48 protein-coding genes and 1 riboswitch (2 of these 49 cut by a window edge) are annotated in these 57,671 nt (G+C 54.5%); of the genes, 47 read left to right on the top strand and 1 reads right to left on the bottom strand.

The genetic code is table 11. From position 1 onward, the window contains the following. The 36 genes from G604_RS0104335 to G604_RS0104165 form a co-directional block, all read left to right on the top strand. Positions 1-149, top strand: the final stretch of a protein-coding gene (locus G604_RS0104335; protein WP_155941853.1) for a hypothetical protein. Its footprint begins 472 nt before the window's first position; 149 of the gene's 621 nt are visible here — the last part of the coding sequence; the start codon falls outside the window, past its left edge; the stop codon is at positions 147-149. A gap of 2 nt (positions 150-151) precedes the next feature. Further along, positions 152-370: a hypothetical protein gene (locus G604_RS15490; RefSeq protein WP_231376040.1), complete on the top strand. Its 219-nt coding sequence runs from the start codon at positions 152-154 to the stop codon at positions 368-370. An 86-nt stretch (positions 371-456) separates the two neighbouring features. Beyond that, positions 457-798: a hypothetical protein gene (locus tag G604_RS15485; RefSeq protein WP_051220221.1), complete on the top strand. Its 342-nt coding sequence runs from the start codon at positions 457-459 to the stop codon at positions 796-798. A 112-nt stretch (positions 799-910) separates the two neighbouring features. Further along, a riboswitch (cobalamin riboswitch) is annotated at positions 911-1,105 on the top strand. A gap of 45 nt (positions 1,106-1,150) precedes the next feature. Beyond that, entirely contained in the window at positions 1,151-3,085 is a 1,935-nt protein-coding gene (locus G604_RS0104325) for a TonB-dependent receptor plug domain-containing protein (RefSeq protein ID WP_081657650.1), read from the top strand. A 50-nt stretch (positions 3,086-3,135) separates the two neighbouring features. After that, entirely contained in the window at positions 3,136-4,365 is a 1,230-nt protein-coding gene (locus G604_RS14690) for a YncE family protein (RefSeq protein WP_051220220.1), read from the top strand. 29 nt (positions 4,366-4,394) lie between these two features. Next, positions 4,395-5,492 (top strand): hypothetical protein, encoded by a 1,098-nt coding sequence (locus G604_RS13515; RefSeq protein ID WP_155941852.1) that lies wholly within the window; start codon positions 4,395-4,397, stop codon positions 5,490-5,492. Positions 5,493-5,738: 246 nt separating this feature from the next. Continuing rightward, positions 5,739-7,211: a DUF4465 domain-containing protein gene (locus G604_RS14685; protein WP_051220218.1), complete on the top strand. Its 1,473-nt coding sequence runs from the start codon at positions 5,739-5,741 to the stop codon at positions 7,209-7,211. A 208-nt stretch (positions 7,212-7,419) separates the two neighbouring features. Further along, positions 7,420-8,292 (top strand): DUF4465 domain-containing protein, encoded by an 873-nt coding sequence (locus G604_RS14680; protein ID WP_081657649.1) that lies wholly within the window; start codon positions 7,420-7,422, stop codon positions 8,290-8,292. Between the two features lie 226 nt (positions 8,293-8,518). Then, a complete protein-coding gene (locus G604_RS13500; RefSeq protein ID WP_081657648.1) occupies positions 8,519-9,808 on the top strand; it encodes a metallophosphoesterase family protein in 1,290 nt (429 codons plus the stop codon). A gap of 75 nt (positions 9,809-9,883) precedes the next feature. Beyond that, a complete protein-coding gene (locus G604_RS14675; RefSeq protein ID WP_081657647.1) occupies positions 9,884-12,481 on the top strand; it encodes a TonB-dependent receptor in 2,598 nt (865 codons plus the stop codon). A gap of 253 nt (positions 12,482-12,734) precedes the next feature. Further along, on the top strand, positions 12,735-13,994 hold the full coding sequence (locus G604_RS0104290) for an NCS2 family permease (protein WP_051220228.1): 1,260 nt from the start codon (positions 12,735-12,737) through the stop codon (positions 13,992-13,994). Between the two features lie 23 nt (positions 13,995-14,017). After that, a complete protein-coding gene (locus G604_RS0104285; RefSeq protein WP_028909480.1) occupies positions 14,018-14,362 on the top strand; it encodes a 6-carboxytetrahydropterin synthase in 345 nt (114 codons plus the stop codon). Then, positions 14,362-14,940: a 7-carboxy-7-deazaguanine synthase QueE gene (locus G604_RS0104280; protein ID WP_028909479.1), complete on the top strand. Its 579-nt coding sequence runs from the start codon at positions 14,362-14,364 to the stop codon at positions 14,938-14,940. The genes G604_RS0104285 and G604_RS0104280 overlap by 1 nt, the downstream gene beginning before the upstream one ends. A gap of 175 nt (positions 14,941-15,115) precedes the next feature. Further along, positions 15,116-18,277 carry a SusC/RagA family TonB-linked outer membrane protein gene (locus G604_RS0104275; protein WP_028909478.1) on the top strand — a complete coding sequence of 1,054 codons (3,162 nt, stop codon included), beginning with the start codon at positions 15,116-15,118 and terminating at the stop codon, positions 18,275-18,277. A gap of 13 nt (positions 18,278-18,290) precedes the next feature. Further along, entirely contained in the window at positions 18,291-19,988 is a 1,698-nt protein-coding gene (locus tag G604_RS0104270) for a RagB/SusD family nutrient uptake outer membrane protein (RefSeq protein ID WP_028909477.1), read from the top strand. 31 nt (positions 19,989-20,019) lie between these two features. Then, the gene (locus tag G604_RS0104265) at positions 20,020-21,885 is read left to right on the top strand and encodes a hypothetical protein (RefSeq protein ID WP_028909476.1); all 1,866 of its coding nucleotides are present in this window, start codon (positions 20,020-20,022) and stop codon (positions 21,883-21,885) included. Between the two features lie 12 nt (positions 21,886-21,897). Then, a complete protein-coding gene (locus G604_RS14670) occupies positions 21,898-23,997 on the top strand; it encodes a hypothetical protein (RefSeq protein ID WP_051220214.1) in 2,100 nt (699 codons plus the stop codon). Positions 23,998-24,009: 12 nt separating this feature from the next. Next, on the top strand, positions 24,010-24,477 hold the full coding sequence (locus tag G604_RS0104255) for a hypothetical protein (RefSeq protein ID WP_028909474.1): 468 nt from the start codon (positions 24,010-24,012) through the stop codon (positions 24,475-24,477). A 14-nt stretch (positions 24,478-24,491) separates the two neighbouring features. Further along, complete coding sequence (locus tag G604_RS13485; RefSeq protein ID WP_051220213.1) at positions 24,492-25,934, top strand: cellulase family glycosylhydrolase; 1,443 nt, start codon at positions 24,492-24,494, stop codon at positions 25,932-25,934. A gap of 58 nt (positions 25,935-25,992) precedes the next feature. Then, positions 25,993-28,935 (top strand): TIM-barrel domain-containing protein, encoded by a 2,943-nt coding sequence (locus G604_RS0104245; protein WP_028909473.1) that lies wholly within the window; start codon positions 25,993-25,995, stop codon positions 28,933-28,935. Positions 28,936-29,073: 138 nt separating this feature from the next. Continuing rightward, positions 29,074-31,551 carry a glycoside hydrolase family 2 TIM barrel-domain containing protein gene (locus G604_RS0104240; protein ID WP_028909472.1) on the top strand — a complete coding sequence of 826 codons (2,478 nt, stop codon included), beginning with the start codon at positions 29,074-29,076 and terminating at the stop codon, positions 31,549-31,551. Positions 31,552-31,866: 315 nt separating this feature from the next. Continuing rightward, a complete protein-coding gene (locus G604_RS0104235; RefSeq protein ID WP_028909471.1) occupies positions 31,867-33,087 on the top strand; it encodes a beta-ketoacyl-[acyl-carrier-protein] synthase family protein in 1,221 nt (406 codons plus the stop codon). An 11-nt stretch (positions 33,088-33,098) separates the two neighbouring features. Further along, entirely contained in the window at positions 33,099-34,205 is a 1,107-nt protein-coding gene (locus G604_RS0104230; protein WP_028909470.1) for a methyltransferase, read from the top strand. A gap of 8 nt (positions 34,206-34,213) precedes the next feature. Then, complete coding sequence (locus G604_RS0104225) at positions 34,214-34,456, top strand: acyl carrier protein (protein ID WP_028909469.1); 243 nt, start codon at positions 34,214-34,216, stop codon at positions 34,454-34,456. 1 nt (position 34,457) lies between these two features. Then, positions 34,458-35,360, top strand: a complete 903-nt coding sequence (locus tag G604_RS0104220; protein ID WP_316928662.1) for a lysophospholipid acyltransferase family protein — start codon at positions 34,458-34,460, stop codon at positions 35,358-35,360. A gap of 5 nt (positions 35,361-35,365) precedes the next feature. Then, a complete protein-coding gene (locus G604_RS0104215; RefSeq protein WP_051220212.1) occupies positions 35,366-35,827 on the top strand; it encodes a pseudouridylate synthase in 462 nt (153 codons plus the stop codon). Between the two features lie 3 nt (positions 35,828-35,830). Then, positions 35,831-36,277 (top strand): acyl-CoA thioesterase, encoded by a 447-nt coding sequence (locus tag G604_RS0104210; RefSeq protein WP_028909466.1) that lies wholly within the window; start codon positions 35,831-35,833, stop codon positions 36,275-36,277. Continuing rightward, positions 36,274-38,064, top strand: a complete 1,791-nt coding sequence (locus tag G604_RS0104205) for a beta-ketoacyl synthase N-terminal-like domain-containing protein (protein WP_028909465.1) — start codon at positions 36,274-36,276, stop codon at positions 38,062-38,064. The genes G604_RS0104210 and G604_RS0104205 overlap by 4 nt, the downstream gene beginning before the upstream one ends. A 1-nt stretch (position 38,065) precedes the next feature. Beyond that, complete coding sequence (locus tag G604_RS0104200; protein ID WP_028909464.1) at positions 38,066-38,326, top strand: phosphopantetheine-binding protein; 261 nt, start codon at positions 38,066-38,068, stop codon at positions 38,324-38,326. A gap of 12 nt (positions 38,327-38,338) precedes the next feature. Next, positions 38,339-40,144: a beta-ketoacyl synthase N-terminal-like domain-containing protein gene (locus G604_RS0104195; RefSeq protein WP_028909463.1), complete on the top strand. Its 1,806-nt coding sequence runs from the start codon at positions 38,339-38,341 to the stop codon at positions 40,142-40,144. 3 nt (positions 40,145-40,147) lie between these two features. Next, complete coding sequence (locus G604_RS0104190; RefSeq protein WP_028909462.1) at positions 40,148-40,501, top strand: EamA family transporter; 354 nt, start codon at positions 40,148-40,150, stop codon at positions 40,499-40,501. A 3-nt stretch (positions 40,502-40,504) separates the two neighbouring features. Further along, the gene (locus G604_RS0104185) at positions 40,505-41,119 is read left to right on the top strand and encodes a LolA family protein (RefSeq protein ID WP_028909461.1); all 615 of its coding nucleotides are present in this window, start codon (positions 40,505-40,507) and stop codon (positions 41,117-41,119) included. Continuing rightward, entirely contained in the window at positions 41,094-41,651 is a 558-nt protein-coding gene (locus tag G604_RS15480) for a hypothetical protein (RefSeq protein WP_231376038.1), read from the top strand. The genes G604_RS0104185 and G604_RS15480 overlap by 26 nt, the downstream gene beginning before the upstream one ends. Further along, complete coding sequence (locus G604_RS15380) at positions 41,626-42,003, top strand: hypothetical protein (protein WP_051220210.1); 378 nt, start codon at positions 41,626-41,628, stop codon at positions 42,001-42,003. Before G604_RS15480 ends, G604_RS15380 begins: the two co-directional genes overlap by 26 nt. 7 nt (positions 42,004-42,010) lie before the next feature. Then, entirely contained in the window at positions 42,011-43,513 is a 1,503-nt protein-coding gene (locus G604_RS0104170) for a glycosyltransferase (protein ID WP_036904575.1), read from the top strand. A gap of 84 nt (positions 43,514-43,597) precedes the next feature. After that, positions 43,598-45,088, top strand: coding sequence for a phytoene desaturase family protein (locus G604_RS0104165; RefSeq protein WP_028909459.1), 1,491 nt, complete (start codon positions 43,598-43,600; stop codon positions 45,086-45,088). 59 nt (positions 45,089-45,147) lie between these two features. On the opposite strand, the gene G604_RS13470 is transcribed toward G604_RS0104165, so the two are convergent. Continuing rightward, on the bottom strand, positions 45,148-45,588 hold the full coding sequence (locus tag G604_RS13470; protein ID WP_155941851.1) for a hypothetical protein: 441 nt from the start codon (positions 45,586-45,588) through the stop codon (positions 45,148-45,150). 337 nt (positions 45,589-45,925) lie between these two features. Between G604_RS13470 and G604_RS0104150 the strand changes: the two genes are divergently transcribed. From G604_RS0104150 to G604_RS13460, 11 genes are all read left to right on the top strand, one after another. Then, positions 45,926-46,267: a helix-turn-helix domain-containing protein gene (locus tag G604_RS0104150; RefSeq protein ID WP_028909458.1), complete on the top strand. Its 342-nt coding sequence runs from the start codon at positions 45,926-45,928 to the stop codon at positions 46,265-46,267. 5 nt (positions 46,268-46,272) lie between these two features. Continuing rightward, positions 46,273-47,790, top strand: a complete 1,518-nt coding sequence (locus tag G604_RS0104145; protein ID WP_036904573.1) for a phytoene desaturase family protein — start codon at positions 46,273-46,275, stop codon at positions 47,788-47,790. Positions 47,791-47,915: 125 nt separating this feature from the next. After that, positions 47,916-48,677 (top strand): alpha/beta hydrolase, encoded by a 762-nt coding sequence (locus G604_RS0104140; protein ID WP_231376044.1) that lies wholly within the window; start codon positions 47,916-47,918, stop codon positions 48,675-48,677. A gap of 5 nt (positions 48,678-48,682) precedes the next feature. Further along, on the top strand, positions 48,683-49,831 hold the full coding sequence (locus tag G604_RS0104135; protein WP_028909455.1) for an acyltransferase: 1,149 nt from the start codon (positions 48,683-48,685) through the stop codon (positions 49,829-49,831). A gap of 28 nt (positions 49,832-49,859) precedes the next feature. Further along, on the top strand, positions 49,860-52,460 hold the full coding sequence (locus G604_RS13465) for an MMPL family transporter (protein WP_051220208.1): 2,601 nt from the start codon (positions 49,860-49,862) through the stop codon (positions 52,458-52,460). 109 nt (positions 52,461-52,569) lie between these two features. Beyond that, positions 52,570-53,868, top strand: coding sequence for an esterase (locus G604_RS0104125; protein WP_028909454.1), 1,299 nt, complete (start codon positions 52,570-52,572; stop codon positions 53,866-53,868). Between the two features lie 111 nt (positions 53,869-53,979). Next, on the top strand, positions 53,980-54,204 hold the full coding sequence (locus G604_RS0104120) for an acyl carrier protein (RefSeq protein ID WP_028909453.1): 225 nt from the start codon (positions 53,980-53,982) through the stop codon (positions 54,202-54,204). A 199-nt stretch (positions 54,205-54,403) separates the two neighbouring features. Continuing rightward, entirely contained in the window at positions 54,404-54,622 is a 219-nt protein-coding gene (locus G604_RS0104115; protein ID WP_028909452.1) for a DUF3791 domain-containing protein, read from the top strand. After that, positions 54,619-55,095: a DUF3990 domain-containing protein gene (locus G604_RS0104110; protein ID WP_028909451.1), complete on the top strand. Its 477-nt coding sequence runs from the start codon at positions 54,619-54,621 to the stop codon at positions 55,093-55,095. Before G604_RS0104115 ends, G604_RS0104110 begins: the two co-directional genes overlap by 4 nt. A gap of 229 nt (positions 55,096-55,324) precedes the next feature. Then, complete coding sequence (locus G604_RS0104100) at positions 55,325-56,632, top strand: class I adenylate-forming enzyme family protein (protein WP_028909449.1); 1,308 nt, start codon at positions 55,325-55,327, stop codon at positions 56,630-56,632. A 132-nt stretch (positions 56,633-56,764) separates the two neighbouring features. After that, positions 56,765-57,671, top strand: the 5' portion of a protein-coding gene (locus G604_RS13460) for an endonuclease I family protein (RefSeq protein ID WP_155941850.1). Its footprint extends 119 nt past the window's final position; the window shows 907 of its 1,026 coding nt (coding positions 1-907); the start codon lies at positions 56,765-56,767; the stop codon falls past the right edge of the window.

The raw sequence follows: 57,671 nt of genomic DNA, 5'->3' as shown, positions 1-57,671 counted from the left end.
TTCCCGAGGGTACGGATTCCGTGAGCCGTTGTGTGGTGAATACCTCCAAGGTCACTACGCTCTGGTTCCCCAAGTCCGTTATTTGGGTCAAAAATGACTATCACTCTTGGTATGATGGTTGGCAAAAAGCAAACTCAAACAAACAATGAATATGAAAAAGATTATTGTGTTGATGGCATGTCTGATGCCATTGACATTGTGGGCACAGAATCAGACAGCGTCGTCTGATAGAGATCAGAGTGTCTATCTGGAGTTGGGCGGCGCATCAACAGTGGTAGGAATCAATTATGATGCTCGTTTCAGTGAATTTTCTCGCTGGGATGGCGTGCCGGCCTCTCTTGGGGATATAGTGAAAGCTCTGACTTCTTAGATGGTGATGAAAGTACCCGTGCTTATGCCGTACCCCTTGAGATCAATTATTTGTTGGGTGACCAGCAAAATCATCTGGAATTGGGTATGGGAGTCAGCTTAGGTCTTTACAATGGTCATTATCAGGAGACAGAATGGCGGCAGATAGATGATCAGACCTATGACAAGATCAAAGATTTGCCCGATGTTGATGTCATGGGCTTCGATAATGTAAGCACGGGTGTGATGGAGTATTATCAAGGAACGACAAATACCCATTCCAGAAATGTTTTCGGTTATTACGTATTTGGTAATATCGGCTATCGGCATACTGTCAAGAATGGTTTCCAGTTTCGTGTGGGTGTAAGTCCTTCCTTTAATTTCGGCGACAGTCATGGCGTTCAGAAGCCTGTACTGTATCCTTATATTTCATTCGGAAAAGCATTCTAATCTCTTGCGTGGTCGCCTTTTTGCGGCCACACACCCGCATTGGACGGATCATGATAAATCATGTCCCTACGATTTTTTACCTTTTTACTTTTTTACTTCTCTACTTTTTTGTATCTTTGCACCCGCATACGGTTCATGCCGCTGAGGCGTGACGAAGAGGGAACCGGGTGAGAATCCCGGACAGTCCCGCTGCTGTGTGCAGTCCTTCAAGCGGAGAGAACACCCGTGGCCACTGACAGTTTTTTCGGGAAGGCCGTTCTCCTCCGGACTGCGAGCCAGAAGACCTGCCGTCGTGCGTTTACCCCGTTGTCACTCCGCGAGGGTTCGGAGTCAGCGTGACAGAGAGAAGATTATGAAGAAGGTTATAAGAATAAGGATGACTGTACCCGTACGGTATTGTGTGCTGTTGGTGTTGGTCCTTTCCGCCGTCTCCGCCTGGGGACAGAAAGGCAGGGAGAACCGGCAGCGCCGTCTCATGTCCGATTCCGTCTTCCAGATCCATGAGGTCGTGGCCCGTGGCTCACAGAACGTGTCGCCCCATCAGACGATCTCCCGCCGTCAGATCTCCGCCCTGGCCTCCAATAATGTTGCCGACGCGTTGAAATACCTCGCCGGCGTGCAGATCAAGGACTATGGCGGCCTCGGCGGACAGAAGACCGTTAACGTGCGGTCCCTCGGCTCCCAGCATGTAGGCGTCTACCTCGACGGCGTGCGCATTACCAACGCGCAGAACGGTACCGTCGATCTTGGCAAATATTCCCTGACGACACTCGAGTCCGTCTCCCTCTTCAATGCCAATAAGACGGAGCCGCTGATGACGGCCAGCGAGTATGCCTCCGCCTCCACCGTCTATCTCCGTACCCACCGCCCCGACAGCACGTCGCTCCTGGCGTCCTATTCCTATGGCTCCTTCAACACCCATAAGGTGAACGTCACCTATTCTTATCAGCGCCTCGGCTTCATCGACGCCCAGTATACCCATACCGACGGCGACTATCCTTTCCGCTATCATACCGAGTATGAGGACACTACGGGCACGCGGCAGAATGATAACCTCGACCAGATGCGTGTCGAGGGCTGTCTCTTCCACGGTCCCTGGCAGTGGCACACCTATTATTATCTGTCTTATCGTGGCCTCCCCGGCGGTATCGTGCGCCGTCTCTCGGGCAAGTATACCGATGTAGGCAAGGAGTGGGACCAGAACTTCTTCTCCCAACTGTCCTATCAGCATCATTTCGGTCTCCTCGGTCTCCGTGGCATCGTGAAATATGCTAATGACCGTCTCCATTACCGTTCCGACTTCGACGAGAATGTCAGTGTCCATAGCAATGTCACTTATCACCAGCAGGATATCTACAGTGCCGTGGCCCTGAGCTATACTTATCACCATTTCGGTATCTCCCTTTCACCCGATCTGCGGTGGAGTGACCTCACGACAGACCTGAAGCATTTCCATTATGTCTACCGCATCGACTCGAAGACATCTATCACGGCCTTCTATAACTTCGGCGGACTGTCCATCAACGCCACGGCCCTCTACACCTATTGTAAGGACCATACCTACAAGGAGGCAGCGCCGCTGCACCGCTGGACGTGGGACGCCCTCGCCTCCTACCGTCTCGGCGACTGGACGCTGCGGGCGTTCTATAAGACCGTCTTCCGTATCCCTACGCTCAACGACCTCTACTATACCCTCGTGGGCAACCGTTTCCTCAAGCCTGAGTATACGCAGCAGTGGGATGCCGGCATCACTTACAGTCACCGCTGGCTGCATGTCCAGTGGGACGCCTATTTCAACCATATCAAGGACCGCATCGTCTGTCTGCCGTTGAAGGGATCGTTCCAGTGGACGATGCTCAACTACGGTTATACGCGCTGCATCGGTACCGACCTCAGCGTCAACGCCACGTTCAAGCATCATATCCTTATGCTCACGGGCACGTGGATGGACGACCGCAACCGCACAAATCCCGGCGGAAAGGACTATAACGACTTCGTGGCCTATTCCCCCCGCTGGTCCTTCTCCGCCATCTACACGTTCCTGTGGAAAGGGTGGGAGGCTTCCGTCTCCGACATGTTCGTCGACAAGCGTTACTGGACGGCACAAAACAGTATCGATGATCCCCTCGACCGTTACAACTGTACGGACGTGAAGGTGGGCTATCATTATCGCATGATGACCGTTGAGGCTGAGTGCCAGAATCTCTTCGACAAGCCCTATGAGATGATCCAGCGCTGGCCCATGCCCGGCAGAAGATATGCCGTGACGGTGAAAGTGCAGTTGTAGGGACCATGATTCATTATGTTCCGCCAAAAACGGAAATATATAATTGAAATATGAATAAAATATACTTCTTCTTATTTCTTTTCTTTCTCGCTGTCCCGCTTCATGCGCAGACGAAGGAGAACCTCATCATCTGCAATGAGGGCAACTGGCAACAGGACAACGGACAACTGTCGTATTATGACGCTTCTGCCGGGACGATGACGAACGGGTGGTTCCGGAAGGTCAACGGCACGAAGCTCGGTGACACGCCGAACGACATTATCCAGGTCAACGACACCCTCATCGCCATCGCCGTCAACTGGTCGAACATCATCCAGTATATCCACCCCGACGGTACGGCCTGCGGGGCTACGGAGAACGTGCCGAACAACCGCCGCATGTGCTCCGACGGCCGCTACCTCTATATCACGTCCTATGCCCACAAGTGCACCATCGGCGGCAAGGAGGTGACCTTCACGAAAGGCTATGTCGCCAAGATCGATGTCAATAGTCATGAGGTCGTCGATACCTGTCAGGTAGGGTGGGAGCCCGAGGGCATCCGCCTCTACAATGGTAAGCTCTATGTTGCCAACTCCGGCGGTTATGCCTTCGCCGAGAGTCATGACTATGAGAAGACGATCTCCGTCATTGATGCCGCCACGATGACCCTCGAGAAGAATATCGACACAGGTTGTATCAACCTTTATAGTGAGATGTCGCAGGCCGGGCCTTACATTCTCGTCAACTCTTGCGGCGATTATTATGAAACCGCCCCGAAGACCGTCATCCTTAACTGTGACAATGACCAGGTGACGACCTTCGACTTCCCCTGTACCTATAACAGTACCGATGGCAGTAAGTTCTATACCATCGGCAGTGCCTTCTCCTATGATACGGGCGATTATACCTGGTATATCAACACCATTGACCCGACGACGATGACCGTCACCGCGGGAATCTTCAATGATGCCATTACGTCGAAGATTAAGACGCTCCAGTCGCCCTATGAGCTCTACATCTCCCCGTATACGGGCAATGTCTATTTCACCGATGCCGTAGGCTACACGGATGCCGGTGAACTCTATGGCTACACGCAGAGCGGTGAGCAACTCTTCAAGCCTCTCCAGGTCTATATGTGTCCCGCCCATATCCTCGCCCTGCCTCCTGCGGAGTCTACGGGCATCAATAAGGTTACGACAACTTCCAACGCCAATGATGCGATGTATAATCTCACCGGTCAGCGTGTCGGCAACGATTACCATGGTGTCGTGATCCGTGGAGGAAAGAAATACGTGAAATAATTCTACGGTGGATCAAATAAAAATAATATATGCGTAAATTTTTACTCTTTATTTTTACACTCTGCCTGGCCTTTCAGGCCCAAGCGCAGAAAGCGTACATCGATTCGGTGTATGACTTCTGTCCCGCTCCGGGACAGTTCGTTAACAGTGCCCCCGCCTATTATGCCGGTGAGACGAAGGCCAATATCATCTACAGAGTCGACTCTACCCTCTGTCGGAAGGACAACAACAAGCCGATCTCCCTCGGTGCCTATGGCGGCTATGTCGTCTTCGGCTTCGACCATATGATCGAGAACATCAAGGACCACATGGACTTCCAGATCCTCGGCAATGCCTTCTGGGGCGCGTCGGCAAAGAAAGCCCGTGGCGGCAGTTGTGAGCCCGGCATCATCCTTGTCAGTAAGGATGTCAACGGCAACGGTCTCCCCGATGATCCATGGTATGAGATCGCCGGCAGCGAGTATAACAGTCCCGCTACGATCCACCACTACCGCATCGTCTACGAGAAGCCCGATGAGGACAAGGTCAAGACGCCGGACACGAAGCACTCCCTCTCCGACACTACCTATGTGCATTGGACCGATAATCAGGGCGGCAAGGGCTATGTCTACAAGAACACGTTCCATCATCAGAGCTACTGGCCGCAGTGGCTCCCCGACAGCACCACACTGACCTTCGAGGGTACGAAACTCGCCGACAACTATATTGATGAGAGTGGCAAGGGTACCTATTATGTTCAATACAGCTATACCTATGGTTATGCTGACAATGCTCCCAATGCCGACTCCCTCTCCTATATTAATATCGACTGGGCCGTGGATGCCGACGGCAATCCCGCGAATCTTGACGGTATCAATTTCGTGAAAGTCTATACCGGTGTCAATCAGTACTGTGGCTGGCTCGGTGAAACAAGTACGGAAGTCTATGGTGCCCTCGACCTCCACATGACGGGCCGTGACATCGAGGATCCAATCACTACACGAATCTACGTCCCCACGGCAACATCCGTCACCGACGGCCGCACAGCCATCTACACCCTCACAGGCACGCGTGTCGACACTCCCGTCGCCGGGCAGATCTATATCGTCGGCAGCAACGGAAAGACGAGGAAAGTGGTGTGGAAGTAGGGACATGATTTATCATGTTCCGCAAAAGGGGGAAGAAGTTCCATGTCCATTAAATATTCATCAAATATTCATTCATAGCAAACGCTGATCCCTAATCCCTTTGCAGGGGCCGCCCCTTGTGGCGGCCCGATGCCGGTACGGCATTCTTATCCCCTCTCTTGTGGATCATTCGGCGTACCGCCGACGGGCCGCCACAAGGGACGGCCCCTGCAAAGGGATATGGGGTGAGGCCTAATTTCATTCATTATGAAGAAATTCTTTACTCTGATTCTGTTCTGTCTCGCTGTCGTCACAGCCTCCGCACAGAACTATTCCCTCCGCACCCTCACGTTTGAGGACGGAGACTACAAATCCACAAATGCCAACTATCTTAACAAGTTCAACTGGTCGTCACTCATCGACACGGTACAGTATGGTGGTGAATTGCTCTATGGCGAGAACCACGGAGATACGTCTAAATCCTCCACGGCTGTCAATTATAGTTGGTATGATGAGAATAACACCAATCTTTACTCTGAACTTCCCGAGAACTGGGGCACGAAGATGCACTGGGGGGGCGGTCAGGCTATTTCCAACTATTGGAACGGCAACCTCAGCGATGGCAATTATCTCCATCAGCTCTCCGTGTATGTAGCTGATAACACGGGCAACGGCCAGAAAGGCCACGGCCATAACGGCTCTGATAACTTCTGCGTAGACTATGGCTATAAGGATAACTCGGGCTATTCTGCTTCTAATCTTCCTTTCTTCGAGTTTAAGGATGGAGTGGCTCGTACCATCGACCATATGTGGATCAATAATACAACCTATTTTGTAAATGTTGCCAAGAATGGTAACAGCTTGTCTTCAGCGTTGGCGGATACTGACTATGTCAAGGTTGAGGCTATTGGGTATCATGCTGATGGTACTACTAAGACTACATCTACTTATTTGGCTCTTGGTAAAAAGTTTTTGTTAACTGATTGGACCAATTGGTCTTTGGCAAATTTAGGAAAGGTAACAAAGGTAGAGTTTAATATTGTGGGTAATACAGACAATGGTTATGGCTTCTCCTTGCCCGCTTATTTCTGTTATGACGATGTCGCTGTAAGATTCCCGTCAGATGAAACCTTTTCTGCAAAAGTCTTAAAGGCAGATGAAAGTAGTACAGAGAAGTCTTTCAAGGTTACTCTCGATAATGGTGAATGTTATCAAAATGGTGATGTTCCGGAAGGGGCAACTTTTACCTATGATGGTCCAAATACGGATACATGGCGCTTATTGGAAGAGGGCCAGTCTTGTACCTTTACTATTGGTAGTCTTCCTAATATTAACATAACGAAGTTGGAAGTAGATGGATATTGCGAAGGTGCTTGGGGCAAGGCAGATTGTGAGGCAAAGGTCGGTGATACCGTCATCGCTACGAAGAAATGGAGTGGTCTTTTTGTTGATGAATACGGAGAGTCTATCGGTCAGACTGAGACAACGATGACGATGGATATGCCGGTTTCCCCCATTGAAAATGTAACGAAATTGGATTTTGTCAATACTTGTGTTGCAAAGGATATGAATGTAGTTAGCTATACTATCTACTATACCACCAACTCTTCCACCGCCATCACAACGGTTAATGCCGCCAGTGCAGGCAATTCCGCATATTATGATCTCCAGGGCCGCCGCGTCAACAACCCGACCAAGGGCCTCTATATCCATAATGGCAAGAAAGTGATCGTAAAATAAAAGCCTCACCCCCTTGCGTTAAACATTTATCAAACATTCATACATAACAAACGCTGATCCCTAATCCCTTTGCAGGGGCCGTCCCTTGTGGCGGCCCGATGCCGGTACGGCATTCTTACCTCCTCTCTTGTGGATCATTCGGCGTACCGCCGACGGGCCGCCACAAGGGACGGCCCCTGCAAAGGGATATGGGGTAGGCCTATTCATCATGAAGAAATCTCTACTTTTCATGGCTGCCTTCGCAGCCTTCGCCCTCGGCGCTCATGCCGCCGATGACAACACCGCAACTTTCGAGGATGTCACGCTCGGTACGGACACGCTCCTCGACGTCACGTCCGGAAGTTCCTTCACCTCTGGTAACTTCGTGTTCGACTATTCCTACGACAGCAGCTGGGGCACCAAGTCCGGCTTCATTGTGTCGGGAAAGAAAGCGACTAATTTCGTCGATTACACCACCGCCTATAACAGTTGTGTAGACCACGGCTATGACGGCTCCAATAACTTTGCCGTCTACTATCCCTCCTATGGTACCGCCTCCAGCATCACCGCCAAGGACGGCAGCGCACAGACGATCTCCGGTTTCTACGGCGCCGTCAATACCTATGTACAGAATAGCATTCTCAAGGGTGATAACTACGCAAAGGCCTTCACTACAGGCTCTTGGCTGCGCCTTGACGTCATCGGTACGAAAGCTGACGACTCTGTCGATACGCTCTCGTTCTATCTCGCTGACTACCGTTCTACTGATGAGGCTGCCCATTACTATCTGAAGGACTGGACCTGGTTTGATCTCAGCGCTCTGGGAGAGGTCAAGAGCATCACGTTTGCTTTCGACGGCTCCGACAAAGGCGACTATGGCTTGAACACGCCGACTTATGTGCTTGTCGACAATTATGATGGTAGTTATGACGGTACGAGTGCCAAGGCTCAGAATGCCGACCGTACTACCGCCACGTCCATCGCTACGGTCTTCCGCCGTGAGGACAATGTCAACGCTCCCGTCTATAACCTCGCCGGTCAGCGCGTCGGCCGTGATTATAAGGGTGTCGTGATCAAGAACGGACGGAAGTACATCCAGTAGGGACATGATTCATCATGTTCCGCACCGATGGGGTGTTTAATATAAGGACAGAGTAACAGATAACACATATCCGTTGCCCTGTCTTTTTCTTAGACAAAAACCTCATCTTATTTTTTCAACAAAAGCATTAGTTTTTGTTTACACCCTATTTTCATATTCCCTTAACCCTGTTGTAACACTTTCTCACGACCTTTGCGACCAACTTAAAAAAAGAATCGAAAAGGTAATGAGAAAACGAATCATTCGCATTTTATGTTGTCTGGCCTGCTTGTTGACGGGAGCCCAGACGATTTTTGCCGCCAAGCCATGGAAACTGGCAGTATTGTCCGATGTCCATTTGATGTCCCCGCAACTTCTTGTGGAGGACGGCGCGGCCTTTCAGACTTATCTCGACGGAGATAGAAAACTGTTGAAGGAGAGTCCCGAGATCCTCGACAGTATCACGGCGCGTGTGCTCCGGGAACATCCTCAGGTGGTTTTTATCTGTGGTGACCTCACGAAGGATGGCGAGCAGGTGTCCCATGAGCTGTTGCGCAAGCATTATCTCAGCAAGTTTCTCAAGGCCGGCATCAAGGTCTTCGTCGTTCCCGGCAACCATGATGTCAACAATCCCCATGCCGTGATTTTCCGTGGCGATAAGACAGAGCGTACGAAGACCGTCACACCTGCACAGTTCGCCTCGATCTATCAGGACTGCGGCTATGGTCAGGCGCTGAGCCGTGATCCCTGGTCGTTGAGCTATGTCGCCCAACTGCAGCCTGGTCTCCGTCTCCTGGCCCTCGATGCCTGTCGCTATGAGGACAACGATTACGAGAAGGACCTCTGTGTCACCAGTGGCCGTCTGAAGCCGGAAACGGTGACATGGCTGAAGCAGCAGGTAGCGGCTGCCAAGAAGGCCGGCTGTCAGGTCATCGCAATGATGCACCACGGTGTTGTGCCTCATTTCTCCCTCGAGGGCAAGGTCCTCTCGGAATATCTCGTCAACGACTACGAGCGGGTGGGGGAGATGCTCGACAGTCTTGGCGTTCATATTATCTTCACGGGACATCTCCATTCCCAGGATATTGCGCAACGTGGCGGACTCGTCGATGTCGAGACTGGTTCCACGGTGAGCTATCCTCATCCCTATCGTATCATTACTGTCGGCAATGACTCCCTCGATATCCATACCCATCACCTCACACAGATCGCCTCTCTGGCTCGCCAGGGGATCAGTATGACGGAGAAGAGCAAGCATTTCGCCATTCTCTCCGTAGAGAAGATGGTCAACAACTACCTCCCCGCCGCTACGCCGGAGCCAGCCCGAAAGGCCATCGGTGAGATGCTCGGCGAGGCTTATATCATCGACCTCTATGGTGACGAGCATCCCGACAGCACGTTCCTGCAGAAGAAGCAGCGTGTCATCGATGCCGTCAGCCTCCTGGCTCCCGATAAGGCAAAGCTCGTCGATGCTATCGCCACATCACTGACGACAGACTTCCCGCCGAAAGACAACGATGTAAAAGTAAAAAAGTAAAGAAGTAAAAAATTAAACGTAGGGACATGATTCATCATGCTCCGAAGTTAAGAATTAAAAAAACGCAGATACTTTATGAAGACAACACAAAATATGCTGATGGGGGTATGCCTCGCGTCAGCGTTGAGCCTTCCTTCCGGTGCGTATGCCGAGGAAGGACATTCGAAAGTGGAGACGAAGAGTGACAGTGCTGCTGTCGCCCGTCCTGGTGAAGAACACGACATGCAGAAAGACACGCATGTCCTTGGGGAAGTCGTCGTGACGACGCAGAAACGGCAGCAGAGTGCCGTCGACGTGCCGATCTCTGTGAGTGCCGTGACGGGTAGTATCCTCGGTAAACTCGGTATGACACAGATGGACGAGATGGCGACGATGACGCCGGGCGTGCAGATCCAGTTGCAGAGCCCGAACAACCCCGGATATGTCATCCGTGGTGTCACCTCCGATGATGGCGAGTCGACGAGTCAGCCCCGTGTCTCCGTGTTCACCGACGGCGTGTCGACATCACGCTCCCGCGCCAGTGTCAGTGAGCTCTTCGACATGGAGCGTGTGGAGGTCGTGAAAGGTCCCCAGGGCACCCTCTTTGGCCGTGGTGCTGAGATTGGTGGTATTTCGCTCATCCGTAATAAGGCCAAGGACAACCTCAGTGGTGAGCTCTCCGCCCGTTATGGCGCTTACAACACACGACAGGTGACAGGCTTCATTAATACGCCGATCGTCAAGGGCAAACTCGCCAACCGTTTCGCCTTCGACTATGACGGTCATGACGGCTTCATCAAGAATATCGCCGGTGGCCGACTGAATGGTAAGGAAGCGTTCGCCTTCCGTAACTCTACCGCCTGGTGGAGTGAAAACACCTCCGTCAACTTCATCCTCGACTATCAGCATGACAACTACCCCGGCACGTCGTTCCGTACGGAGTTTCCTGATTTCGGTGTGACGCAGGATCCTAATGACCCCGCAAACCTTGATATGGGCAAAGGCCTCTATATCCACCGGAATGTCGGGGGCGGTACGTTGCTCATCGATCATAACTTCAACGACTACTGGAAACTGAGTTCGATCACGGGCTTCCGTGCCTTCAACTCCGATGAGAAGTTTGATGCCGACGGTACCTATCTGCCGCTCCTCAATGCCCAAGAAAAGGCCAAAGGAACACAGTTCTCCCAGGAGTTCCGTCTGAACTATGACAACCGCCGTAACTTCAGTGGTTTTGCCGGACTGAGCTATTTCTTCGAGGACAACTCCCAGGATGTACGGCTCCACAGTGATTTGAAATATCTCTATCCCGTGATGATGAAGTCGAAGCTCAAGAGTACGTTCTCCGGCCTCTTCTCCACGGTGAAGTCCACGATTATGGGTAAGGTGCCGGCTGCCATGCAGAGCACTGTCGTCGCACAGTTTGACGCCGCCGAGCAGCAGCTCATGGACAAGTGGTTCCCGAAGGACGGCACCCAGGATGCCACCCCTGATTTCTACGGTGATCTGAACACGATGTTCCAGCAGTTTGGTGCCCTCCTGGGTATGAAGGGCGTCACCCTCGACCAGTATCTCGCTTCCATGGGAGATCAGGGCAAGACCTACGGCGCTATGATCAAGGGCCTCTCCGCACAGCCCCTCGGCGACTATTCAGAGGAAGGAAAGAACTACAACACCACGAATGCCGCCGAGATCTATGCTGATGGTACGTGGAAGATCTACAAGGGTCTGAACTTCACCCTCGGCCTGCGCGGTACCTATGAGCACCAGAAGAGCAGTTACTCCTCTGTAGATGACGACAACAGCTTCCTCGCCGTGGCCCTCGCTTCCAATGGTGGTCATGTGATCTATACGCCGTCGGAGAAGTTCAGTGCGTCGAAGAGTTACTGGAGCTGGGTCGGCCGTGCCGTCCTTAACTATCTCTTCGGCCGGAACAATGCCTACCTGAGTTTCTCCCGTGGCCGTCGTCCCGGTGTGCTGTATTTCAACAACAGTCCTGAGAAACTGTCGACGCTGAAGCCGGAGATCATCTACAGTTATGAGGCAGGTCTGAAAGGACTTTTATTCAACAACCATCTGCGTTATGACCTCAGCGTATACTATTATGACTGGTATCACTTCCAGACGAACCGCTTCGACCAGACCCAGAGTCTGTATATCGCCTCCGATGCCGGCCGCGCCCACAGTTTCGGTGTTGAGGCCTCGCTGACGTGGTCACCGATCAATGAACTCGTGCTTTTCGGCAACTACAGTTATATTGACGGGAAGTTCAACGACAAGGACGAGAACGGCAACAAGCAGGAGTATGCCGGTAACCGTTTCCGTCTGACACCGAAGAATAGTTTTACCCTCGGTGCCGACGTGGAGATTCCCGTGGCCAAGACGGGTACGATCTTCTTCCGTCCGACCTATACTTATAAGTCAAAGGTATATTTCGAGGATGACAATAAGCCTGCTGTGACAGCTTATGGAACGTACGACCTGACACAGAAGGGCTACGGCATCTGCAACGTCAACCTCGGCTGGCGCTCTCAGCCGAAGAAGGTATACTATGAGATCGGCATGTTCGGTAAGAATATCTTCGACGAGAAGTATATCGTCGATGCCGGCAACTCCGGCCGCAATATCGGTTTCCCGACATTCATCGGCGGTACCCGCTCCGTCATCGGCGTGGAGGCGAAGATAGGATTCTAATAAAAGTAAAGAAGTAAAAAAGTAAAGAAGTAAATGTAGGGACATGATTCATCATGTTCCGCTCCCATTGTGGTTGCGTGGCCGCAACATGGCGGCCACCTACCATTTCTTTGATTAAATCCACCACGGTTTTATTTGTTTTTTCGGGAAAATATCCATAACTTTGCAGCGGAAAAATAGAAATGAAGAAAATCATTTAGGAGAAATAACATTGAATACTTTACAGAGACTCTTCGGCTTTGATGCCCATACGATGTCAGTCCGCACGGAAGTCGTGGCCGGACTGACTACTTTTTTTACGATGTGCTATGTCCTTGCCGTCAACCCCGCCGTGCTCAGTGCCACGGGGATGGACAAGGGTGCCCTGTTCACCTCTACGGCAGTAGCCACAGCCATCGCGACACTGTTGCTGGCCTTGATGGCGAAGCTGCCGTTTGCCCAGGCACCGAGCATGGGTCTGAACGCCTTCTTCGCCTTCACGCTCTGTCAGGCCATGGGCTATCACTGGCAGCAGGCGCTGGCCATCATGCTCATCGAGGGTGTCGTCTTCCTCCTTATCACGTTTCTGAATATCCGTGAGATGATCCTCAACGCCATCCCGACGAACCTGCGCTATTCCATCTCCGTCGGCATCGGTATGTTCATTGCCTTCATCGGACTGAAGAACGCGCAGATCATCGTGGCCAATCCCACCACTTTCGTCGGTCTGGGGACCTTCACGGCGACCTCTATCCTCGGTATCATCGGCATCATCCTCAGTGGTGTCCTCATGGCCCGTGGCGTCAAGGGAGCACTGTTCATCGGTATCCTTCTGACGACGATCATTGGTATCCCCATGGGTGTCACCGTCTTTCCCGACCACTGGATTCCCGTGTCACTGCCCCAGGATATCAGCCCCGTGTTCTGTAAGTTCGACTTCACGGGACTGTTATCGATGAAGACGGTGATGGTCGTCATCTCGTTGTTGCTCGTGAATATCTTCGATACCGTAGGTACCCTCATCGGACTGTCGTATAAGACGAATATCGTACGCCCCGACGGTACGATCCCCCATATCCGTGAGGCCATGCTCAGTGATGCTATCGGCACGACGTGCGGTGCCTTCCTCGGGTCTAGTACGATCACAACGTATATCGAGAGTGCCTCTGGCATCGCCGAGGGAGGCCGCAGTGGACTGACCTCGTTCACCGTGGCGATGATGTTCGTCATCTCCCTCTTCCTCAGTCCCCTCTTCCTCCTCATCCCCGGTGCGGCGACGAGTGGTGCCCTCGTCCTCGTGGGCGTGCTGATGCTCGACAATGTGAAACGCCTCGATCTGAGCAATGTCAGTGAGGCCTTCCCGGCATTCATCACGATGATTACGATGGTACTCTGCTATTCCATCGCCGATGGTATCTGTCTCGGCATCCTCAGTTATGTCATCCTGAAAGCCTGTACGGGACAGATCCGCCAGCTCAACGCCACCCTTTGGGTCTTGTCGGCATTGTTTGTGTTGAACTTTATATTTGGATAATGGTATATTCTGTATCAAAAACGATGGAGATCTCTGCTGCCCATCAGTTGAAGCTCTCCTATGCCAGCAAATGCAGCCGGCTGCATGGGCATAACTGGCATGTACGTGTCTTTCTGATGAGCCGTGAGTTGAATGCCGACGGGATGGTGTACGACTTCTCGGAGATCAAGCATAAGATCCATGGTTATCTCGACCATGGCAACCTCAACGACCTCCTTCCGTTCAACCCCACAGCGGAGAATATCGCCCGATGGATCGTCAGCCAGTTCCCTCAGTGTTACAAGGCCGTCGTCCAGGAGAGTGACGGTAATGTTGCCCAGTGTGTCGATGAGGAGAAAATCAAAGGGGTGGAAAATTTAGTGATGTAATGCGAGTAAACGAACTTTTTTATTCCCTTCAGGGCGAAGGACGGTGGACGGGGAGAGCGGCGATCTTCGTCAGATTTTCCGGCTGTAACCTCCGTTGTCCGTTTTGTGATACCGATTTCTCCCGTTACCGGGAGATGACGGAGGAGGAGATCATCGATGCCGTCGGTCAGTGGCCGCAGTGTAAGTTCATTGTCTTTACGGGAGGAGAACCGACGCTGCAACTTACGGACTCCCTCGTGGCAAAGCTGAAGGCCCGTGGCTACTATATGACGGTGGAGACGAACGGCACACATCCCGTCCCCGCGGGTATCGACTGGATCACCTGTAGTCCGAAGACCGCCTTCGTGGCTAACGGGGCGTTGAAGATTACCCGTTGTGATGAGGTCAAGGTCGTGTATGATGGTATCCATGCGATCAGTGACTATGGCCTCGACTGTCGTTACCGTTACGTACAGCCCTGTGATACCGGTGATGCCGCCACAACAGAATCGAACCTCCGTGGTGCCATCGCGTATGTACAGCAACATCCCCAATGGCAACTGTCATTACAAGTCCACAAAATCCTTAAGATCCAATAGTAGGGTGCGGCCCTTGTGGCCGTACCCTGCAAATCCCATTTTGAAACATTTGTACCACTAACTGTAAACATCTATACCACCTTTTTTCACCCATAATGCCTAACTTTGCAACGTCGATGATCAGATATCGACGGAAACTAACAACTACATTATCATACAAACTAAAAACCACATTATGGGTAAATCAATTCTTAGCAAAGTGGCCCTGACAGGATTCCTGTTATTCCCGGCCATAGGAGCGTTGCCGGAAGCGACGCTCTCCGCAAAGATCGTGAAGGGAACGGTGATTTCCGCCACGGATGGTGAACCACTCATCGGTGCCAGCGTGAAGGTCGTCGGCTCTCAGGCTGCCGCCATCACGGACCTCGACGGTAACTTCACCATTGATGTCAACAACGGTCAGACGCTCACCATCTCCTACGTCGGTTTCGTGGACCAGAAGGTGCGTGTCAACGGTGATGTCGTGAAAGTCTCGATGAAAGAGGAGGCCAACAGCCTCAATGATGTCGTCGTCATCGGTTACGGTGTACAGAAGAAGAAACTCGTCACCGGTGCTACGACACAGTTGAAAGGTGAGGATGTCGCCAAACTCAACACCAACAATGCCCTCCAGGCCATGCAGGGTCAGACGCCGGGTGTGAACATCATCTCTGAGTCCGGTCAGCCGGGCAGTGGCATGAAGGTCATCATCCGTGGTCAGGGCTCGAATATCAGCAACTCCCCGCTCTATGTCGTCGATGGTATCGCCGGTGTGGATATCTCGAATATCAACCCGAGTGATATCGAGAGTATCGACGTGCTGAAGGATGCCGCCTCCGCCGCTATCTACGGCGCCCAGGCTGCCAACGGTGTCGTCCTTGTGACGACGCGGTCGGGTAGTGCCGGCAAGGCCCAGGTTACTTTCGACGGTTATATGGGCTGGCAGAGTGCCGCACATAAGATTAATATGTGTAACGCCCAGGAGTATATGACCCTCATGGACGAGCAGAGTCAGAACTCTGGCGCCGGTGCCATCGACTGGAGCAAGTATAGCAGTATCTATACCTATCAATATGATGCTGACGGTAATATTACGGGCAAGACGCTCAACGACACCAACTGGATGGATGAGATGTTCAAGGATAACGCCAAGCAGCAGAGCTATACCATCGGCGTCAACGGCGGCTCGAAAGATGCCACTTATGCCATCTCCCTGGGCTACTACAGCCAGGAGGGTATCGTCGGCGGCAAGGATGCCTCCAACTACGAGCGTTATAACTTCCGCGCCAATCTTCAGCAAAAACTCTACAAGAATCTATTGACTATCGGTGAGAATGTCAGTCTCGCCTATGTCGACCAGAAGGGTATCGGAACGGGTAATATGTACAACAACACCCTCCGCGGTGCCTATGGCGCCACGCCGCTCCTCCCCGTCTACCTGCAGAACGACGGCCGTGCTGACCTCAACAACGGCTATTCCTATTCCATCGCCTCCGACTGGTATCAGTATGACTACAACCCTGTGGCTGCCCTCTACCGGAACCATAACAAGAGTGACAACCAGAACTGGGTCGCCAATGTCTTCGCCGAACTGCAGCCCATCAAGAACCTGAAGATCCGCACGCAGCTCGGTTTCAACCACAATAGCAGCAGCTACCGCAGCTATACGCCGGCCTATACCGCTACGACGAACTCCTCGCAGCTCAGCCCCTCCGTGAGCCAGAGTATGTATAAGGGCTGGACGCTGACGTGGACGAATACCGCTTCCTACAACTGGAAGATCAAGGACCATGAGTTCAACACCATGCTCGGTATGGAGGCAGAGCGCTTCCAGGGTGACAACCTCAGTGGTAACAACACACTGATGGATATCTACAACGACTGGGCCCATGCCTATCTGAGCAATGCCGTCGATCTCAATGCCGGTGGCCTCTATGGCTATCCGAGCAATGACTACCGCCGCGTGTCCTACTTCGGACGTATCGGATGGAACTGGAAAGACACTTATATGCTCAATGCCACGCTGCGTGCCGACGGCTCCTCCCGCTTCGCTGAGAACCACCGCTGGGGCTGGTTCCCCTCCGTCAGTGCCGGCTGGGTCATCACCAATGAGAAATGGATGCAGGGCATCAATAAGTATATGGACTTCCTGAAGATCCGTGCCAGCTGGGGACAGGTCGGTAACAACGCCATCGGCGACTACCTCTATGCTGCCCCCGTCACCCTCAGTGGTGCCGGTTACAACTTCGGTACGGGCAAGGGAACGGACAAGAACACCAATGGTGCCTATGCCTACCGCCTCGGTAATGACAATCTGAAATGGGAGACTTCTGAGCAGACCGACCTCGGTTTCGATGCCCGCTTCCTCCAGAGCCGCCTCGGCGTAAACTTCGACTGGTACTATAAGAAGACGAAGGACTGGATTGTCCAGGCTCCCGTCATCGCTACTGCCGGTGCCGACGCACCGTATATCAATGGTGGTGATGTAGAGAATAAGGGTATTGAGGTCAACTTCACCTGGAATGACCATATCGGCAAGGCCTTCAAATATAATCTCGGTGCTAACTTCGCCTATAATAAGAATAAGGTGGGCAATGTCGCCACCGTCGACGGTATCATCCACGGTTCCACCAATGTGATGTTCAACAACCAGCATGAGTTCTACCGTATCTCCAACGGACATGCCATGGGTTATTTCTGGGGCTATCAGACGGCCGGCGTCTTCCAGAACCAGCAGCAGATCAATGACTGGATCGCTGCTGGCAATGGTATCAAGAGTGGCACGCAGCCCGGCGATGCCATCTTTGTCGACCAGAACCACGATGGTGTCATCGATGATAATGATAAGGTGGATCTCGGTAATGGTATCCCGAAGTGGAACTTCGGCTTCAATGTCGGCTGTTCCTATAAGCATTTCGACTTCTCCATGGTATGGACGGGTATGGCAGGCTTCAAGGTCGCCAATGGCGGTTACCGCAACTGGGGTAATGCCGATCTGAGCAACTATACCACGAAGTTCCTCAGCCGCTGGACCGGTGAGGGAACCTCCAACAGCATCCCGCGTCTCGTCAACGGCGATATTAGCTGGACCGACTTCTCCGACCTCTATCTCGAGGACGGCGACTTCCTCCGCATTGCCAATATCACCCTCGGCTATGACTTCGCCTCCCTGTTGAACCTCAAGGCCATCAGTCAGGCCCGACTCTATTTCCAGGTACAGAACCTCTATACCTTCACCAACTACAGTGGTATGGATCCTGAGGTCGGTTACGGCCAGGATGCATGGGTCAGCGGTATCGATACCGGTACTTATCCCCATTCCCGTACTTTCCTCGTCGGTGTCAATCTGAAATTCTAAAATGAACAGTATTATGAAAACCAAGACAATATTATATGCTGCCCTCGGCCTGATGACCACCGTCGGTCTCACCGCCTGCTCCGAGAGCTTCCTGGACACGAGTTCCAAGACGGAGATGAACTCCACCTCTTTCTATAAGACGCAGACCCAGGCAGAATATGCCCTCACGGGCTGCTACGACGGTTACCAGCGTACCGTCAGCAACGGCTCCTGGCCTACACTCTTCCAGGCTGTGGAGACGATGAGTGATGACTGTCTCGGCGGTGGCGGTCCCGACGACCGTACCGACCGTCTCATGGACCGTTTCGACATGAGCTATAACTCCTCCGACGTGAGTTTCATGAATGGTATCTGGGAGGATTACTATAAAGGTATCTATCGTTGCAATCAGCTTATCTCCTCGCTCCCCGGCATCACTTTCAACAGTCAGACCACGAAGGACGAGGTGGAAGGCCAGGCCAAGGCGCTCCGTGCCCTCGAGTATTTCGACCTCGTCAGACTTTTTGAGAATGTGCCGCTGCTCACCACGGCAACGAATGACATCGTGCCGCAGGCCAAGCCAGACTCTGTCTATGCCCAGATCGTCAGTGACCTGCAGGATGCCGTGAAACTCATCCCCGCAAGTTCTTTCGCCGACAAGAGTACGAATCTCGGACGCATCACGAAATATGCCGCCGAGGGAATGCTCGCCCGCGTGTACCTCTTCTATGATGGCGTATACAACAACAATGAGGGCAAGGAGATGCCCGGCAAGCTGACGAAGGCACAGGCGCTGAGCTACTGCGAGGATATCATCTCCTCCGGCAACTACTCCCTCGAGTCTGACTTCAAGAACCTCTGGCCGGCCGCCTGCACGGAAGCGACGACAACCGCTGAGGGCCGCAAGACTACCTATGATGAGGCCAGCAATGAGATCCTCTGGGTCGTGAAGTTCAACAACGACCAGAACTGGACGAACTCCCTCATCGATGGTAACAAGTTCATCATCAACTTCGGCCTGCGCAATGTCACGGCCTATGCTCCTTACGGCAACGGATGGGGCGCCTGTCCGATCACGCCGTATGCCAAAGGCCTCTACCTCAGTGATGACAGCCGCTATAGTGCTTCTATCATCGACTGCCGTCAGATCGGAGCTTACAAGACGCAGATCTCTACCGACTGTATGGACTATACGGGTTACGTGAATAAGAAATACTGTCCGCTGATCTTCAAGGACGGTACCTCTATGCCGGCCTCCGAGACGACCGTCGACGGTGGTAACATGCAGACGAACCAGGATCAGAACTGGATCCTCATGCGCTACTCCGATGTTCTCCTCATGGCCGCCGAGCTTGGCAGTCCGAACGCCATGAAGTATTTCAACATGGTCCGCGAGCGTGCCTACGGCAATACGTCGCACGACCTCACGGCAGCGCCCACGAAGGCACAGATCTGGCAGGAGCGCCGCCTGGAGTTCATGGGTGAGGGTATCCGCTACTTCGATCTCCGCCGCCAGGGCCTCGACGCCTTCGTGAAGGCAGAGCTCGGACAGGCCACGACGAACGGTACTGCCGGTGGTACGGCTATCACCGTCTACAACAACCGTACGCAGACGACCATCGCCTCTACCTATAAGGATGAGAACATCCGCCAGAAGCGCGGCTTCCTCCAGATCCCCAACGATCAGATCACACGCTCGGGTAATGTCTACAAGCAGAACCAGGGCTGGTAAACATCCAACAATGATTAAATTTTGATTCGTCATGAAAATTTCTCATTATATATTCTCCCTCTTCGCCGCCCTCATGGTGCTCCTCGTAGCAGGCTGTACCCCCGACGACGGTTCCATGGGCAGCAGCTCCCTGACGTCTGCTGACCTTCAGGAGGGCACGGCATTCACCATTGAGGCTGATGCCAGTAACCCGAATCTCATCCACCTCACCAATAAGCTCAGTGGCTATGATGCTTTCTGGAGCCATCCCGGTGTGGGCACGGGCCATTCCACGGGAAATAACGTGGATCTGAAGATTGCTTTCCAGGGCAAATATCCCGTCGTCTTCGGTGTCCGTACGCCGCAGGGCATGATCTACAGTGACACGACGTGGGTGGACATCAACACCTTCTGTGCCGACTTCGTCAGCGGTGACGACTGGACCTATCTCGCCGGCGGCGCCGGCAACAGTAAGACCTGGGTGCCCGACAACGGCAAGTACGGCATGAAGCAGGGCTTCTATTCCTGCTTCGATCCTACGGCCGTCTACTCTGACATGAAGGCCGATGAGGGTAAGAACAACTGGTATGCCAGTGGTAAGACGTGGTGGGAAGCATCGAATGCCGACGTAGGCATCACCGATGCCGACCTTGCGCAGACGATGACCTTCTCCCTCCAGGGGGCCGCAAAGTTGACGGTGAAGGACCAGAACGGCAACACAACGACCGGTACCTTCGCCTTCGATCCCGACAGCCACAGTCTCAGTGCCAATGGCGTGGAGTTCGCTCACGGTGCCTGGGCCAATGGTAAGTCGAAGAGTTTCTCGTCCAACTTCTATGTCTTCCACCTCAGTGAGAACCAGCTCATGATCGCCTGCAAGCGTGACCCTGCCCTCTCCGGTGAGGGTGAGTGCTGGTATGTCTGGAACTTCGTCAGTAAGGACTATGCCGACAACTACCACGAGACGGTGCCGACAGAGCCGACGCTGCCTACGGGCTGGGAGGATGCCCTGACGAAACAGACGAACACGAACATCACCTGGGTGCTCAATGCCGACACGCCGTATGACTGGTTCACCCTCGGCGGCGTCCGTAAGAACAGCTACGCGAAAGTCTCCGACTATCCCGCCTTCGTCCGTCCACTGACGACGCTCGGTGATGCCTCCTCGCAGATCACTCTCGACATGAACAGTAAGGACAACAGTTATAAGGTGAAGGTCGGTGGCCTGACGAAGGTCAGCGGTACCTATACCCTCTCCGACAAGGGCGTCTACACCTTCAGCAACGGCCTCGGCAGTTATGCCCTCGGCGGCTCCGGCAACTGGATCAAGTTCTCCGCCGACGGTGACAACCAGCTGCGTGTCCTGAGCTATGATGTCAACGCCACCTCGGGCAAGGCCAACAACCTCTGGCTCGGCGCCAAGGAGAAGGATGACAACGGCGATACCTATCAGTATCTCGGCTATCACTTCACGGCTATCACCTACGGTGATGTCACGCCGCTGAAGGCTAAGCTCGCCCTCTTCGACACGGGCTGGGCGTTCCAGTACTCCGATGAGGTGGATCTCGCCGATGACGATGAGCTGAAGGCCAATGGTGAGAAGCAGTATACGGCTACCATCAACGGCTCCTGCGACAGTCCTTACGGTATCTACTTCGATATCGAGAACCTCCTGGCCGTCTATCCGAAGGCCACGCTGACGCTCAACGATGTCCTCGTCGACGGTGTCTCCACGGGTGTAGACTACAACCAGGATATCTTCGACCGCAACAGTGACGGCTCGCAGATGACCGGTGATGCCTCTACGACGGCTCGTATCTATGTCCTCAACCCCTGGAATGATACGAAGACGTATACCGATAAGTATAAGTTCACCAAGACCCTCTCCGTCGTCTATACGGTGAAGTTGAACAAATAAACGATTATAACTATGAACCGATATAAGATTTTCAGTATGGCCACGCTCCTGCTCGCCGGTGGACTGACCTTCACGGCCTGCAGTGATGATGATGAGCCTACGATATACAACCAGCCAATTGTCTCTTCGGCATCCGTCATCACGGGCGATGCCGTCCAGACGGCCGTCTCGGCCACGATCACCGGTAAGATCACGGACCTGTCCTCACTGTCTACCTCTGCTTACAAGGCCGGTATCAAACTCGTCACCGACACGATGACGACAAAGATCCAGAATGGTGAGGAGATCGACGCCACCCTCGGTGACGACGGTACCTTCACCGTGGAGAAGACGGGACTGAAGAAAAACCAGAAGTATTACTATGCCGCCTTCGTCACCCTCCAGGGCAAGGTGTCCTACTATGGTGAGGTGAAGACGTTCACCACTACTGATGCCACGGTGAGCGCCACCAAGGCCACGGATATCACGATGAACCAGGCCACTCTCTCGGGCACGCTGGCCAACGTCACCACGCTGCCTTCCGACGCCACCCTCTCCGCCGGTATGCTCCTCTCCAGAGGCAAGGACGATACGTCGTTCAGTGCCGGCAAGGATATCACCGTCAGTGATGTCGCCACGGCGCAGAAAGGTACGCCGTTCACCCTGAAGGTTAAGGGCCTGCTGCCGAATACGAAGTATTACTACAAGGCTTACATGAAGCTCAACGATGGCTATATCTACAGTAGCATCGACTCTCTGACGACGGCCGATTTCACCACGGAATTCGTCGACCTTGGACTGAGCGTTCAGTGGGCCAAGACGAATATCGGTGCCTCCTCGGAGGAAGAGGAGGGTGGCCTCTACAGCTATGGTGATCCCACGGGGCTCCAGGAGAGTGCCACGGGCAGCTATGCCAACGTTGACATCACGGGCAGTAACCTCGATATCTGTGCCGCCTCTGCCTCCGGTGGTCGTCTGCCCTCCGTCTCCGAAGTCCAGGAACTGTTGCAGAAATGCCAGATCGAGGATGCCACGGAGAATGGTGTCGCCGGATACAAGGTGACGGGCCCCAATGGCAACAGTATCTTCATCCCGAAGGCCGGTGTCCGCAATGGCTCCGTCGTCGACGGTGAGGGCTCTCGTGCCGAACTGTGGACGGGAAGTATCGATGGCAACGACGCCACACGAGCCTATACCTTCGATGTCAGCAGTAAGACCTTCGGAGCCGCCACGACCTCCCTCGGTCTCTCCGCCCGTGCCGTCCGCCAGACGGTAGTGCCGTTCACCAACAGTAAGCTCGTCCTCGGCAACAATAATGATGATGCCCGCATCGAGATCTACAACGCCTATGGCAGCACGAAGGATAATCCGGGTCTCGACGCCACGAGCTTCATGTTCACGAAGAAGATGTATGTCACCTTCACCATCGTCGGCCTGCCCGACGGTACCGCGCCGTTCAACGCCACCATCGGCTTCGCCGACGGCTCCTGGAGCGTACAGGACTGGAGCTCTTCCGTCACCGTGAAGGGTAACGGCACCTATACCATCCCCGTCACGGCCACGCAGACGGCCAAGGGTGTCAACGTCTTCGTCATTGACCTCAAGGGCAAGGCCGGCCTCTTCGATGACGGCAGCGTGAAGGCCTTCATCAACTCCATCGTCGTCGATGATGACAGTTACCTCTCTGCCGGTTATACCACCGACGGACAGACCATCGACCAGAGCAAGCTCGTCTATGGTAACCTCGAGAGTAACAAGGATGACTACCGCATCGAGATCTACAATGCCTATGGTGAGACGAACACGAAGGGCGCCTGCGCCAACTTCAGCAACCTCGATGTCGGCAATGCTCTCCATGTCGTCTTCTCCCTTGAGGGAATGGGAACGCTCACCACACCGTGCCGCGCCAGCATCATGTTCGCCTCCGGCGACTTGAGCTGCCAGAACTGGGACTTCAACTGCAAGGGCAGTACGGAGGTGACGAAGGACGGTGTCTATACCGCCTCTATCTATCCGACAACCGGTGCCGGTGGCACGCCCGCCGTCTTCACCGTGGACATCAAGGACCTGAAGAAGCAGATTGCTGACCTCTCCACCGTTAAGGCGAAGGTCCTCGGTATTTTCTGGGAATAATCACTCATATATATGAGAAAGTACTTCATCATTTTGATCGCTGCTCTTCTCGCGGTCGGTTGCTCTGAGACCCAGAAGCCTCAGGGTGGCCGGCTGCCCGAGAAGGACAGTATCGCTGTCAACACCAATTACGACAGTATCGTCGCCGCCAAGGCACGTGCGGAACTCGACTCCAACTATCGGAAGAGTGAGACCTACCGTTATGCTGAGGAGAGCTATCACCGCAAGATCGCCGAGGAGACACGTGGCATGAGCCATATCGACCAGCTCCTCTATGAGTATGAGATTGCCGTGACGAGTCTCAACCGCATGGGACGGCAGCAGACCGCCCATCCGGAGGCGATGGCCAACGGTACGGCGCAGAAGCTCATGAGTGTCTATGGTCGTCAGGCTGTGGAACTCCATGATGAGCTTGCCACGATGAAACTCTCTGCCGACCAGCAGCGACGCTTTGAACAACTGAACAATAAACGTGACTAAATCCATAACGACTTATGAAACGAATCTCTCTCTCCCTTCTCTTCGCCTGTGTGCTGGCCACCGCCAATGCCCAGGACAACCCGCGCATCACCTCCATGGACCTCAGTGCCACGGAGATCGCCCATTATATGGCACCGGGATGGAACCTCGGCAACACCCTCGAGGCCGGCAACAACGCGAATAATTTCACCAATAACGGCGGTCTCTCCGCTGAGACGTCCTGGCAGAGCGCCACGACGACGCAGGCCCTCATCGACCTCCTCAAGGAAAAAGGCTTCAAGAGCGTCCGCATACCCTGTGCCTGGGTGATGGGACATATCACCGACAAGACGACCATGGCCATTGACAACGACTGGATGCAGCGCGTGAAGGATATCATCGACTACTGCATCAAGGATAATATGTATGTCGTCATCAACGACCATTGGGACGGTGGCTGGATCGAATACGACGGTTTCACCACCGGTGCTGATGTCTCCGCGAAGAAGGAACAGCTGCGGCTCCTCTGGACGAATATTGCCAATGCCTTGAAAGACTATGATGAGCGCGTCATCTTCGCCGGTCTCAACGAGCCCGGTGTCGGCGGCAAGAGTCCCGAGGCCTCCGGCAGCAAGCTCTCCGACCTGACGACGTTCACCTCGCGGCTCATCGACTATGAACAGGTGTTCATCGATGCCGTCCGTGCCACAGGAGGCAACAATGCCAAGCGTATCCTCGTCGTACAGGGACCGAATGTGAACAGTGCCGATACCTACAACTATTTCGATGCCACAAAGCTCACCGACAGTGCCGACGGCCGTCTGATGGTGGAGTTCCATTTCTATGATCCTTATCAGTTCTGCCAGATGGAGAGTGACGCTTCCTGGGGCAAGGCGTATTACTACTGGGGCACGAACACGCCGGGTAATGATGCTGACCATACCGTCAAGGCCAACTCCATGGAGAAGAACCTGAAGACCGCCATGCAGAACCTCAAGACGAAATTCGTCGATGCCGGTTTCCCCGTCGTCATGGGTGAGTATGGTGCCATCCACCGCTCCATGTCCTCCGTCACCAATGGCAGTCAGGCCAAGCATGATGCCTCCCGCCAGTATTGGTATCAATTCGCCACGAGTCAGGCCATGATCCACGGTTTCATTCCTTTCGTTTGGGATAACAACAGTTCTTCCAACAACACCATGAAGGTCTTCGACCGTGCTACCTGTACCGTCTACGACCAGTATGACCTCGACGGCATCACTACCGGTTATGCTGCCGGCAAAACGTCCTACGACAATATCTATCCCGAGCCGTCCACGACATCGGGGATCCATGACGTCAGCACCCAAGCCGCCGACGCCTCCGCGGATGTCTATGACCTCCAGGGCCGTGTGGTCAGAAAAAAGGTAAGCAATCTCAACAATATTTCCCTGCCCAAAGGGTTATACATATATAAAGGTGAAAAAGTCACCATGTAGGGACATAATTTATTATGTTCCGCAGCCTAACCCATTTGCACCACTCATTTCAATAAATATGTACATCAACAAAAAACTAATAACCGCCCTGCTGCTCCTGAGCAGCCTGGGCCTCTCCGCCGACTCCTTCACACAGAACGGCAACTTCATCACCATCGAGGTGCAGAACCCCGGGGCCACGGCGCCACGGTGGGTACGCCTGCAGGTCGTGGGTAAGAAGATCATCCGTGTTGAGGCCACCCGTGAGGCTTCCTTCCCCGTGAAGGAGAGCCTGATCATCGTGCCCCAGCAACAACCCTACTTTAAATATTCTGTCCAAGAGGACAACAGCGATGTCAGTGTCAACACCACCGCCGTCATCGCCCGTGTCAACAAGCAGACGGGCCGTGTCCGTTTCTATGACGAGAACGGCAAGTCAATCGTCGCCGAGGATGAGAATGGCAAGCAGCTGTGGCCCTACACCGTCCCCGAGCGCGAGATCGGTGTCGACAGCCATCTCTCGGAAGCACAGAAGCATGGCTGGACGTGGCGTCTGCTCTTCGACAACGGCAGTGATGAGGCGTTCTACGGACTCGGTCAGCACCAGGCCAATGAGCTGAACATGAAGGGCAAGAACGAGGAACTCTACCAGTATAACACGAAGGTCAGCGTGCCCTTCGTCCTCAGCAACCGCGGCTACGGCATTCTCTGGGATAGCTACAGCTACTGCCGCTTCGGCAACCCCAATGCCAACCAACCGCTGAACCGCGTCTTCAAGCTCTATGATAAGGACGGCAAACCTGGCAGTCTCACAGGCACCTATACCGACAAGGACGGCAAGCAGATCGTGCGCCCCGAGGACAGTATCAACTACGAGGTCAGTCTCCCCGCCATCCCGCTGCGTAAGAACAGTGACGGCGATGTCTGTCATCTGCCCCAGGGCTTCAAGCTCAAAGGCGCCCATGTCACCTATGAGGGCTATATCGAGGCCTCGGCCGACAACGACTATCATTTCAACCTCTATTACGCCGGTTATACGAAGGTGTTCATTGACGGCAAGGAGGTCGTCCCCGAACACTGGCGCCAGGCCTGGAATCCCAATGCCTGCAAGTTTGAGGTCAACCTGAAAGCCGGACAGAAGGCCAAGCTCCTCATCGACTGGCTGCCCGACGGCGACGTGTCCTACTGCGGACTGCGCGTGGCTACGCCCGAGAGCGACAGCGAGCAGCAGAAGATGAGCATCTGGAGTGAGATGGCGAAGGATCTCGACTATTATTTCATCGCCGGTAAGGATGCCGACGAGATCATTCATGGCTACCGCACACTGACGGGTAAGGCTCAGGTGTTCCCCAAATGGGCTCTCGGCTTTTGGCAGAGCCGTGAGCGTTACAGGACGAGCAAGGATGTAGAGGAGACGCTCAGTGAGTTCCGCAAGCGTCAGATCCCTATCGACAATATCGTACAAGACTGGAACTACTGGGCCGATGACCAGTGGGGCTCCCATCAGTTTGAGCAGAGCCGCTATCCGAACCCGCAGGCCATGCTCGACAGTGTCCATGCCATGCACGGCCGTTTCATGATCTCCGTATGGCCGAAGTTCTATCCGAACACGAAGAACTACCAGGAGCTCGACGCCCACGGCTGGATGTATCACCAGAGCATCGCCGACTCCATCCGCGACTGGGTGGGCCCCGGCTATATGAATTCCTTCTACGACGCTTACAGCGCCGGAGCCCGTAAGCTCTTCTGGCATCAGATGGATGAGAATCTGTACAGCAAGTATAAGTTCGGCATCGACGCCTGGTGGATGGATGCCTCCGAGCCGAACGTGCGCGACTGTACGCCGATGTGGTACCGTAAGGCGCTCAGCGGTCCTACCGCCCTGGGCTCTTCGACGGAATATTTCAATGCTTACTCCATCGTCAATGCCGACGCTATCTACAACGGCCAGCGCTCTGTCAACCCCAACCAACGCGTGTTCCTCCTCACCCGTAGCGGTTTTGCCGGTGAGCAGCGCTATTCCACGGCGACATGGAGCGGCGACATCGGTACCCGTTGGGAGGATATGCGGGCGCAGATGACGGCCGGCATGAACTACTGCATCGCCGGACTGCCCTTCTGGGGCATGGACCAGGGCGGCTTCTCCGTGGAAGACCGCTATGTGAAGGCCCAGCAGGAATACGACCGGACGGGCGTGGAGAACGCCGACCTCAAGGAGTGGCGCGAGCTGCAGGCCCGCTGGAATGAGTTTGGCTGCTTCATCCCCCTCTACCGCGCCCACGGTCAGTGGCCGCTGCGTGAGGTGTGGAACATCGCGCCGGAGAATCATCCCGCCTACAAGGCGATCGTGTGGTACGACAACCTCCGTTACCATCTCATGCCGTATCTCTACTCCCTCGACGGTGCCGTCCATTTCAAGGACTATACGATGATGCGTGCCCTCGTGATGGACTTCAACGGCGACGACAAGGTCTATGACATCAAGGACCAGTGGATGTTCGGACCGGCACTGATGGCATGCCCCGTCGGCGAGTACCAGGCCCGTAGCCGTCAGGTCTATCTGCCGAAACAGAAAGGGTGGTATGACTTCTATACGGGTCAGCATTATGCCGGAGGACAGACAATTACGGCCGACGCGCCGCTGGAGAAGATCCCCGTCTTCGTTCCCGAGGGCTCTATCCTGCCGTTAGGTCCGCAGCTGCAGTGGAGCGACGAGAAACCCGCCGAGCTCATCAACCTCTATGTCTATGCCGGCCGGGATGGCCAGTTCACCCTCTATGAGGATGAGGGCACCAACTACAACTACGAGAAGGGCAAGTATGCCACCATCGATTTCCAGTGGAACGACCGCACGCGTCAGCTGACGATCAGTGACTGCAAGGGCTCCTTCGACGGTATGCTGCAGAAGCGCCGCTTCAACATCGTCGTGGTCAGTGCTGATGCGCCGAAGGCCCTCGACCTCAACACTCCCAAGGGCAAGCTGGTGAAGTACAGCGGTAAGAAGGTCACGGTGAAACTATAAAGCCTCACCCCCTGCCCCCGCCCCGAATAGGGCGGGGGCAAGGTTGCCTCGAGAGGCCTGCCGTTGGGTGCCTCGGTTGGCCTGCCGTTGGGTGCTTGCGCTTTGCAAGCGCAAGGAAGCGCATAATCCTATAAAAATATGAAGAAACTCCTTATATTCCTCCTTGCAGCCACTGCGCTGCTCCCTGCCACTGCCCGTGAACGTCAGAACTTCGACGGGGGGTGGCTGTTCTGTCTCAACGATAAGGACACGACCCTGTGGCAGGACAATACCGCCGACGGCTCCTGGCGACGCCTCTCGCTGCCGCATGACTGGGCCATCGAGGGCGACTTCGCCGCCTCCAACCCGTCGGGAGCCGGCGGTGGTGCGCTGCCCGGTGGTATCGGCTGGTATCGTAAGCATTTCCGCCTCTCCCCGAAGAGCGACGAGAAGGTGTTCATCGATTTCGACGGCGCCTATATGAACGCTACGGTATGGATCAACGGCCACCGCCTCGGCACACGCCCCTATGGCTACAGCCCCTTCCGCTATGAGCTCACGCCGTGGCTCCATGCCGACGGCGACAATATCCTCACGGTGAAGGTCGACGACAGTGACCAGCCGAACAGCCGCTGGTACAGTGGCTGCGGCATCTACCGCCATGTGTGGCTCACGACGACCAATGCGCTGCATATAGAACATTGGGGAGTAGACATAAGGCCTACCTCAACCCCTCCCAAAGGGAGGGGCTTTATAACGGCCTCTGTCTCTTATGTCGGTGCCCATGGCACCCATCCCGCCGTGCGCTATACCGTCTACGATCCGCAGGGGCGGCAGGTGGCGCAGCATGAGAGCGGGACGCCCGAGCAGACCTTCTCCGTACCCCATCCGCAGCTGTGGTCGCCCGCCACGCCGAATGTCTACACGGTGAAGACGGAACTCATCGTCGACGGGAAGACCGTCGATGCCGTCACCACGACTACGGGCTTCCGCTCCTACCGCTTCGACGCCAAGACAGGCTTCTGGCTCAATGGGAAGAACATGAAGATCAACGGCGTATGCATGCACCACGACCTCGGATGCCTCGGTGCCGCCCTCAACGAGGATGCCCTTCACCGGCAACTCGTGAAGCTGAAGGAGATGGGTGTCAACGCCATCCGTTGCAGTCATAACCCGCCCGCGCCCGAACTTCTCAATATGTGTGACACGATGGGCTTCATCGTCATGGATGAGAGCTTCGACATGTGGCGGAAGAAAAAGACGGAAAACGACTATGCCCGCTATTTCGACCGGTGGTATGAGCGCGACCTCTCCGACCTCGTGCTCCGCGACCGTAACCATCCGAGCATCCTGATCTGGTCCATCGGCAACGAGGTCCTCGAACAGTGGTCCTCTGCCAATGCCGACAACCTCTCCCTCGAGGAGGCCAACCTCATCCTCAATGCCGGTCACAAGATTGACGCGAAGGCGCTCAAGGGGCAGAGCTGGGAGGAGGCCCTGGCGCGTCAGCTCACCGCCGTCATTCTCCGTTACGATACCTCACGCCCCATCACCGCCGGTTGCAACGAGCCTGATCCGAACAACCACCTCTTCCGTAGCGGTGCCCTCGACCTCATCGGCTTCAACTACCACAACAGTTACGTGAAAGACGTGCCGAAGAACTTCCCCGGCAAGCCGTTCATCATCACCGAGAGCGTCTCCGCCCTGCAGACGCGCGGCTACTACCGCCAGCCCTCCGACTCCCTCTTCGTGCAGCCCGACCGCTGGGACAAGCCCTTCACCGATCCTACGATGATGTGCTCGGCCTACGACAACAGCTGCGTGCCCTGGGGCAACACCCATGAGGAGACGTGGGATCTCGTGAAGCATACGCCTTATGTCAGCGGACAGTTTATCTGGACAGGATTCGACTATATCGGTGAGCCGACACCCTTTGGCTTCCCCGCCCGCAGCAGTTATTTCGGCATCATCGACCTCGCCGGTTTTCCGAAAGACAGCTATTACATGTATCAGAGTGAGTGGACCGACAAGCCCGTGCTCCACCTCTTCCCCCACTGGAACTGGATCCCCGGACAGACCGTCGACCTCTGGTGCTACTACAATCATGCTGATGAGGTGGAGCTCTACGTCAACGGCAAGAGCCAGGGCATCCGTCGTAGGGACATGATTCATCATGATCCGCAAACCGGGGAACCACAATCGCCCGTGAAAGGATTGCATGAAGACTATCATGTGGCCTGGCGTGTGACGTATGAGCCCGGAGAGGTGAAGGTCGTGGCGCGCAAGAAGGGTAGGGTCGTGAATACGGAGACGATCCGCACGGCAGGAGCACCCTATACCGTCCGTCTCTCGGAGGACTACCGTGGCAAGAACACCGTCTTCGTTGAGGCCGATGTCGTCGACAAGGACGGCAACCTCTGTCCCTGGGCCGATGACGATATCACGTTTGAAGTCAGTGGTGGCACGATCCTCGGTGTCGACAATGGTTGTCCGTTCTCCATGGAGCGCTTCCGGGCCAACCACCGCAAGGCCTTCATGGGCCGTGCCCTCGTCGTCATCCGTCCCGATGACAACACTCGTTCCGTCACCCTCAAGGCCGTCAGTCCGACCCTCCAGGCAACGGATCTCTCGTTCTGAATATTGGCAACAGAAAACACGGATTTTCACGGACAATATTTTTTTGCAACGGAAAACACGGAATTTCACGGATCATCGCCCGTGTAAATCCGTGTCATCCGTTGCAAAAAAACAACGCCGTGCGATGCCACTGGAATGTGCAGTCGGTTTTTATGTTGTTTTTTTTCTTCGTAAAAAACAAACCACCACGATTCACCATTTTCCATTCACCGTTTTCCGTTTGCACCAGCATTATCCATAAAATTCTTTCTGTTTTTTTGCTTATCCCGAAAAAAGTGTTTAACTTTGCAGTCTAAGAACTATAATCTGTCAAAAATGGGAAGAAGAGTCGTTATAACGGGAATGGGGATCTGGTCGTGCCTCGGCACGACACTGTCCGAGGTCACGGAGTCCCTGGAACAGGGACGGTCGGGAATCGGTCTCGACCAGGATCGGTTGAAATACGGTTATCGCTCCGGCCTCTGTGGCATCGTCCCCGAGCCTCAGCTCACGAAGAAGGACCTCGACCGTCATACCCGTGCCGGACTGTCGCAGGAAGCCCGCTATGCCTTTATGGCCAGTAGGGACGCTTTCCGTCAGGCCGGTGTTGATGCCGATTATCTTCAGCACCATGAGGTCGGCTGTATCTTCGGTAATGACTCGTCGGCAGAGCCCGTCATCGAGTCGGCGAAGATCATGGACGAGAAACATGACTCGGCGATGCTCGGCTACGGCCATGTGTTCCAGTCGATGAACTCCACGGTGAACATGAACCTCTGTACGATCTTCCATCTCCGTGGCATCAACTTCACCGTCAGTGCCGCCTGTGCCAGTGGCAGTCACAGCATCGGCCTGGGCATGATGATGATCCGTCAGGGTCTGCAGGACATGGTCCTCGTGGGTGGTGCCCAGGAGTCGAATATCTACGCCATGGCGTCCTTCGATGCCCTTGGTGCCTTTTCCGTCCGCATGGATGAGCCGACGAAGGCCAGCCGTCCCTTCGACAAGGACCGTGACGGCCTCGTGCCCAGTGGCGGCGCTGCCGCCCTCGTTCTCGAGGACTACGACCATGCCGTGGCCCGTGGCGCCACGATCCTCGCGGAGGTCTGTGGCTATGGCTTCTCGAGTAATGGCGGCGGAATCTCCACGCCGAGTGACGGCGGCTGTCGTATCGCCATGGAGCGTGCGATGGCAGATGCCGGAGTCACGGCAGACGATATCGACTATATCAATGCCCATGCCACCTCTACGCCGCAGGGCGACATGTATGAGGCTCGTGCTCTCGGTGAGCTCTTCCGCGGCCGTCGTGCCCTCATCAGCAGTACGAAGTCGATGACGGGTCATGAGTGCTGGATGGCCGGTGCCAGTGAGGCCGTCTACTGTACGTTGATGATGCAGCATGGCTTTGTGGCACCGAATGTCAATTTCGAGCATCCCGACGAAGATTCCGAGGGGTTGAATATCACGCCCGTCACCGTCCATACACCGCTCCATACAGTCCTGAGCAACTCCTTTGGGTTTGGCGGGACGAATGCGGCATTGGTTCTAAGAAAATAAAATGAAATGCTATGCATTTATCGGAAAGTCTGAAGAAAACCTATACGGAGGAACACCTCAAAGCCCCGGAGGCCCAGCGCCTGGCGGAATATATCGCGTGGGGACCCGTCATTTTCGAGGCCTCACGCCTCATGGTGAAATGGGGAATCCTCGAGTTGCTCCGTGACAGCGACAACGGGCTGACGCGCCAGGAGGTCGTGGAGAAGACCCATCTCTCCGACTATGCCGTGAAATGTCTGTTTGAGGCCTCACTGAGCATCGGCACTGTCCTCGTTGATCCCGACACCGATCGGTATACGATCTCGAAGACCGGCTGGTTCCTCCTCAACGACCCCGCCACCCGTGTGAACATCGATTTCAACCATGATGTCAACTACGAGGGCTGGTTCCATCTCGAGGAGGCGCTGAAGGATGGCAAGCCCGAGGGCCTGAAGCATTTCGGACCGTGGCCGACGATCTATGAGGGACTGTCATCGCTGCCGCCGCAGGTGCAGAAGAGCTGGTTCGGATTCGACCATTTCTATAGTGACTCGTCATTCCCCGAGGCCCTGAAGATTGTCTTCGACGAGCATCAGGTGTGCACGCTCTATGATGTCGGCGGCAATACGGGTAAGTGGGCACTGCGTTGTGTCGACTATAGTCCCGAGGCCCGTGTCACCGTCCTCGATCTGCCGCAGCAGATTGAGATGATGCAGGCGAATATCCGCGGGAAGAAGGGTGCCGACCGCATCAGCGGCTATGGCATCAACCTCCTCGACGAGCAGCAGGCCTTCCCGAAGCAGGCGGAGGGTCCCGATGCTATCTGGATGAGCCAGTTCCTCGACTGTTTCAGTATGCCGCAGATCATCAGTATCCTCCGTCGTGCCCGTGCGGCGATGACGGCGAATACACGTATCTATATTATGGAGACTCTCTGGGACCGTCAGAAATATGAGCCGGCAACGCTCTGTCTTACCCTTACGAGTCTTTATTTCACCGCCCTTGCCAATGGCAACTCAAAAATGTACAACACGGAGGATATGGAGCATTGCATCCATGCTGCCGGCTTGGAGATCGAGACCATTCATGACCATCTGGGACAGGGACATTCGATCATAGTTTGTAGAATTAAGCAATAAAAGAAAATATGTCACGACAAGAAATTGAAGAAAAAGTACGCGAGTTTCTCATTGAGGACCTCGAGATTGACGAGGACAAGATCAAGGATGATGCCAAGTTGAAGGACGATATGGGCATTGACAGCCTTGACTTCGTAGATATCGTTGTCATCGTAGAGAAGAAGTTCGGATTTAAGATCAAGCCCGAGGAGATGCAGAATGTCATCACGCTGAAGGACTTCTGTGATTATATCGAGAAGAAGTTAGGATAGGATGACGACAGACCGCGAGACAGGCAATCAGAAGGCGTGGGCCGGCAACACGTTCGGCAACACGTTCATGCTCCGATGGCTCATCCGTGTGCTCCGCCATTCGGATGTGCGCTTCTGGTATGTCTTCGTAGCCCTCTTCATCATCCCCTTCGTGGCCCACTTCTCCCGCAGCGGCCGGATTATCTACCACTATTTCCGGCAGCGCCAGGGCTTCGGCCCCTTGCGCTCGCTGTGGATGACCTACAAGGACCATGTCCTCTTCTCGCAGGTCGTCATGGATAAGTTCGCCATGTATGCCGGCCGCCACTACGACGTGAAAGTCATCGGACAGGAGATCTTCGAGCGCCACCGTGACAGCAAGGAGCCCTTCGTGATCTTCAGCAGTCATATCGGCTGTTATGAGCTTGCGGGCTATACCTTCGACTCCGGTAACAAACCCTTCAACGCCCTCGTCTATCTCGGTGAGAAGGCGACGGTGATGGAGAACCGTGACCGCATGTTCACGGGAAACCATATCCGTATGATCCCCGTGCGCAAGGACATGAGTCATCTCTTCCGCATCGAGGAAGCCCTCGCGGCCGGTGAGATCGTCAGCCTCCCCGCCGACCGTCTCTTCGGATCGCCGCGCCATGTCACCCTCGACTTCCTCGGCGCCCCGGCCAACTTCCCCGCTGGGCCTTTCAGTGTCGCCGCCATGCGTGGGGTCGACTGTATCACCATCAATGTCATGAAGACCTCGTGCACGGGCTATACGGCGTTCGTCCATGAACTCCATTATGACAAGGAGGCGCCGCGGAAGCAGCAGGTGTGCCAGCTCGCCGAGGACTATGTCGCGGAACTCGAGCGTACGGTGAAGCGCTTCCCCGACCAGTGGTATAACTATTATGAATTTTGGAAACAATAAATCCCATGAAAGAAGAAATAGATTTCAGGAAACCTTCCTCTTCCTTTCTCCGTTCCATTGACATCCATACGCTGCTGCCGCAACAGGAGCCGTTTGTGATGATCGGCTCCCTCGTGGCCTTCGATGAGACGACGACGGCTACGGAGACCACGATCCGTCCCGATAACCTCTTTGTCGACAATGGCCGTTTCGCGACGGCAGGAATGACGGAGAATATCGCGCAGACCTGCGCCGCCCGTATCGGCTATGTCAACAAGTATATTCTGAAGAAAGGGGTACAGATCGGCGTCATCGGTGCCGTGCGGAAGCTGCATGTCAGTGGGCATCCGAAAGCCGGCGATACCATCCGCACCACCGTCACTGTCGTCCAGGAACTCCTGGGCATGACCCTCGCCAACGCTGTCATCACCCGGGGGGATGAGACCCTCGTGACGGCACAGATCAAGTTGGCGGTGAAAGAAGAATAATATATGCAACTGAAGACATCGAAAACATTTGATATCCGCTTCAGCGAGGTCGACTCGATGAATGTGGTATGGCATGGCTCCTATGCCCTCTATCTCGAGGACGCACGGGAGGCTTTCGGGGCGGAGTATGGCCTCGACTATATGAACTATTTCAACCACCACTGCTATGCCCCCATCGCCGAGGAGACGATCCGCTACCGGAAGCCACTGCGCTACGGTATGAAGCCGCGTATCGATATCATCTACCGGCCGACGATCTCCGCCAAGGTGATCTTCGACTATGAGATCCATGATACCGCCGATGACAGCCTCGTCGCTACCGGCCGTTCTATCCAGGCATTTATGGATATGGACTATCAGCTCATCCTCTATAGTCCTGCCTGGTATAAGGAATGGCAGGAGAAATGGCATGTCTTCGACGGAGAAAATCAAGATTTACTGCACCCATGATCGTTGTTGAAGGACATAACATCATCTCACCTCTCGGCATGACGACGCGTGAGAATCTCACGGCCGTACGCCGCGGACAGTCGTCGCTGCAGACCTATCCGCATCACTGGGGCCTCCCCGAGGATATCACGGCCTCGCTGTTCTCCGATGAGCAGTGGAAGGCGATTGACGAGGACGGTGACGCTCCTGAGGCAGCGATGACTGCGGCTAATGGGGATACGTCGACTGCTGCGAAGGCTACGCCCTTTGAACAGGTGGTTGTCGCCTCCGCACGGCGTGCCCTGAAGGGTTGCTCCTTTGCCGTGGGTGGAAATGATGTTGTCCTCATCATCAGTACGACGAAAGCCAATGTCGGACTGTTGAGAACGGCAACGACCGTGGACGACCGGCTCATGCCCGGTGTGGCAGCACGGCGTGTCGCCGTGGCCCTCGGCGTGACGACGACCCCGATCGTTGTCGACAATGCCTGTATCTCTGGCCTCGCGGCACTGATCCTCGTAGAGCGGTTGTTGAAGCAAGGCAGTTACCGTCATGCCATCGTCTGTGGCGCCGACGTGCAGAACAGGTTCATCGTCTCCGGCTTCCAGTCCTTCAAGGCCCTGTCGCCACAGCCCTGCCGCCCGTTCGATCTCGAGCGCCTCGGTCTGAACCTCGGCGAGGCTGCGGCCACGATGGTCCTCTCCGTGGCCTGTCTCACTGACGGCCAGCCCCACTGGACCCTTGAGCACGGTGCCGTGCGCAATGATGCCTATCATATCAGCGCACCGAGCCGTCAGGGTGAGGGCGCCTATCGGGCGATCATGCGGGTGATGGGGGATCAGGGCAAGACCGTCTTTCAGAACCTTGCCGTCATCAGTGCCCATGGCACGGCGACGATGTTCAACGACCAGATGGAGTCGAAAGCCATCGAGCGGGCGGCGACGGCCTTGGACGGGACCGATGAGAAAGGCTTCTGCCGCATCCCCGTCAATGGTTATAAAGGCTATTACGGACATACCATGGGGGCCGCGGGAATACTGGAGACGATCCTAACCATGGCAGCTCTCGATGAGGACGTGATCCCCGCTACGAAAGGCTTCGCCGAGCGTGGCGTCTCGGGAAAGATCAGGGTCAACGGTGAGGAAAAAGCGGCCCACGGACATGCTTTCCTGAAGATGCTCTCCGGCTTCGGGGGCTGCAATGCCGCACTGTTGGCTGACAAGGTAACGGCTACGGCAAAGGCTGAGGCCCCGGAAGGTCTTACAGTTCACGATAACAACAAGTGTGAACTCGCGACGGTAGCTTCCCTTCATCTCACGCCTGCCGACGGTCCGTTGACGGAGTTGTATAAAGAAAATATAGGAGACTATCCGAAATACTATAAGATGGACTTGCTGAGTAAGCTCGGGTTCGTCGCCTCGGAACTCCTCCTGAAGCAAATCGGGGAGGAGCGGCCAGCGGAGGAGCGTGAGGACCGTGCCGTGATCCTCTTCAACCGCAGCGGCTCCATCCATGCTGACCGCCGGTATGTCGCGACGATCAGTGACGCTGACAACTATTATCCGAGTCCGTCGCTCTTCGTCTATACACTGCCGAACATCGTCACGGGAGAGATTGCCATCCGCAACCATTATCATGGTGAGACAAGCTTCTATATCCTTCCCGGGAAGGATGAGGCACTCATGGACCAGATTCTCCGTGCAGCCTTCCTCGACGGTAAGACAACGAGTATCCTCACGGGATGGCTCGACGCCGAGGATGAGCAGCATTATGAGGCGGATTTGAAAATTATAAAGAACGAAAAATAATATGGAAGAACTGATAGAAGAACTGAAGAAAGAGATCATTGATGTCCTCAACCTCGAGGAGATGACACCGGAAGATATTGATGCCGACGCGCCCCTCTTCGGTGTTGACGGTCTCGGCCTCGACTCCATCGACGCCCTGGAACTCATCGTCCTCATGGAGAAGAAGTACGGTATCAAACTCGCCAATGCCGCCGAGGGCAAAGATATCTTCAAGAGTGTGGCCACGATGGCCGACTATGTCAGTAAGCATCGTAAGAAATAAGCATCGGAAGAAATGAGTATTGTCATTGTCGGTCTCGGTATCCTCTGTGCCATTGGTAATGACAAGGCGCAGGTGCTCGAGTCCCTCCGCCAGCAGCGGACGGGGATCGGGGAGATGCGCTATCTCCGTTCCACCCATCATGAGCTCCCCGTCGGTGAGGTGAAATGTACCAATGAGGAGTTGAAAACGCTCCTCGGCATCGATCCCCGCAAGGAGGTCAGCCGTACGGCCCTCTTAGGAATGGCCGCCACCCGGCAGGCCCTCGATGATGCCGGTATTCCCTATGCTGCGGAAGCCGGTGGGATACAGAAGCCGTCGGAACAGCATGCCGGCCCTCGTACGATCTTCGTCAATGGCACGACAGTGGGCGGAATGGATATCACCGAACAGCATTTCGGGGAGCTCCGTGCCCATCCCAACGGGCCGCTGGCCGAAGATACTCTCGATTGTCTCCATCACCACGACTGTGGCAGCAGTACGGAGGATATCACTCGGCATTTTGGCTGTTTTGAGGATTGTACCACGATCTCCACAGCCTGTTCGTCGGCAGCCAACGCCATCATCCTCGGCGCCCAACTCCTGGAGGCCGGGGAGGCCGACCGCGTCGTCGTCGGTGGCACGGAGGCCTTGTCGGTGTTCCATCTCAACGGGTTCAACTCACTGATGATCCTCGACCATGAGCCCTGCCGTCCCTTCGATAAGGACCGGGCGGGGCTGAACCTCGGCGAGGGTGCCGCCTATCTCGTCTTGGAACGAGGCGAGGAGGTCACGGCCGGACAGACCGTCTATGGCTATCTGCAAGGGTGGGGCAATGCCTGTGATGCCTATCATCAGACTGCCTCGTCGCCCGATGGCGAGGGAGCCACACGGGCCATGCACCAGGCTCTGGAGCGTGCGCAACTGCAGCCGACGGATATCGACTATGTCAACGCCCATGGTACGGGGACTCCCGATAATGACCGCAGTGAGAGTGCTGCCCTCCGCCGTGTCTTCGGCGACATGCTGCCGCCGGTGTCGAGCACGAAGTCGTTCACGGGACATACCACGAGTGCCTCGGGGAGTATCGAGGCCGTGATCTGCCTGTTGGCGCTGCGGCACCATTTCCTTCCCGCCAATCTCGGATGGAAGGCGGGCGCCGCGGATCTCATCACGCCCACGACGGGCGCCGACGATGTCACGTTGCGCCATATCCTCAGCAATGCCTTCGCCTTCGGAGGCAATGACTCCGCTTTGGTGTTCGGCAGTGAGCCCGTAGACCATGCTCAAATACAGCAAGGCGCAGCGCCGAAGGTCCTGTCACGCGTGGAAATCACGGAGAAGGCTGAGCTCTCCCGGCTGAAGGAGTATGTGAAACCCATGGAGATGCGACGTATGAGTAAGATCATCAAGAGTGCCCTCCTCTCCTCCCTCGACGCGCTGAAAGCGGCGGAGGTAGACTGTCCAAATGCCATCATCACGGCTACGGCATGGGGCTGTATGGAGAATAGTGAGAAGCTCCTCGATGAGTTGGAAGATAATGGTGAGGAGGCCCTCAAGCCGACCCTCTTCATGCAGAGCACCCATAACACCATCAGCAGTGCCATGGCCATCCGCCTGAAGGATCATGGCTATAACGTCACGATATGCCAAAAGGAGGATAGTATGCGCTGGGCGCTGAAACAAGCCCGGCTGCTCCTCGACAGTGGGTGCGTTCATACCGTCCTCGTAGGCTGTCATGACGAGACGACACCGTTGTTCACGGCCCTGCGGCGGCAGGCGGGGATGGCCTCTGACGATCATGAGGTCCACTCCGTCGCCATGGTCCTTAGTAACGCGTAGCCTATGTGGAAGATTCTCCCGTTAGCCGTCGTGCAGAGCATGCTCCTCTGTGGCGGTCAGGTGTTTCTGAAGTTCGCGATGATGCGGATGACACCGTTCGCCTGGACATGGGCATGGTGGCGGGCACTGCTCGTCAACTGGCCCTTCGCCGCCTGTGGCCTCTGCTTCGGCGCTGCCTCCCTGCTGTGGATGTATATCGTGAAGGTATTCCCCTTCTCACAGGCTTACCCGATGGTGAGTCTGAGCTATGTCTTCGGCATGATTGCCGCCATCGTCTTCTTCCATGAGGAGGTGAGCCTGACGAAATGGGTCGGCGTGGCCTGTATCATGATAGGTTGTATATTAATAGCGAAATAAAATATGAAGAAATTTCTTTTCTGCCTCTTCCTGGCCTTCACCGCTCTCGGGGTGCAGGCTCAGAATGCGGCGCAGGTGCGACAGCGCATCAATGCCGTTGCCGCCAAGATGAGAACGATGACGTGCGACTTCGTACAGACGAAGACGGTGAGGATGCTCAACAGCAAACTCGTCAGTCGCGGAAAGATGTATTACGCGCAGCCCGGTAAGCTCCGCTGGCAGTACACCTCTCCTTATCAGTATACCTTCATCCTCAATGGCAGTCAGGTGTATCTGAAGAACCGTGGCCGCAATGATGTTATCAATATCCAACAGAACAAGATGTTCCAGGAGATCACGCGCATCATGATGAATACCGTCGTCGGACGTACCGTCTCCAACTCCCGTGACTTCAAGGTCGCCCTCTCGGGAGCCGGCAACAGTTGGAAGGCCGTGATGACGCCGCAGAGCAAGACGATGCGACAGATGTTCCGGAATATCATTGTCCATTTCAACCTCCAGAAGGGTATGGTCTCCGCCGTCGAGCTCATCGAGAAGAACGGTGACCGCACGGTCATCGTGCTGAAGAATGTCAGAACCAACACGCCTCTCCATGCGAACATTTTTAGTATCCGTTAGCCTCCTCTTCGGAGTTCTGCCGCTGGCCGCCCAACCGATGGGGGGCAGCACGGCCAACGCGGTGTCGGTGTGCGACAGTGCAGTCTCGTTGTCGATGTGCGACAGTGCCGACATGATGCTGGTGTGCGACAGCACGGCCGACATTCCCGCCGACTCTCTCTTTCCCGTGAAGGACAGCAGTGAGGTGAAGCTGCAGGCGACGATAGAGATGAAGAAGGGCTATCTCAGCGGTATCTGTATCCTCTCCCATCAGGGCGACAGCATCCGTGGCGCCCTCTTCAATGAGTTTGGCATCACGGCGATGGATTTCTGTTATGACCTCCGTAAGGATGAGGTCACGCTGACCTCCGTCATGGCGATGCTCGACAAGTGGTATGTCCGGCCCGTCCTCCGTAAGGACCTGCTGGAAGTCCTCCATGCCCTCCGTGATGGGAAGACGACCTATGCGGATGACAAGTATGGCATCAAATTTACATTTTTACCTTTAATAGATAACGAAACAGAAGATGAAACTGAAGAACAACCTTTTTAAGATCAACAAGATCGACGACACGGACCAGGGACGTGCTTACGACATCACCCTCTTGGCCGATTGTAAGATTTACCAGGCCCATTTTCCCGGCCAGCCCGTCACGCCCGGTGTCTGTATCCTGCAGATTGCCAAGGAACTGCTGGAGGAGGAAAATGGCATGAGCTATGAGATCAGCGATATCAAGAATGTTAAGTTTCTCTATATTCTCTCTCCGAAGGACGACCCCGATGTCGTCTTCACGCTGACGAAGGTGGAGCCTTCCGAAGACCATAAGACGGTGAGCGCGAAGGTGGAGATCACCAATGCCGCCCATCATTTCGCCAGTATCTCTTTCACCTGTCAGGCACAATAAGCGTTTCATGCAGCCAACAGCCGATATCTCCTATGTACGGCGGACGCTCCGTGAACGGGGCATCTGCGTGCTCATCCCTACGTATAATAATGTAGGGACCATCCGGCGTGTCGTGGAGGATGCCCTGCTCTATTGCGCCGATGTCTTCGTCGTCGACGATGGCAGCGATGACGGCACGACGGAAGAACTGGAAACGCTGGAGACAATTACCCTCATCAGCTACCGCCGGAACCGCGGCAAGGGCTATGCCTTGAAGACGGGCTTCCGCGCCGCCCTTAAGGCGGGCTTCAGCTATGCTATCACGATGGATGGTGACGGCCAGCATTTCGCCAAGGATATCCCCGCCTTCCTCAGGGCCAACCAGGACTTCCCCGGCTCCGTCATTATCGGCAGCCGCCGGCTCGAAGGAAAGGAACGGTCGGGGGGCAGCAAGTTCGCCAATCAGTTTTCTAACTTCTGGTTTGCCGTCCAGACACTCCATTATCTCCCCGACACTCAGACGGGCTACCGGCTCTATCCCCTGAAGAAATTATATAGCTTCGGCCTGCTCACCTCCCGTTATGAGGCTGAGTTGGAGCTTATCGTCTTCGCCTCGTGGCATGGCGTGGAACTTCATTCCATTCCCGTGGATGTCTATTATCCGCCACGGGAAGAGCGCGTGAGTCATTTCCAGCCGGGTCTCGACTTCACGCGTATCAGTATCCTCAACGGATTCCTCTGTTTCCTCTCCGTGGTCTACGGACTGCCCCTCTGCCTCTTTCGTAAGCTGATGACTTTCCTCAGGACAGCATGGGCCTTCCTGTTCTTTGTCTCAACAATCACCGTGATTTTCACGCCGTTGGTATGGCTCTATGTCCATATCGGGAAGATGACGGAGCATAAGCGGTGGAAGATCCATCTGCTCATCTATCATGCCGCCCGTTTCGTGACGATCCACATGGGGATCCCGGGCGTGAAGTTTCACTATCAGGTAGACCCGTCGGTAGACCTCGACAAGCCGGCCGTCTATATCTGCAACCATCAGAGTCACCTCGATCTCGTCTACCTCCTCTCCCTGACACCAAGGATCATCTTCCTGACAAAGGGATGGGTATGGCATAATCCGCTCTATGGCTTCCTCATCCATGAGGCGGAATACTATCCGGTGATGGACGGCATAGGCAGTCTGTTGCCGAATTTCCGATCCCTGGTGTCACGGGGCTACAGCATCGCCATCTTCCCCGAGGGGACGCGCTCACAGACCCTGCGTGTCGGCCGTTTTCATAAGGGACCGTTCTATGTCGCCGAACAGTTGGGTCTCGACATCATCCCCGTCTACCTCTATGGTACGGGCCGTTGTCTGCGGAAGAAAGAGTATCATCTCAACCGCACGCCGGTCTATCTGGAGGTCGGCAAGGCATGGACGCAGGAAGAGTTGAAGAAGTTGGGTAATGTGACGGAGCAGTCGCATTTCTTCCATCACCAGTATATCAAGCATATCGAGGAAATCAATAACCAGATGGAGAAATAATTTAAAAGTAAAAAAGTAAAAAATTAAAAGAGTAAAACGTCCGTAGGGACATAATTTATTATGTTCTGTTCATGGAATCAAGATATGAAGAACGTACTCATTATCGGCAGCGGCCTCGGTGGACTGACCACGGGGGTGATCCTTGCGAAGAACGGCTATCGCGTGACGATCCTCGAACAGGACCGGCAGCCCGGTGGCTGTCTCCAGTGTTTCGAGCGCCATGGTGCCCGTTTTGAGACGGGCATGCACTTCATCGGCGCCGCCCGGGAGCATGAGACCCTCGGTCAGCTGTTCCGTTATCTGGAGATTGCCGACGACATCCGTCTCGTTCCTCTGGACCGTATGGGTTATAACATCATCGGCCTCGGTGGGGAGCGTTATCCTTATGCCAACGGACGGGAGGCGTTCATCGACACGCTGCTGCGTTTCTTCCCCGAGGAGCGGAAGGACCTCGAGGCCTATTGTGATCTCGTTGCCCGTATCGCCAACGCGTCATCCCTCCATACCCTCCGTTATGCCGAGAAGGATGATCCGTTCAGTCAGGAGTATATGCTGCAGTCGATGGATGGGGTCCTCAACAGGCTGATTGCCAATCCCCGTCTGCGGGATGTCCTCGCCGGGGACCTCCCCCTCTATGCTGCCGTGAAAGGGAAGACGCCCTTCGCCACTCATGCCTTCATCCGTGACTTCTATAATGACAGCGCTTTCCGTTTTGTCGGCGGCAGTGACCAGGTGGCCACGGCTTTGATCCATACGTTGGAGAAATATGGCGGAAAGGTTCGGACGAGGGCGAAGGTGACGCATATTTTCTGTGATGAGGCTAAGGCTACAGGCGTTGAGGTGAATGGTGAGAAATTCGTTCCGGCAGATATCATCATCTCCGATGCCCATCCTATCCGTACCCTCGAACTCGTAGATAGTCATCTCCTGCGCCCTGCCTACCGTCGTCGTGTCAACGCCATGCCACAGACGGTCGGCAGCTTCTCCGTCTATCTCCGTTTCAAACCCGATAGTGTCCCCTATATGAACTATAACTACTATGGCTATGACACGCCAACGCCCTGGGGCTGCGAGGACTATACGGAAGAGACATGGCCGAAAGGCTTCCTCTATATGCACCTTGCGCCGTCGGCACATCCACAGTATGCGGAGAGTGGCGTCCTCCTCTCCTATATGCACATCGAGGAAGTGAGCCGGTGGCGGGATACGACCATTGGACATCGTGGACAGGACTATCTCGACTTCAAGGCCCGCAAGGCGGAGAAACTGATTGCTGCCCTCGAGTGCCATTTCCCGGAACTGCGTGGGAATATCGCTGGTTATGACTCATCGACGCCCCTGACCTATCTCGACTATACGGGTACTGCCGACGGGTCAATGTATGGTATCGCGAAGGATGTCAACCTCGGCGCCGGTTGCCGCGTGTCCCATAAGACGAAGATCCCGAACCTCCTGCTCACGGGACAGAATATTAATTCTCATGGCATGCTCGGTGTCCTCGTCGGCACCATCGTCACCTGCAGTGAGTTGTTGACGGCAAAAGAGATCTACACGCAGATCCGGCAGAGTCTGTAGGAGCTTAGCGCTGACATTTACGGTCGCTATAATCTGTTTTTAGTTATGACAGAATTAGGCTACTGAATATTCAATCGAATCTTGATTTCATTAACGACAATATTAAATCTGTCCAAATGGTTCACCCATGAAGGAATATCTTTATCAATCCATCCCATGACTTTCAGTAAGTCAGAGTGAATGTCGGTTACTTTCTGTAGATTCCAACAGATAGCTTCATTGTGGTCTACACGGTTCCTCAAATGACGGAATCTGTTAAGATAAGCTGCAATCTTCTTGCGTTGACGTTGTTCCTTTGGCATATAGGGGAAAGCTTTACGCAAGTCTTTCCAAAGGATCAACTCATAGTTGCGATTAAGCAATGTTGTCCAAAATCCGAGAGTTAATTCAGCAGTAACCTTTGAAGGCGTTATGGTTTCACCACGACCCGAAATCATTTTCTGAGCCTGTGATATAGGCTTATTCAAGTCTTTCTCGAAAAATATTTTGTCGTATGCCATTTTATTCTTATCTTTGCAGTGCTGTCCCGGTAAGGCCCTCTCCCAGATATTTATGCTGGTGATGACCCCGGGTTTTTGCTTGTAACTATAGTGCTCTAGTCCATAACTATCGCTTTTTCGTTGCAAATATAATGAAAGTTTTTCAATATCAATGATTATTTGAAGTAAAAACTAGTGATTGTTCTAAAAAAATTGAGTATCTTTGCAAATGGAACTTCTCTGAAAGATAATTTATGAATATAGACAAGGTCAGAAAAATCCTCTCCCATGGAGAAGACTATAATATCGAGTTCAAACAATGCAAGAATGAGGTCAGTCATTCTGTGTATGAGACGGTATGCTCCTTTTTGGAACACAGCGGAGGCGTGTATACTACAAGGATTATCAAATTGATATCAAGAATAACAGGCAGTTTGAATTTTCATTTATCTATAGTGATGATGGTACTACCCAGACCACTACCCAGACCACTACCCAAACCACTACCCAGACAGATAAGCGAATGGCTATTTTGAGGTATATGGCTGAGCATCCGGAAGCTGGTAGAAAGGAAATTGCCGATCATATTGGAGATATCACAGAAAATGGTGTCAAATACCATCTGGCTAGACTCCAGAAAAAAGGTGTCATTAAAAGAGAAGGTCCTGATTTTGGAGGCTATTGGAAGATATTAAAGTAGAGATAATGGATACTGAAAATAAACAATCGGTGGTGATCATCGGGGGCGGGCTCGGCGGACTTTTCACGGGGGCTATCCTCGCGAAAGAAGGACTGTTGGTGACTGTGCTTGAGAAGAACGCTACCGTCGGTGGCGGCCTGCAGAGCTTCCGCCGTTTCGGCGAAACGTTCGACACGGGCATGCATGTCGTCGGCGGGATGGAGCCCGGCGGAAATATCCGGCGCATCTGTGAATATCTCGGTATTGCCGACAAGGCCCGTCTGCGGCCCGTCGATGCCGACTGCACCGATGAGCTCCACTTCCTGGAGGATCATCAGTGTTACCGTCTCGCTAAAGGCAAGGAGAATTTCATCCACTCCCTCGTCAGCTATTTCCCTGACGAGGAGGACGAGTTGCGGGCCTATGTGCGGGATATCTTTGCTATCGCCGACAGCATCGACCTCTTCAATCTCCGGCCATCGGAAGACTATATGACGGGACTTCCCGCCCATGCCCTCGAGGCAGCGAGTGACTTCATCGCCACACGCATCCGGGACCCGCGGCTGCGGAGTATCCTGGCCTATATGAACCCGCTCTACGGCGGTATGGAGGGGATCACGCCGGCTTATATCCATGCCATTATCAGTGCGTTGTATATCCATGGTGCCAGTCGTTTCATCGGAGGCACGGGTCGTTTCGCCGATACGCTGGCCGACTATATCCGCGCCCATGGCGGCAGCGTGCTCATGGGAGAGGCTGTGGAGACGCTTGATATCGAAGACCGAGTAGTCAAAACGGTGACAACGGCGAAAGGCCATACGTTCACGGCCGACTATGTCGTCTCCGATATCCATCCCTGTACCCTGCTGCCGATGATGCGTGGCAAAGGCTTCACGAAGGCCTTCCGTACCCGTCTGGAGGAGATCCCGAATACCTATTCCGCCTTCTCTGTCTATCTGAAGATGAAGCCGGAGACATTCCCGTATATCAATCACTCTGTCTATCTCATGACGCGTTATGACGATGTATGGCATTTTGGCGACAGCAGCAAGCCGTGGCCGATGGGACTCCTCATGATGACGCCGCCCGTCGACGACCAGGGCCCGTGGGCCCGTACCATCCTCCTCACTGTCCCGATGACCTTCGATGCCGTGAAGCCCTGGGAGGAAACGGTGACGGGCCATCGTGGCGCCGATTATCTGGCGTGGAAAGACGATTGCGCAGAGCGTATCCTCCGTCTCGTCGAACAGGTCTATCCGCATATCCGCGACGGTATCGAGGCCGTCAATACCGCCTCTCCGTTGACGATTCGTGATTATTACGGCAGTAAGGGAGGCACCCTCTGTGGCTTCTTGAAAGACTGCCATAACCCCGCCCTGACGAATATCCCCGTGGTGACAAAGGTCCGTAACCTCCTGCTCACGGGACAGAATATCAACCTCCATGGCTTCTGCGGCGTGCCCTTGACGGCCATCAACACTGCGGAGGCAATTCTCGGAAGAAATACGGTGATCAATCATATTAACGAATGTACAAAAGTCTGACGATATTACTATTTCTGCTCGTCTCTTGGTTGCCTTTACAGGCGCATGAGATGCATGTCGGGCGACAGAACGCCTGGACGAAAGTAGGAGAGCCCTGTCCCCCGGGCTTGCTGCCCTCGAAGCCGATGCTCCTCGGTAGTCAGCGGGTGCGCTTCACGGCCTATCCCGTTGCCGGAAAAGGTCATAAGGCCGTCATCGTCTGTCCCGGCGGCAGCTATTTCTGGCATGATATGGTGTCGGAAGGCGACAGTGTGGGCCGTTGGCTGCAGCGTAACGGCATCGTGGCCTTCGTCCTCCGTTACCGTACGGCCTATGTCCCCGCCTTCGTGTCCCATTACCGTCTCGTCTTCCGGGGTAACCGTTATCCCGACGCGCAGGACGATCTGCGGGATGCCCTCCGTTATGTCCGTCATCATGCCGCTGAGTATGGCGTGGATACCACACAGATCGGGGTCATGGGTTTCTCCGCCGGCGGACATCTCGTGATGTCAGCGGCGGAACTGTTCCCGCGCGCGGAGTGGCCGGCGTTCATCGTACCCGTCTATCCCGTCGTCACCATGGAGGAGCCATGGGTGCATAAACGGTCACGGCGGGGCCTCCTCGGTGACAGCCGTACACGCAACAAGGTCCTCCGCGACAGTCTGTCGCTGGAGCGCCATGTCCCCGAGGGCTGTCCGCCTGTCTTCCTCGTGAACTGTGAGGATGATCCCATCGTAGACTATCATAACTCCATCCTCCTCGACTCCGCCCTCACGGCCCGCCACGTCCCCCATGTCTATCTCCGTTTCCATACGGGCGGTCATGGTTTCGGCGCCAACAGCCTGAAAGGGACCGCGGAGTGCCGTGTGTGGCGCACGAAGTTTTTGGAATGGCTAAAAAAACAATAAATTCTATGCAAACAACCGAACAAGAGAATTTCGACGATATCCGTCCTTACTACGACGAGGAGATCCCCGCCGCCATGCAGCGTATCGCCCGGAGCGGATCCTTCCCGTTCCTGGCCAGTTATGTCTATCCCGGTGAAGACCTGGAGACGGTGCGGCAGCGTGTCGCTTCCTATCCCGATGCCCATACGTTCCAGCATCAGACGATGTATCTCGTCAACAAGCGCATCATCGAGCGGAGCATAGACCGTTTCACCTGTACGGGCATCGACCGTCTGTCGTCCCAAGGATCCTATCTCTATGTCTCCAATCACCGTGATATCATGCTCGACGCCAGTCTGTTGCAGAACGCCCTCATCGATGCCGGTTTCGAGACCACGGAGATCACGTTTGGTGCCAACCTGATGGTCAGCCAGCTCGTCATTGATATTGGTAAGAGCAACAAGATGTTCAAGGTCGAGCGCCCCGGTGGCAGTATCCGTGACTTCTACCGTAAGTCCGGTCATCTGTCTCGGTATATCCGTTATGCCATCACCGACAAGCACCACAGCGTGTGGATCGCCCAGCGCAACGGCCGTACGAAGAACGGCATGGACCTCACGGACCAGGGCATCATCAAGATGTTCTGTATGAGTGAGCCGATGGACAAGATCCGCGCCATCAGCGATCTGCATATCGTCCCTGTCTCCGTGAGCTATGAGTGGGAGCCGTGTGACGTGCTGAAGACCCTCGAGCTCTATGAGAGCCAGTTTGCCCAATATACGAAGAAGCCCGGAGAGGACCTGAACAGTATCATCACGGGAATCACCCAGCCGAAGGGCCGTGTCCATTTCGAGGTCTGTGAGCCGCTGACGGAGGTGGAGCTCCATGCCTTCGACGGGATGACGAACAATGACTACCACCGTGCCGTTGCCCGCTTGATCGACCGCCGTATCGTCACCGCCTATCGTCTGTTCCCGAACAACTATATCGCCTACGACCTGCGCTATGGCACGCCGCGCTTCGCCGACCAGTATACGGCGGAGGAAAAGGCGGCCTTTGAACGGCAGCTCTGTTCTCTCGACCAGTATGACACCTGTGATGTCGACCAGCTCAAGGATATCTTCCTCGGCATCTACAGTAATCCGATTGTCAACAAGTCGAAAGTGAACGACTGATCGGTAATAACGAAAATGTATTCAGTGAATGACTAAGTTCATTATTCATATCTACGACTATCTGTGTGCCCACCGCCGTATGGCCCTGGGCATCTTCTGCGTCGTCACGGCGCTGCTCGTGGTCCTCGTCTCGCGCATGCGGTTCCAGGAGGATATCACGGCCTTCCTGCCCCTCGACAGTCATCATCAGGAAGCTATGGAGGTGTATCAGAATATCTCCGGCGGTAACCGCGTCTTCGCCATCTTCCAGTATCCCGGTGGCCGTAAGGATGATCCCGACAGTCTCGTAGCGGCGATTGAGGATTTCCGTGCCGCTGTGGAGAAGGCGGACACGGGACATATTGCCCGACAGCTGACGACACAGGTGGACCTCAACGAGGTGGCGGGCGTGACAGGGTTTGTCTATAGCCATATTCCGTATTTCCTCACCGATCAGGACTATCACCGCATGGACTCCGTGCTCGCCGTTCCCGGCTACCGGGAGGCACAGCTGGGACGTGACAAGCAGATGCTTCTCTTTCCGTCGGGCGGTATGCTTGAGGGAAATCTCTCCCGGGATCCCTACAACCTCTTCACGCCTGTCGTGGCACGGCTGCAGCGGCAGAGTAGGGCGATGCGCTATGAGCTCTATGATGGTTATATCTTCTCGCCCGACATGACACGGGCTATCGTGATGATTACGTCACCCTTCGGCAACAGTGAGACGGAGAACAACGGACGCCTCGTCGACCTGCTGCAGCGCTGCGGCCATACGGCGGAGAGTCATCATAGCGGTATCGAGGTACATCTCACGGGCGGTCCCGTCATCGCCGTGGGCAATGCGCGGCAGATTAAGCAGGACAGTATCCTCGCCCTCTCCATCGCCGTCGTCCTCATCCTGGCCCTGCTGACACTCACGTTCCGGTCGTGGAAGAACTTGTTGCTCATCGCCATTTCCATCGCCTGGGGCTGGCTCTTCGCCATGGGCTGTCTGTCCCTCGTCCATACGCAGGTGTCGGTGATCGTCATCGGCATCTCGTCGGTCATCGTCGGCATCGCCGTCAACTATCCCCTTCATGTCATCGCTCATCTCGGGCATACGCCGAACATGCGGGAGGCGCTGCGGGAGATCGTCGCGCCCCTTCTCGTGGGGAATATCACGACGGTGGGTGCCTTTCTGGCCCTCGTGCCCCTGCAGAGCACGGCCATGCGCGACCTCGGCCTCTTCGCCTCCTTCCTCCTCATCGGCACCATCGCCTTCGTCCTTGTCTTCCTGCCGCAGGTGGCAGTGGTTCCACAGCACGGGGGCACCCCAATAGCACGGCCACAAGGGCCGCACCCTGTGGAGGGATTCTTCCATCGCATGGGTAATTTCTCCATCGACAACAAGCGGTGGGTGGTTGTCTCCGTCGTTGTCCTCACGGTGTTCTTCTCCTTTTTCGCTTTCCGCACTGGCTTTGACACGAATTTGACGCATATCAACTATATGACGAAGGAGCAACGCACCGACATGGCCTATTTCGCTCGTCTGTTCTCCGAACAGAAAGGCACACAGGAGGTCTATGTCGTCGCCTCGGGAAAGAACTGGGAGAAGGCGCTGCAGAAGAATGAGCGGTTCCTCAGCCGTTGGCAGCAGGAACAGTCCCTCCGCCAGGGGCAACAGCCGCTGTCGTCGGGGGCGCCGTTCCTCGTATCACAGCAGGAGCAGCGGCGCCGCCTCGGGCGCTGGCGGCAGTTTGTCCGCGACCATCAGGCCTTGCTGACAGACACGGCACCCCTTGCCGCCGCCGGGTTCACGCCCGATGCCTTCAGCGACTATCAGCAAATTCTTAAAGGGCGTTATGCGCCGGTGGCCTTCTCCGCCTTCCGTCCTCTGACATCGTCAGCCCTCTCGTCCTTCCTCTCCGATAATGAGAAGGAGGGTACGAAGAGCATTGTCAGCAGAATGACGGTCAGAGAACATGACGTGGCGCGGACCATCGCCGCCGTCAGCAAGGCGGATCCGTCGGTCTACGCCTTCGACATCCAGGATCTGAACAGTGCCGTGGCCAACAACCTCAGCAACGACTTCAACTATATCGGTTATGCCTGTTCGGCCATCGTATTCTTCTTCCTCTGGTTCTCCATGGGGAGTATAGAACTGGCGGCGCTGTCGTTCCTTCCGATGGCCGTGAGCTGGATATGGATCCTCGGACTCATGGGCCTCTTCGGCATCGACTTCAATATCGTCAATGTCATCCTTGCCACGTTTATCTTCGGCCAGGGTGATGACTATACGATCTTCATGACGGAAGGCTGCCAGTATGAGTATACCTATGGGAAGAAGATGCTCGGATCGTACAAGAACAGTATCATGCTCTCGGCATTGATCATGTTCATCGGCATCGGCACCCTTATCCTCGCCCGTCATCCGGCACTGCGCTCCCTGGCGACGGTGACGATCGTCGGCATGTTCTCCGTGATCATGATGGCCTATCTCTTCCCGCCGCTGATCTTCCGCTGGCTCGTATACCGTCCCGACGGCACGAAGCGTCCGCAGCCCATCACCCTCCGTAACCTCTTCACCGGTGCCTGGCGGCGTGATCCGCAGACGCCCGAGGAGAAGGCGCAGGCGGAGAGAGACCGGCGGAAATACATGTTGGAAAATTAATGCAGGGGCCGTCCCTTGTGGCGGCCCGCCGTCGGAACGGCGGAGTAGGTGGCCGTCCTATTGCGGCCACGCAAGGAAAATGGGGAATTTATAACCTGACATATTTGCAATGATAAAAATAAAATATCTTTTCCTTGGACTGCTGATGCTCCCGCTGGTGGCATCTGCACAACCGAAGATCATGCCGACGACGCATACTGTGACGTTTACTTACCGTAACGACACGGCGAAGGAGGTGGTGATCACGGGCTCGTTTCTGCCGCGGAAGACGTTCTGGACTCCCGCTGGCATCTTCGGACATGACGGAGAGGCGGAGATGACGAAGAAGAACGGGGTGTGGACCTATACGTCAGCCTCACTGCCCTCGGAGATGTATACTTATCGGTTCTTCATCGATGGTGATGACGACCGGCCGGCCCTCGACCCACTGAATCCAGATACCGTCCGTGATGTCGCCGACTTCTTCAACTTCTTCATCATCCCCGGTAATCCCGGCAGCAACTATCTCGACGAACGAATCCCCCATGGCACCCTCACGGCCCACTGGTATGACAGCACGGTCCCCGAGACGCAGCGCCGTCGTCTGCTCGTCTATACACCGTCGGGCTATGAGCATGGTGGCCGCTATCCCGTACTCTATCTCCTCCATGGTTCGGGAGGCGATGAGACGAGTTGGTCACAGTATGGCCGGGCCTGTCAGATCCTCGACCATCTCATCGCGCAGAAACGCTGTGTGCCGATGATTGTCGTCATGCCCAATGGTATCGCCGACCGGGCTGCCGCACCGGGTTATGACCCGCAGGACAAGCGCCCCGTGACGAGTAAGAACGTGGAGTCGATGATGGGTGCCGTGGAACGCTCCTTCGTTCCCGATATCGTCAACTATATCGACAGCCATTACCGTACCCTTGCCGACAAGGACCACAGGGCCATCGCCGGGCTCTCCCTCGGTGGCCTGCAGACGCTCGCCACGGCAGCGAACAATCCCGGCGTCTTCGGGTATGTCGGTCTCTTCTCGGCGCAGACGACGAACGGGTTGAAGGATAAGGATTTTAAAAAGGTAAAGCGCTTCACGAAGCGGATGATGAATCTGCACAAGAATATGCCGTTCCTCACGAAGGGCGGCCTGGGGAAGAAGATGATGGGCCTCGCCGATGACCTTCATAATGGTGACATCACCATCTACGACAGTATCGGCACGAAGCTCCGTCGGCAGTTTGCCGCCGGGGTCGATCTCTACTATATCGCCGTGGGCCGTGATGACTTCGTGAAGAAACTCAATGACGACTTCCGTCAGCGCCTCGACACCCTCTCCCTTCCCTATACCTATCACGAGACTGACGGTGGCCACAGTTGGGAGAACTGGCGGAAATATCTCATGGACTTCGTGGTAAGGATATTTAAATAAGGAAGGCCTCTCCCAACCCTCCCCAAAAGGGAGGGCTTACGAAATGAACAATTTTTAGAACAGGGATATGATTCATCATATTCCGTTAAATATGGATAAAAAATGAACGATATGGAAATAACGAAAGAAAGAATCAAAGCATTATTGCAGGATCTCCTGCCGTTGGTAGACCTCGACAGTGACTTCCTTTTTGCCGAACTCGACAGTCTCGGTGTGACGGCTATCCTCATGACCCTCTCCAAGGAGTACGGCATCGACCTCGAGGCCCAGGATGCCACGCCGAAGAACTTCAAGAACCTCGACGCCCTCGTGGAGTTGGTGAAGTCGAAAATGTAGAAGCCTCACCCCCCCCTCATTGTAGGGACATCATTCATGATGTTCCGCCCGCCACAATGTCGGATCATGATAAATCATGTCCCTACAGCGGATCATGATAAATCATGTCCCTACACTAGTCTTGAAAAATTATCAAGCTATTCCTTGCTTGTTCTAAAAAATAATATTATTTTTGTGGCAAAAAAAGAAAGGAAGAAAGATGAATGATAAATTTAAGATACCATATATGAATGCTGTAATCAGGGCTTTTGCGAAGCGCTTTGGCCTTGACCTACAATCAGCGTTTCATTATTTGTGGAACTTTAGGGGCATCAGGTTCCTTAATGACTATTATGACATTGAACATCTTCAATCCATAGATGATGCTGTCGATGATCTGTCTGCCCTTTGCATGAAGAATGGAGGAAAATTGTCATGAGACTCTATCACGGAACTAATGTGGACTTTGATAAAATAGATATCTCGAAATCAAATCCTTGGAAAGATTTTGGACAAGGATTCTATTTGACAGATATTTACGCACAAGCCTTGAAAATGGGCCAAAAGAAGGCCTTGATCTTTGGTGGCTCATCGATAGTTCAAGAATATGAATTTGATGAACGGTATTTGAGTAATGGTTTTCTAAAAGTGTTGTCTTTTGATAAGCCTGATGGTAATTGGGCTTCCTTTATTTTCAAGAATCGCAATAAGAAATTTAAAGGTAAGCAACATGATTTCGACATTGTCTATGGGCCTATTGCCAATGATGGAGTAGCTTATCTCTTAGGAAGATATGATGAAGGCTCGCTGACAATTGATGAATTAGCCAGAATGTTGGAATTTAAACATTTGAATAGACAGTATTATTTTGGAACGGAAAAAGCAATAGCATTACTTAGGAGGGTAAAATGACAACAGAACAGCAATCAACATTTCTTATCAATCATATTGTGGACCAAATGTCTCTGTTTCTTACGGAGGATTTCAATATGGATATACCATCTGCTTTGAATGTGGTCTATAATTCCAAGACCTTCTCCTTCTTACAGGACAAGAATACAGGACTTTATGTTGAAAGTCCTTCTTATGTCTACGAGCTTCTTAAAAAGGAATATCAGACTGGAAAGCTGAACTGATCGCCATGGAAATATTAGAATCATTCCTCCGTCGACATGCAGAGACGATGCCGGAGAAGACGGCGGTGATATGTGGCAGTGAGCGACTGTCTTATGGGGAACTGTGGCAGCGCGTGGAGCGGGCGGCAGCAGACTATGAGCCCCATCACGCCTATCCGTTCCGGAACACGCAGGATATCCACTTCCTCGTGACCTATCTCGCCATACACGTGGCGGGAGCCGTCGCCATCCCTCTGGCGGCAACGGGGACAGCGCCCGACATCTCCGCTCTCCCCGAGAAGATGCCCGACGGTATCGCTGACATCCTCTATACTACGGGGACGACGGGTCGACAGAAAGGCGTGATGATCTCCCATCGTGCCCTCCTCGCCGATGCCGAGAACCTCATCGACGCACAGGGTTTCAAGCGCGACACGATCTTCGTCATCTGCGGACCGATGAATCATATCGGCAGTCTGTCGAAACTGTGGCCCGTGATCCATGAGGGTGGCACTCTCGTGATCCTTGAGGGACTGCGTGACCTCCAGGCTTTCTTCGACGCTTTCACTCTCAATATCGACGGCGGTAAGTCCGAACGGCGCTATGCCTCCTTCCTCGTGCCCGCGAGTATCCGCCTCCTTCTGCAGGTCGGCAGCAGTGAACTGCAGGCCATCGCGCCGACGATAGACTTTATCGAGACGGGGGCGGCACCGATGCCACAGAGCGACCTCGAGGCCATCAGTGCCATCCTTCCCCAGGCACGGCTCTACAATACCTATGCCTCTACAGAGACGGGAATCATCACGACCTACGACTTCAACCATAACCCCTGCGTCGCCGGTTGCCTGGGCCGTCCGATGCGCCACTCCCGCCTCTTCATCACACCCGAGGGCACGGTAGCCTGTCAGGGTCCGACCCTCATGAGTGGATATGTCGGTGACGCGGCAGCGACGGCGGCCATCCTCCATGATGACACGCTGTGGACACAGGACATCGGAGAGATTGATGGTGACGGCAACCTCCGGCTCATCGGTCGTAATGGTGACACGATCAATATCGGAGGTTATAAGGTGGCACCGACGGATGTGGAGAATGCCGCTCTGAGTCTGGAGGGCCTCACGGACTGTATGTGCGTGAAGGCCTCCTCACCGATTTTCGGTGAGACGCTCAAGCTCCTTTATGTCGCCGACCGTGAGTTGACGAAGCCGCAGATCGCCCGCCATCTCGCCGCCCGACTTGAGCGTTGGCAGGTGCCGAATCTCTATGAACAGGTGGAGCGGATCCCAAGAACTTTCAATGGAAAATTGGATAGAAAGGGAATTGCAGGGACATGATTGATCATGTTCCGCCCAATGTGGGTGCGTGGCCGCATCTACATATTCTGTGCGGTATATGTTTTTAGCTGTTACTTTGTCTTTTATTTGTTTTTTTGTTGTAACTTTGTAGGCTCAAACAAACACATTTATATGTACAGAAAAATCATTTACCTCTCGCTGGCTGCCCTGATGGGTGCCACGATACCTGCTGAGGCCATTACGCGTCAGCAACTCATGCAGTATGCCTTCTCCCTCAAGGGTCTGAAGGGTGCCGAGTTGAAGACGGCCATGCGTAGTCTCCTGGCCCCGAAGACCGTCCTCTCTTACGGCAGCACGGAGCAGGGCACGTGGTGGGGCTTCTGGTATACCGACCGTGACACCGTCACCCAGGAGTGCATCAACCGCTACAGTTCCAAGAAGTTCTATTTCTCCGGCCATACGGGAAGGGCCATCAGTGGCATGAATATTGAGCACAGTTTTCCGAAGAGCTGGTGGGGCGGTGACAAGAACAACGCCTATAAGGACCTCTACAATCTCTATCCCTCCGATCAGGACGGCAACAGTGCCAAGGCCAACTATCCCATGGCTGTCGTGACGAACGTGAAGAGTGAGGATCCCGGTTATGATAAGGTTGGAACAGGAACGGTTGACGGTGCCACAAAACCCTGTTGGGAGCCCGGCGACCAGTATAAGGGTGATTTCGCCCGCGCTTATATGTATATGGCTATTGCCTACAGCAATCTGACGTTCAGCAGTACGGGCCTGCAGACGATGAGCAACAGCAAGGACAGTAAAGGTAATGTCTATCCGGGGATGAAACAGTGGGCTACTGATCTCTATCGCTCTTGGTCGCAGCAAGATCTTGTTAGTGATCTCGAACGGACGCGTAACAATGCCGTGGCAAAGATCGAGGGCAACCGTAACCTCCTCGTCGATTATCCTTATCTCGCCGAGTATGTATGGGGCGACAGTGTCAATGTTGCCTTCAATCCTTATACCTCTATCACGACGGCCGATGATGATGACCGTTATATGACACCCACAGCAATCATTGCGC

Origin of the sequence: Prevotella sp. AGR2160 (assembly GCF_000424185.1) — a bacterium.
Taxonomy (GTDB): domain Bacteria; phylum Bacteroidota; class Bacteroidia; order Bacteroidales; family Bacteroidaceae; genus Prevotella.
Note: the sequence above shows the minus strand (reverse complement) of the source record. Positions and strands in the feature narration are given on the sequence as shown.

Bases quoted from the DNA above. Each gene is read 5' to 3' on its own strand.
- G604_RS15490 (WP_231376040.1), top strand. From the start codon at position 152: ATGAAAAAGATTATTGTGTTGATGGCATGTCTGATGCCATTGACATTG.
- G604_RS15485 (WP_051220221.1), top strand. From the start codon at position 457: ATGGGAGTCAGCTTAGGTCTTTACAATGGTCATTATCAGGAGACAGAA.
- G604_RS0104325 (WP_081657650.1), top strand. From the start codon at position 1,151: ATGAAGAAGGTTATAAGAATAAGGATGACTGTACCCGTACGGTATTGT.
- G604_RS14690 (WP_051220220.1), top strand. From the start codon at position 3,136: ATGAATAAAATATACTTCTTCTTATTTCTTTTCTTTCTCGCTGTCCCG.
- G604_RS13515 (WP_155941852.1), top strand. From the start codon at position 4,395: ATGCGTAAATTTTTACTCTTTATTTTTACACTCTGCCTGGCCTTTCAG.
- G604_RS14685 (WP_051220218.1), top strand. From the start codon at position 5,739: ATGAAGAAATTCTTTACTCTGATTCTGTTCTGTCTCGCTGTCGTCACA.
- G604_RS14680 (WP_081657649.1), top strand. From the start codon at position 7,420: ATGAAGAAATCTCTACTTTTCATGGCTGCCTTCGCAGCCTTCGCCCTC.
- G604_RS13500 (WP_081657648.1), top strand. From the start codon at position 8,519: ATGAGAAAACGAATCATTCGCATTTTATGTTGTCTGGCCTGCTTGTTG.
- G604_RS14675 (WP_081657647.1), top strand. From the start codon at position 9,884: ATGAAGACAACACAAAATATGCTGATGGGGGTATGCCTCGCGTCAGCG.
- G604_RS0104290 (WP_051220228.1), top strand. From the start codon at position 12,735: ATGTCAGTCCGCACGGAAGTCGTGGCCGGACTGACTACTTTTTTTACG.
- G604_RS0104285 (WP_028909480.1), top strand. From the start codon at position 14,018: ATGGAGATCTCTGCTGCCCATCAGTTGAAGCTCTCCTATGCCAGCAAA.
- G604_RS0104280 (WP_028909479.1), top strand. From the start codon at position 14,362: ATGCGAGTAAACGAACTTTTTTATTCCCTTCAGGGCGAAGGACGGTGG.
- G604_RS0104275 (WP_028909478.1), top strand. From the start codon at position 15,116: ATGGGTAAATCAATTCTTAGCAAAGTGGCCCTGACAGGATTCCTGTTA.
- G604_RS0104270 (WP_028909477.1), top strand. From the start codon at position 18,291: ATGAAAACCAAGACAATATTATATGCTGCCCTCGGCCTGATGACCACC.
- G604_RS0104265 (WP_028909476.1), top strand. From the start codon at position 20,020: ATGAAAATTTCTCATTATATATTCTCCCTCTTCGCCGCCCTCATGGTG.
- G604_RS14670 (WP_051220214.1), top strand. From the start codon at position 21,898: ATGAACCGATATAAGATTTTCAGTATGGCCACGCTCCTGCTCGCCGGT.
- G604_RS0104255 (WP_028909474.1), top strand. From the start codon at position 24,010: ATGAGAAAGTACTTCATCATTTTGATCGCTGCTCTTCTCGCGGTCGGT.
- G604_RS13485 (WP_051220213.1), top strand. From the start codon at position 24,492: ATGAAACGAATCTCTCTCTCCCTTCTCTTCGCCTGTGTGCTGGCCACC.
- G604_RS0104245 (WP_028909473.1), top strand. From the start codon at position 25,993: ATGTACATCAACAAAAAACTAATAACCGCCCTGCTGCTCCTGAGCAGC.
- G604_RS0104240 (WP_028909472.1), top strand. From the start codon at position 29,074: ATGAAGAAACTCCTTATATTCCTCCTTGCAGCCACTGCGCTGCTCCCT.
- G604_RS0104235 (WP_028909471.1), top strand. From the start codon at position 31,867: ATGGGAAGAAGAGTCGTTATAACGGGAATGGGGATCTGGTCGTGCCTC.
- G604_RS0104230 (WP_028909470.1), top strand. From the start codon at position 33,099: ATGCATTTATCGGAAAGTCTGAAGAAAACCTATACGGAGGAACACCTC.
- G604_RS0104225 (WP_028909469.1), top strand. From the start codon at position 34,214: ATGTCACGACAAGAAATTGAAGAAAAAGTACGCGAGTTTCTCATTGAG.
- G604_RS0104220 (WP_316928662.1), top strand. From the start codon at position 34,458: ATGACGACAGACCGCGAGACAGGCAATCAGAAGGCGTGGGCCGGCAAC.
- G604_RS0104215 (WP_051220212.1), top strand. From the start codon at position 35,366: ATGAAAGAAGAAATAGATTTCAGGAAACCTTCCTCTTCCTTTCTCCGT.
- G604_RS0104210 (WP_028909466.1), top strand. From the start codon at position 35,831: ATGCAACTGAAGACATCGAAAACATTTGATATCCGCTTCAGCGAGGTC.
- G604_RS0104205 (WP_028909465.1), top strand. From the start codon at position 36,274: ATGATCGTTGTTGAAGGACATAACATCATCTCACCTCTCGGCATGACG.
- G604_RS0104200 (WP_028909464.1), top strand. From the start codon at position 38,066: ATGGAAGAACTGATAGAAGAACTGAAGAAAGAGATCATTGATGTCCTC.
- G604_RS0104195 (WP_028909463.1), top strand. From the start codon at position 38,339: ATGAGTATTGTCATTGTCGGTCTCGGTATCCTCTGTGCCATTGGTAAT.
- G604_RS0104190 (WP_028909462.1), top strand. From the start codon at position 40,148: ATGTGGAAGATTCTCCCGTTAGCCGTCGTGCAGAGCATGCTCCTCTGT.
- G604_RS0104185 (WP_028909461.1), top strand. From the start codon at position 40,505: ATGAAGAAATTTCTTTTCTGCCTCTTCCTGGCCTTCACCGCTCTCGGG.
- G604_RS15480 (WP_231376038.1), top strand. From the start codon at position 41,094: ATGCGAACATTTTTAGTATCCGTTAGCCTCCTCTTCGGAGTTCTGCCG.
- G604_RS15380 (WP_051220210.1), top strand. From the start codon at position 41,626: ATGAAACTGAAGAACAACCTTTTTAAGATCAACAAGATCGACGACACG.
- G604_RS0104170 (WP_036904575.1), top strand. From the start codon at position 42,011: ATGCAGCCAACAGCCGATATCTCCTATGTACGGCGGACGCTCCGTGAA.
- G604_RS0104165 (WP_028909459.1), top strand. From the start codon at position 43,598: ATGAAGAACGTACTCATTATCGGCAGCGGCCTCGGTGGACTGACCACG.
- G604_RS13470 (WP_155941851.1), bottom strand. From the start codon at position 45,588: ATGGCATACGACAAAATATTTTTCGAGAAAGACTTGAATAAGCCTATA.
- G604_RS0104150 (WP_028909458.1), top strand. From the start codon at position 45,926: ATGCTCCTTTTTGGAACACAGCGGAGGCGTGTATACTACAAGGATTAT.
- G604_RS0104145 (WP_036904573.1), top strand. From the start codon at position 46,273: ATGGATACTGAAAATAAACAATCGGTGGTGATCATCGGGGGCGGGCTC.
- G604_RS0104140 (WP_231376044.1), top strand. From the start codon at position 47,916: ATGCTCCTCGGTAGTCAGCGGGTGCGCTTCACGGCCTATCCCGTTGCC.
- G604_RS0104135 (WP_028909455.1), top strand. From the start codon at position 48,683: ATGCAAACAACCGAACAAGAGAATTTCGACGATATCCGTCCTTACTAC.
- G604_RS13465 (WP_051220208.1), top strand. From the start codon at position 49,860: ATGACTAAGTTCATTATTCATATCTACGACTATCTGTGTGCCCACCGC.
- G604_RS0104125 (WP_028909454.1), top strand. From the start codon at position 52,570: ATGATAAAAATAAAATATCTTTTCCTTGGACTGCTGATGCTCCCGCTG.
- G604_RS0104120 (WP_028909453.1), top strand. From the start codon at position 53,980: ATGGAAATAACGAAAGAAAGAATCAAAGCATTATTGCAGGATCTCCTG.
- G604_RS0104115 (WP_028909452.1), top strand. From the start codon at position 54,404: ATGAATGATAAATTTAAGATACCATATATGAATGCTGTAATCAGGGCT.
- G604_RS0104110 (WP_028909451.1), top strand. From the start codon at position 54,619: ATGAGACTCTATCACGGAACTAATGTGGACTTTGATAAAATAGATATC.
- G604_RS0104100 (WP_028909449.1), top strand. From the start codon at position 55,325: ATGGAAATATTAGAATCATTCCTCCGTCGACATGCAGAGACGATGCCG.